This is a genomic window from Xanthomonas sp. NCPPB 3583 (assembly GCF_041475715.2).
GTDB classification, from domain to species: domain Bacteria; phylum Pseudomonadota; class Gammaproteobacteria; order Xanthomonadales; family Xanthomonadaceae; genus Xanthomonas; species Xanthomonas euvesicatoria.
Genome location: NZ_CM191263.1, coordinates 1,594,331 through 1,650,308 on the forward strand (window position 1 = coordinate 1,594,331; position 55,978 = coordinate 1,650,308).

Here is a 55,978-nt window from a genome sequence, read left to right on the forward strand (position 1 = left end):
ATTCCGCGTTTGGGTTGCTCGCCGCGGCCAGGAACGGCACCGCGAACAGCACCACCACCCCGGCCTGTGCCAGGAAAAAACCGAGGAACTTGCTCTGGCTGCCGTTCCAATGTTCGCGCAACGCGCGGTACCGGCCGTCTTCATGCGGGTCGCCGAAGACGCGCACGCCCAGGTGCAGCGCCAGACGCGCGCCCCACACGCCCCCGAGCACCGCCACCAGCACGCGCGGCAGCAGTGCGCCCTCGGACATCCACGCACAGTACGGCGCAGCCACCGCCAGGCAGCCCGCCCACAACACATCGACCGGGCCGGCGTTGCCGCTGCGACGCTGCCACAGCCAGCCGATCACCATCACCACGCTTGCGAACACGCCCACATGCAGCAGCGGCCAGGCATTCATTGCAGTTCTCCAGTGGGGTCATCGGGTAATGGTCGCGCCAGCCGGCGTGCATATAGCGACAACACGCCGCAGGCCACGCCCCAGCCGATGCCCACGGCAAGCACGGCATGCAGGTAAGGCGATTGAAATTCCACCGCGTGCCAGCTGCGTTGCGCCAGCCAGTACGAAAACGGCCCGAAGATCGCGCCCAGCAGCACCGCCAGCCACGGCCGCTGCATTGCCGTGGCCAGCGAATGGTTGAGGGTGAGCGCAAAGCCCAGCCACAACGCCAGGATCCACGGCGGCGCCAGCAGGCTGCCCGGCCACGGCGCGGCGTAGCGCACCCAATTGCCCGCTGCCAGCGTGGTGTCCAGCAGCAATCCCAGCGACAAGGCCGCCACCATCAACTGCACGTCGCCGGGCGCGCGTCGCGAAGGCCACAGCTGGTACAGCGCGAAGACCGCCAGCGCCAGCAGCGTCGGCCAGATGCGCGCATGCGCAGCGGAACCGACCGCGACCAGCCACAGCACCTGCAGGCCGAGGTAGTTGCCGAGCTGCTTCATGCGCCGGCAGTGAGGCCAGGCACGAACTGCGGCGGGCGTGCAGCGGGTTTGCTCAGCCACAAATGCACATCGCCGATCGAGCGTTCCAGAAATCCGGCCTCGCAATAGGCCAGGTAGAACTCCCACATGCGGATGAAGCGCTCGTCGTAGCCCAGCGCACGCACCTGCGGCAACTGCGCCATGAAGCGCTGGCGCCACGCGCGCAAGGTCAGCGCATAGCTCGGGCCGATGTCTTCCAGATTGAACAGGCGCAGATCGCTGGCGCGCGCGATCGCGCCGGTCATCGCCGCAACCGAAGGAATGAAGCTGCCCGGGAAGATGTGCCGTTTGATGAAGTCCACCGAGTGCAGCGCCTGCTTGTAGCGGTGGTCTTCGATGGTGATGGCCTGGATCAGCGCTTCGCCATCGTCGGCCAGCAGGCTGCCGACCTTGGCGAAGTAGGTGTCCAGATACTGGTGGCCGATGGCTTCGATCATCTCGATCGAGACCACGCGGTCGAAGCGGCCTTCCAGGTCGCGGTAGTCGTGCAACAGCACCGTCACCCGATCGCTCAGGCCTGCCGCGGCGATGCGTTGGTTGGCCAGTTCGAACTGCTCGCGCGAAATGGTGGTGGTGGTGACGCGGCAGCCGTGTTCGCGTGCGGCGTGCAGCGCAAAGCCGCCCCAGCCGGTGCCGATCTCCAGCACATGATGGTGCGGCGCCAGGCGCAGTTTCTGACAGATGCGTTCGAGCTTGCGGGTCGCCGCGCGCTCCAGTGCCGCCTCCCCCTGCGCCTCTTCGCCGTCGACAAAGATCGCCGACGAGTACATCAGGTTTTCATCCAGGAACAGCTTGAACAGCGGGTTGCCCAGGTCGTAGTGCGCGGCGATATTGCGCCGGCTGCCGCTGCGGGTATTGCGCGCAAACGCATGCAGGCTGCGCATGGCCCAGCCGCCCAGACGTGCGGTGCCGGTCTCCATCGCGTCCAGCCGCTCGCGGTTGCGCAGCAGCAGCCGCATCAACGCCACCAGGTCGTCGCACTGCCACTGCCCGTCCATATACGACTCGCCCGCGCCGACACTGCCGTTGAGCGCCGCCTGGCGATAAAAGCCGGGGTCGATCACGCGCAGTTGCATCTGCAAGGCCTGCGCGCCCGTGGCCGTGCCAAGCGTGGTGACGGTGCCGGCTTCATGCAGCTGCAGCTGCCCGTCACGCAATTGCCCAAGCGTGGCCAGCAGGCGCTTGCGCAGCAGGCGGTCCGTCCAGGAAGCCGCGCGCGGCGCAGCGTGATCGGGCAGGGACGTGGCGTTCATCGGGGTTCTCGCACAGGCGGGTGAGGGTGGTCGTGGACGGGGTTGCCGCGCAGCCACAGGCGCAAGGCCTGCCAGTGGATGGCAATCACCACCCACACCGTCATCAACGGATAAGCCAGCAACGTGCGCGCCAGGTTGCGCGCGGTGAGCGGTTGACGTTGCAGTACCAGGGTGGCGTCGAAGCGGCGCGTGCCGCTGTTGTCGAGGGCACCGCCAGCATCGTCGCCAACGGCGTCCAGCACATCCATGTGCACGCGCAACTGTGCATCCGGCACGCTGAAGCGCCAGTCGTAGCGGTGTTGCATGCCCATGAACGGCGAAACGTGGAAGCGCTTGTCGAAGCGCCACGCATGCACGTCGCGATGCGTGCGCGCCTGCGCGACCGGCAGCACGTAGGTGTGGCGCTGCTGCCAGGGGGTGTTGGTGATTTCGGCCACGATCCAGCGCAGGCCGTCGTGGCGATCGAAGCAATAGTAGAAGCTGACCGGGTTGAACACGTGGCCGAAGTAACGCAGATGCGTCAGCAGCCGGATCGCGCCCTCGGGGCGCTCGCCGGTGTGCGTCTGCACGCAGTCGCGCACGGCCTGGTCCAGCGGAATGCGCGCATCGCCCAGATAGTCGCTGCGCCGGAACTGCGCCAGGTTGGCGCGCCCCACCGACCATAACCAGCGTCGTGCGAACACCTGATCCAGCTCGGACAGATCCAGGTACATCAGGAACAGGCGATGGCGAAAGTGCAGCGCCTTGGGCATGAAGCGCCGGTGCCGCACCCAGCCGGTGTAGATCGCGCTGCGCAACGGCGCCTCCACGCGACGGGCGCCGCTGCCCTCGGCAGGGGGCAACGGCACCGCGTCGTGGTGGGCGTCGCGCAGCAACTGCATCACCAATGCACTCCCAGGCCATGCGCGACGTCCACGCCGCTGCGCAGGCCGTCTTCGTGGAAACCGAAGCCCCATGCGGCCCCGGCGAACCAGGTGTGTTGCACACCCTGGATCTCGGCCTTGCGCGCCTGTGCTGCCACCGCTGCGGCGTTCTGCACCGGGTGGCGATAGCGCATGCGCCGCAGCACCTTGCCCGGGTCGATCTCGTGATTGCGATTGAGGCTGACGATGAACGGCTGCGGTGACGCGATCGACTGCAGTGCGTTCATCCAGTAGCTCACCGTGCAGGCGGCATCCGGGTCGGCCGGCACGTGCGCGTTCCATGCTGCCCAGGCGCGCCGGTCGCGCGGCAGCACGCTGGCATCGGTGTGCAGCACGGTGTCGTTGTCCTGGTAGGTGATGCCACCGAGGATGTGGCGTTCGGCCGGCGTGGCGTCGCTGAGCAAACCCAGCGCATCGTCGGCATGGCAGGCCAGCACCACGTGGTCGAAATGTTCCTCGCAACGCGAGGCCTTCAGCACCACGCCATTGGGCGTGCGGCGGATTGCCTGGACCGGCGTGGACAGGCGCTCGATCACCTGCCAGCGCCGCCGCAGCGCACGCACATAGCTGTTGGACCCGCCCCGCACCACCTGCCACTGCGGGCGCCCGCTCAGTTGCAGCATGTGGTGATTGGCCATGAAGCCGATCAACTGGCCCATGGGAAATTCGAGAATGGTCTGCGAAGGCGAGGACCACAGCGCGGACGCCATCGGCACCAGGTGCTGGTCGCGGAATGCATCCGAATAGCCGTGCCGCTGCAGATACGCGCCCAACGTGCTGAAACGCTCGTCGCTGTGCAGCACCGCCGGTGCCTGGCGATAGAAGCGGCGCAGGTCGGCCAGCATGCCCCAGAAGCGCGGGCTGAGCAGGTTGCGGCGCTGGCAGAACAACCCGTTCAAGGTGCCGGCGTTGTATTCGAGCCCGCTGCGCGCGTCGTGGACCGAAAAGCTCATCGTGGTCGGCTGCGCGGCCACGTCCAGCTCGGCGAACATGCGCGTGAGCAGCGGGTAATGCTGCGGGTTGAACACGATGAAGCCGCTGTCCACCGCGTAACGCTGCCCCTCCAGCTCGATGTCGTGCGTGTGCGTATGCCCGCCCAGATAATCGGCTGCCTCGAATAGGGTCACCTCGTAGCGCCGCGACAACAGCCACGCCGCGCCGAGGCCGGCGATTCCGCTGCCGACCACGGCAATCCTGCCCTCGCTCATCGTTTCACCCGTTCGGCGCGCTGGGTGAGCAGCTTCGGCATCGGCTTGAGGTCCCACACCAGCCCCACCCACGACATCGCGGTGAGTCCGTACCAGGTCGCGTCGTATTCCCACCATCGCAGTCCCTGGCGCGCCGAGCCGGGAAAGAAATGGTGATTGTTGTGCCAGCCTTCGCCGAAGGTGAGCAACGCCAGCAGCCAGTTGTTGCGGCTGTCGTCGCGGGTGTCGAAGCGCCGGCTGCCGAAACGATGCGCCAGCGAGTTGATGGTGAAGGTGGCATGGAACAACGCCACGGTGGAGATCACAAAGCCCCACACCAGCAACTGCGCACCGCTGGTCTTAAGCGCGGGCGCAGCCACTGCCAGCCAGTCGCCGAGCAGGTACAGCCCCAGCGCCAGCAGCACCGGCATCACGATGTCGAAGCGGTCCAGAAAGCGCAGTTCGGCGAAACGGCGTAGGTCGGGGATCACTTCCCAGTCGGTGCGGAAATTGCGCGGGGTCAGGAACCAGCCGGTATGGCTCCACCAGAAGCCGTGCTGCGCCGGTGAATGCGGATCGCGGCCGGTGTCGGTATGTCGATGGTGGTTGCGATGATGCGCCGCCCACCACAACGGCCCGCGCTGCACGCAGGTGGCCCCTATAGCGGCAAAGACGAATTGCAGTGCGCGCGACGTCTTGAACGCGCGGTGCGAGAAGTAGCGGTGATAAAAGCCGGTGAGTGCGAACATGCGCAGCGCGTACAGCGCCACTGCCATGCCCACCGCGAACCAGGATGCACCGACCCAGAACACCGCCAGGCAGGCCAGGTGCAGGGCGATGAAGGGCACGGCACGTAGCCAGTCGATGCGATCGGCACGCGCTTCGTCCAGGGGCTCGTCGGCTTGCGAATCCACCCAGCGACGCAGACTGCCGACGCGTGCGGCCAGGCCGCCACGCGGTGGTGCGGTGGCGGGCTGGGGCGCTGCGGCGTGAGGGTCCAGGCCAGTGCTCGGCACGCGTGATTCTCCATAGGTAGTCGTGACCCAGTACGGACGCTGCCGGCAAACAGATGCACCAGCCCGCTTGATCGTCGCACGCATGGGTGGGGTTCGCTTGGCGTCGCGAATGAATCGCGCAGCTGCGCACACATTGCCCGCGCCAGAGACGTCCGGCGCGGATGAGGCTGTTTTGCAGAGCCCCGCCTGCGAGTGCCCGCAGGCGAGGTTAGGCGCGCTGGATCAGGGAGCCATCGCCAGCGTGCTGATGCCGCCCTTGGCCACCACGGTGCCGGTGGCAACGCCACCGGGCGCGCCGCCCGGCGGCTCCAGCGTGACGGCCAGAATGGCCTCGTTGCTCAACATGGGCATCAACTGATCGGGAATCTGCGCACGGCGTGCACGCTGATCGTCGAAGGTGCCCATCGAATGGGCCTTGCCGTCGGGGGTGATCAGCCACAGCTCCGGCACCTTGTCGGCGGTGGCGGTGCGGTCCAGCGGCGTCACCGTGATGGTGTGCTTGTCGGCGTCCATCAAGGCCACATAACCCGGGCGACCGTCTTCGGTGGCCAGGGTCGAAGTCATGGCGATCCCGGTCGCGGCAGGCGGATTGGTCGCAGGCGGGGTGACCGGGGTCTGCACCACTTCGCCGGTTGACGGCGGCTGCACCGGTGCCGGCGGCGTGCGCACGTTGAGCAGGGCGAGCACGCAGACCGCGGCAGTGGCCAGGCCGCCGACGCTGGCCCAGCGCCAGAACCGCACGTTGTTCCACAACGGGGCCGCGGGCGCGGTCGTGCTGACCGGCGCTGCAGACGGCACCGCGCGCAAGGGCGTATCGAAGCCCAGCGCCTGGCGTACGCGTACCCACACCTGATCCGGTGGCGTCTGCGCCACGATTTCCTCCAGCAGCGGCGCCAGCAGTTCCTGCCACTGCAGCACTGCCTGGGCGAACTGGCCGTCGGTGGCAATGCGTTGTTCGGCCGCCAGGCGTTCTTCTGCGCTCAACAGGCCAAGCACGTATTCGCCGGCCAGCACGTCGCGTGGCGGTTCCTGGTCGATGGGAAAGGGCGTACTCATCGTTCCAGACATGCCTTGAGTTTGGCCAGACCCCGACGGATCCAGCTCTTGACCGTGCCGATCGGCGTATCGGTGCGCGCGGCGAGTTCTTCGTAGGTGATGCCTTCGAAGAATGCCGTGCGAATCAACTCGCTGCGTGGCGGTTCCAGTTCGGCCAGGCAGTGATCGATGCGCCGGCGCGTGCTGGCGCGCTCGGTGCGGTCCAGCGGCGAGGCATCGCTGGCACGCAGTTCGCCGGCATCGTCCAGCGCCACGTTGCGGCGCTGCGGCGCGTTGGCGCGCAGATGGTCGATGGCCTTGTTGCGCGCGATCATCGCCAGCCACGTGAGCCCGCGTGCGCGGCTCGGGTCGAACTGCCCGGCCTTGTGCCAGATCAGCGTGAACACGTCCTGCAGCACCTCTTCGGCTTCGGCACGTTGCGGGATCATCCGCAGGCACACGCCGAACAGCTTGGCGGAGGTTTGCCGATACAGCGCTTCGAAAGCATGCCGGTCGCCGCCCGCGGTGGCGGTCAGCAGGCGTCCGGTCTCATCGTCGTCGTGGCCAGGAATGGCACTCATGCGGTCGGGCGTTGGGTGAGGTGGGGGCGATGCTACCGGACTGGGCCGAGCGTGTCTTTCACTTGCGCTGGAACCACAGCAGCACCGCGGCGAGCAACAACAGGATCTCCACCCCGGCAAGCGCAACAGTGGGTGCGGAGACCGGCCACAAGCGCGAGAGCGAGACGCTGCGGAACAGCACGATGGGAACATAGAACGCCAGGGCGACCACCAGGCCGGTGCGGGCTTGGTCGATCCACGCGAAGTAGCCGAACAGGAACGCCATGCCCAGCTGCAACCCGCCGTAGATGACCAGATACTCCGATTGCCCTGCCGGCGAGAGCTGGGTATAGCCCACTGCCGTTGCGGTCTTGGCCGGAGAGAGCGTGCACCACACCGCCAGGACGACGTAGAGCACTGCATTGATCCAGAGATAGGCTTTTGCCACGACGGTGCTCCTGTAGGGGGAATGGGTGCCCGGGCCGTTGTACGCAAGCGCGCGTGGTCGGACGTGAAGATGGCGCGGGCGTGGTTCATGGGGCGCTGCACGAGGTGGCCAGCGGCTGCTCGCGCGCGTCGCGCAATTCCTCGGCACTGGCCGTCCGCGCGGGGGTGTCCGGAAAGACGATGCGCACGCGCGGATAGCGGCCGTTCGCATCGCGCAGATTGCCGACCCCGCGGAACTCGAGCAGCCGCTTGTCGGCGAGCGAATAACGCACCTCCAGCGATGGCACTGCCGCCCCATACCAGGCATCCAGGCTGATGCGGAAGCGCCGCTGGCCGGCAGCATCGCCCAGGCGTTCGACCCGGAAGCCCAACTGCCGCTGCAGGCTGGGCAGCACGAAGTCCACCTGTTGCGGCGCACGCGCAATGGCGTCCCAGTGCTCGCGCAGGTAGGCGTCGAACCCGGCATCGATCACCCGCGCGCCGCCGCCAGACGGCAGCGTGGTGCGGCGTTCGGGTTTGCCGGGGGCGAGCTGGTACATTTCGCGGACGCCGTCGCGTTGGCGCACGCCTTCGCGATATCCGTCGCGTCCATCGATCAGGCTGAAATCAGGCGAGCTGCCGCCGCCGTCGACCTGCTTGCGCGCAAACGCCCGCCCGTCCGGGCAGCGGTACAGCACCAGCCGCCCGCCATCGTCGAGCAACCAGTGCGACTCGCGATACCGCAACGCGCCGTTGTCGCCATCGAAGGCATCGCCGTCCACCCGCGTCACCGCGCCTGCGCCGAGCGGCAGGCTGCCGAGTACCAGCAGCAACAACGGCCGAATCGGCCGGCAACGGACGGTGAGCGCGGCGAGGGTGGCGGCAAGTGGACGCATCGGCAGATCCTCGATGGGGTGCCTACCAATACGGGCGCGGCCGCAGCACGGATGCGCCGGCTGCGTCAGGACGTTCCTGACGGCGCGGTGGTGGGCGCTGGCGTGGCTGGCTTGGGAGTGGTTGGCGACAGTGCTGCAGCGGCACGGCCTCGTGTGGCAACCGGTGGTCTTGCCGCCATGGGCGAGCGAGAGTGACGGCAAGCGTGGTGGCATATGCCACGGCGCGCGCGCGTAGTGCAACGTTTCCAACGGTGGGCGCATGCGCGCGCAGCGCGATCAGGTCGCGCAGTCCGCGGTGGCTCGCGGCCACCGCTCCGCAGCGTGGCGCATCGACATGTCGGTTGCACACGTTTGCATGCGCATGCGACTGGCGCGCAGCCAAACGCGGTTGTAACCCGGAGATTCGGATCAATGCCAACCCGCTTGCGGCGGTGTCGATGTTCTTGGTGCCGGCCTTCCAACCTGCATGCGCAGGCCACTGATCGATCGGGGCATCGCCTGCCTGTCGCGCAGTTCGAAATCTGCCTTTCGCAGCTGGTGGTCATGCTGGACTGCGCGCCAATCCATGAGCATGCAGGCATCGACTGGACGCGGTATCGCGCTGACCGCCGCCTCAGCCGGTCGGATGCAACTCGATGCAATCCACCGGGCACGCCGGCAGACACAGTTCGCAACCGGTACACAACGGTGCGATCACCGTGTGCATATGCTTGGCGCCGCCGACGATGGCATCCACCGGGCAGGCCTGGATGCACTTGGTGCAGCCGATGCAGTCGGCTTCCACGATCCAGGCCACCTGCGGCAGTTTGTGTGCGCCGCGACTGCGATCGTAGGGACGTGCAGGCACGCCCAGCACCTGCGCCAAGGCGCGTGCCCCGGCATCGCCGCCGGGCGGGCAGTGATCGATCGTCGCCTGGCCATCTGCCATCGCCTGCGCGTACGGACGACAGCCGTCATACCCGCATTGCCCGCATTGGGTCTGCGGCAGCAGGCGGTCGAGGCGTTCGACCAGATCGGGTGCAGGGGCGGACGTCGCGGCCATTTCAGTGCAGCAGATGCCCGCGATACCAGCGTTGTTGCGCAAGCGCGAGCATCGGTTTGTCTTCGCGGCTGTCGCCATAGGCGTGCACGCAGTCGTACCGATGCAAGTCGTATTGATTGCAAATCCGCGCGACCTTGTGCGGCCCGCAATCGCCGTCGGCATAGCGCCCGCTCAGCACATCTGCAGCGTGTTCCAGCCGATTGCAGATCAGCGACAACCCATGCTGGGTACACCACGGTTGCAGATACAGATCCAGCGATGCCGACACCAGCACCACTTCATGTCCCTGCGCCTGATGCCAGTCGATACGTTGCATCATCTCGTCGCGCAGCATGCCTGGCAGCGCGGTGCGCGCGTACTCGGCGCCATGCGCGTTCATCTCATCGAGCGAGCGGCCGCTGAAAACCAGTCGCGTCACCCGCGCGCGCAGTGCGGCGGCAGACACCACGCCCATCCGGAACCCCAACACCCAGGGCCCCGCCTGCCATCTGGCCGCCGCAACCTGCGCCGGCGTTGCCACCTTGCGCAGGAAACGGCCATAGCTGTCGCAGGTGGTGATGGTGTGGTCGAAGTCGAACAGGGCCAGGTGCATTGGGGCGTGGATGGTGGATTGGAGTTGGTTGAAGCTGTGCCGGATGTCCCTTCCCCCACCGGGACATTGTCCTCCTTCATGGGGGAGAAGGTGCCCCGCAGCGGCGGATGAGGGTACGAGCGAAGCCACGTGCAGCGACAACCACACCAGAGCTTCGCCCCGACCTCACCCCAACCCCTCTCCCGCAGGAGAGGGGTTTGAGAGCGCGCTGTTCGCGCATCCCTCATCAGTTCGTGTTTTCCAATATGTTTTGTCAGCCTCTCAAGCGCAAATCGCTGTGTGGATGTCGGGTGCGGCGATTCTCAAGCTCGCAATCAGCAGACCTTGCAGACTCCGCTTTTACGATTCCCGATTCCCAACTCCCAACTCCCAACTCCCCAATCCCATTACCTGACCGGCATGCCCGGCTGTGCGCCGCTGTCGGCATCCAGCAGCGCCAGCGCGCCGCCGTCGAAGCCGGCCGACAAGATCATGCCTTCGCTGATGCCAAAACGCATCTTGCGTGGGGCCAGGTTGGCAATGAACACCACGCTGCGGCCGACCAGTGCGTCCGGCTCGCCGTAGCTGGCGCGAATGCCGGAGAAAATCTGCCGCTTGCCCAGTTCGCCGGCGTCCAGTTCGAAACGCAGTAACTTGTCCGAGCCTTCCACGAATTCGCACACCAGCACCTTGCCGATGCGCAGGTCGAGCTTGGCGAAGTCATCCATGCTGATGAAGCCGGGATTGGTGGTTTGGGATTCGGGATTCGCAACGGCGGCAGGCTTTGCGTCGGCCCTGCTCGGTGCGGGCTTGGTGGTTGCAGCCGGTGCCGCAGGTGCGGCCATCGTGTCTTTGGAAGCGTCGGTCATGGCGTCGATCAGTTTGGGGTCGATACGGGTAAACAGGGCGGTGTAGGGCTGGATCGTGTGCGCTGTCAGCGGGCGGACCACGTCTTCCCAACTGGTCATCGGCGCCGACAGGAAGGCTTCGGCTTCGGCGCAGGTGCGCGGCAGGATCGGCTTGAGCGCGGCCACCAGGATGCGGAACAGGTTCAGGCCCTGCGTGCAGACCGACTGCAGCTGCGCATCGGCGCCGTCCTGCTTGGCGATCACCCACGGCTTGGTGTCGTCGATGTACTTGTTGGCCTCGTCGGCCAGCGCCATGGTCTGGCGGATCGCGCTGGCCGCGTCGTTGCGCTCGTAGGCCTCGCGGATCGGCGTCAGCGCGGCGACGAAGCGGTCGTACTGGGCGGCATCGGGTAGCGCATCAGCCAGCTTGCCGTCGAAGCGCTTGCCGATGAAGCCCGCGCAGCGGCTGGCCAGGTTGACGAACTTGCCGACCAGGTCCGCATTCACCCGCGCGATGAAATCCCCCAGGTTGAGGTCCAGGTCGTCCACGCCGCCGGAAGACTTGGCCGCGAAGTAGTAACGCAGCGCCTCCGGCTCCAGGCCGACATCCAGGAAGGTCCGCGCCATGACGAAGGTGCCGCGCGACTTGGACATCTTGGCGCCGTCCACCGTCAGGTAGCCGTTGACGTGCAGGCGGGTCGGCGCGCGGTGGCCGGTGCCGTGCAGCACCGCCGGCCAGAACAGGCCGTGGAAATTGACGATGTCTTTGCCGATGAAGTGATGCAGCTCGGTCTGGGTGCCGGCCACCAGATGCGAGGCGAAGTCCTCGCCCATCTGCGCGCACAGCGTCTTGAAGCTGCACAGGTAGCCGATCGGCGCATCCAGCCACACGTAGAAATACTTGCCAGGCTGTCCGGGGATCTGGAAGCCGAAGTAGGGCGCATCGCGCGAGATATCCCAGGCGCGCAGGCCGCCTTCGGCATCCAGCCATTCCTTGAGCTTGGCCTTGACCCCGGGCAATGCCACGTCGCCAGCCAGCCACTCACGCAGGAATCCGTCGAAATGGCCCACTTCGAAGAAGAAGTGTTCCGAATCGCGCAGTTCCGGGGTGGCACCTGAAATCACCGACTTCGGTTCCTTCAGCTCGGTGGGCGCATAGGTGGCGCCGCACACTTCGCAGTTGTCGCCGTACTGGTCGGGGCTGCCGCAGTTGGGGCAGATGCCCTTGATGTAGCGGTCCGGCAGGAACATGCCCTTGGCCGTATCGTAGAACTGCGCCACCGAGCGGCGGCTGATGTGGCCGGCGGCCTCCAGCTTGGCGTAGAAGGCTTCGGTGAGCTCGCGATTGACCGACGAATTGGTCGAATCGTAATGGTCGAAGGTCACGCCGAACGCGGCGAAATCGCGCTCGTGGCTGGCCTGGATGTTGGCGATGAAGGCTTCAGGGGTCACCCCGGCCTTCTCTGCAGCCAGCATGATCGGCGTGCCATGGGTGTCGTCGGCACAGACGAACCAGGTCTTGTCGCCGCGCAACCGGCGCGCGCGCACCCAGATATCGGCCTGGATGTAGCCGACCAGATGGCCAAGATGCAGCGGGCCGTTGGCGTAGGGCAGGGCAGTAGTGACGAGTGCGGTGCGGGTCATGGCGGGCGTAATGCGGGGGACGCGCGATTATCGCATTAGTCGTGAGCCGGGATTGGGGATTGGGGATTCGTCAAAGCAGGATCAAGCCGCCTGCCTGTCGAGCCGCGCGGCGTTAGCCATCTCTGCAGCAGCGGCAGCCGTTAATCCTGCTTGCAGGCAAGCCCCAAAATGCGCCTGTGCACAAAAAAGGGCGCCCCGAAGGACGCCCGCTCGTGCAAATCCCGAATCACCAATCTCGAATCCCGATTACTCACGCACCCACGTCTGGGTACGGCCCAGCGCTTCGATGCCGACGTAGCCGCGCATCTGCAGCTTCTTGCCGCCGTCGGTGAGGGTGATCTTGGACTTGTAGGTCTTGCCCTTGGCCGGGTCGAGTACCGAACCACCGCTCCACACTGCGGTGCCGTCGGGCTTGAGGCCCCACAGGATGGTCATGCCCTTGATCGGCTTGCCCTTGAGTGCGCCGTCGCACTTGTCGCAGACCGGGTTGGGCCCCTTGGACGACTGCAGGATCTCGACCACCTTGCCGCTCAGCGTGCCATTGGCGGCCTGCTCGATCTGCACCACCGACTTGGGCTTGCCGGTTTCATCGTCGATGGTCGTCCAGCGGCCCACCGGCGAATCGGCCGCATGGGCCATCAGCGAAGCGGCCGCCAGCGGCAGCGCGAGCAACAGGGTCTTGAAGGTCTTGCGCATGGTTCCCCTCCCAGGGTTTGCTAGGGCCGCCGTCGGCGGCCTGATCGCGAATGTATACCGTGGGGTATGGTGCGGGAAAGTCAGGGCGTTCAGTTTGAAACGGGGCAACGCGATGCCGCCACCGTCTGCTCGGCCATGAGGCGTGTTCGTCCCTGCTGGGTGACGATGCGGAACATCTCCACCTCGCACTCCTGCCCTTGCAACAGGAGGGTGGCGACATAATCCTGGCCGGCCTCAGGGACAAAGCTGCGGCTTACGGTACATAGCGGTGCGTTCACTACGCAGCGGTTGTCCATGCAGCCACCTGCCGACAGCGACAGGGTGAGCGGCTCGCCTGCCTTGACCTGCGTTTCAGTCACGTAGCGTCCTCCGCTGACGGCAACGGCAGGTATCCCTATCTTCTGCCCTGCGCCCGTGCCGAATGGACCGGGCCGCGAGCTTGGCGCAATTCCGGCGCCACGGATCGCTCCGCCGACGCATGTGCGGTTTGGATAAAGCACGGGTGCGGGTCGTTCGGTGACCAAGCGGATACGCGCACGCGGCCCATCGCGTGGCTCATCGAAGGTCGACAAGGAAATCGACGCGCTGCGCGTCATCCCACAACCGGCCAGAAGCGCGACCAGTGCCGTGATCAGGATGCGTCTAGTCGGCATGGCACTCGCCTGAAATCGGAACAACTTCCAAATCTGCCGGGGCAAGGCCGGTCTTTTCGTCGATGACGGTAAGCAGGCAGCGTTGATCATCATAGAGCTGGCTAGCGACATAGTGCTCGCCAGGCGCGGGCTTGAATGTCACCAGGTTGGTGCAATTGTTTGTGGTCAGGCTCCGACGACGCGAGTCGAGCGTTTGCACCATTCGTGCACGTAAAAACAGCTGTCTGTCGGGGACAACCGAATACGCCTCGCGAGACTGATTGTTGCTCAACTTCCCGAGCACGCCGTTGACGGGCGGCGTCAGTGCGCCCAGAAATCCGCCATGGCCACCCTTTGCGCAGCTGGCATCGTCGAAAACATCGAAGTATTGGACCGGCTCGATGGGTATCGGGTTGGGCCTGGTGGGCTTGGCCAGCGACAGGGTGGCGAACGGCTCGCCAGGTTTTGGCGCGACATAGCGCTTGGGGAAAAGAAAACCGCAGCCGGCAAGTACGATCGCCACGGCTACAACGATGCGCAAGATGAAATGAAACATGCGTCAGGTCCGGCATGGCGTACGTTGTCTGTGCCGCATCCATGCCTGCGACGCCACCGCGGCGACATGACGCCAGCCTCTTGATAACGGCCGCTCGTCCCTGCGCTTGAGTCACGCGGTCGATACCTTTGCGAGGCGAAGGTCGGCGTATGACTCAACGGGTACGCGTGCCTCGCTGCACTACGGTTCCGTCAGGCATACGCTAGCCGACCTCGTACAACTCCAGCGGCAGCTCGTCCGGATCTGCAAAAAAGGTAAAGCGGCGGCCGGTGTATTCGTCGATGCGGATGTCTTCGGTGGCCACGCCGGATGCATTGAGGTGCGCAACCGCGCTGTCCAGATCTGCGACGCGAAACGCAAGGTGGCGCAGCCCTTGGGCTTCAGGGCGGCTGGGGCGTGCCGGGGCAGCGGGGAACGAGAACAACTCGATCTGTCCGCCATCGGGCAGCGCCAGATCCAGCTTCCACGAATCGCGCGCCTGTCGGTAATGCTCGTCGAGCACGCGCAGGCCCAGGATCTGGCAATAGAACCGTTTGGAACGCGCGTAGTCGCCGGCGATGATCGCCACATGGTGGATGCCGGCGAGCATCATGCCGCGCTCCGGCGCATTGACGTTGACCGGCCGGGCAGTGCCGGCGCGCTCGACGGCGCCTCGCATGCAGATGGCAGGCGCCCGTCCGCGATGCAGGACGCAGCACCGCTATCGCACGCAGCGTGCTGTGGCCTTGGCGGATTTGTGGGCAAGCGCCCGGCAAGCAGGCAGTGCACGGATGTTTGTGCAGATCGAAGGTAAGGGTGCGGCATGTCAGAGGACCAGCAGAAACCAATCGGCAGCATAATCGCCCGAGCGTTAGCCGCAGGTCCTGTTTCACCGCGCGCCTACGCATGGCTGTGCTGGTCTGCGTGCGTTTGGCAGGATGGCCGATCGACATCGGGCGGGGTTATGCAATGCGCGTGACGCAGCGCTCCGTGCGTGCACATCGAAGACCACCGCACGGCTGACGCGCGCATGGCGCCAGCACGGACGTGCAGCGCCAACATCCTCCGCGTGGCAGGCCGATCTCAGGGGTTTGCCGATGGGTTGCACTGTCGCCGCCGCCGATGCTGGACACCGATGTCGTACCGGTGTGCGTTTGCATGACGCCGCCGCGGCATCGTCCTTCCATGCCAACCGAGCCTGCCCATGTCCATTCTTGCGTTCCAGCCGCAGCATCTCAAATCCATCCCCCAGGGCGTGCATGTGATCCGGCACCCGGCCGGCACGCTGCCCGATCGCGACGCCATCTTCGCGGCCTTGCCGCGCACCGAGCAGGGCACGCCGCAGTTGCATTACGACACGCTGTGGATCGGCGGCGGCCACGGCGATGTCGACAACCAAGGAGCACCGACCAAGTTAAACGACTGCACAGGTGTCGAAAAGGTCACGAGCTTCATCGAGGATCTGGTCACCATCGGCATCCGCACGCCGGCGCTGGTCGTCGATAGCTGCTTTTCGCTGGCCTGGCTGCCGCAATTTGCTCCCCTGCTCACCGAGGACGGCATGTTTGCCGGCTGGTCGTGCATCTGCAGCGTCAATCGCCTCGAACTGCTGACATCGCACCGGTTGCCGGCGCTGGTGGAGCAGATCGAGATCAATATGGGCACGGCGACGTCCAGCCAGGTGGTCTACATCGCACGTGATCGGTTGCTGATCCGCTATGCGCAGTTGACCGAGAGCGTGGAGGTTAAGGCCGCCGATCTCACCGATGCCCAGGTAACCCTCGCCCGCGTCGGCAAGGCGACCTGGCAGGGCAGGCCGCTGATCGCCACCGACCAGCGCATCGAGGACCGCACGCGGTTCATCGAACGCCTGCACCAACTCTGACCGGCCCGGCACCGTCGCCCATCCGGTCATCCACCCAACACCAGAGGACTTTCTCCATGACCACCTACACCAACAACGGCACCGGCACGTTCGGCAGTGCCAGCAACGCGATCCGCAAGCATGTGCTCGACGACTACCTGGCGGCGAAGATCGCCAACCATCTCGGCATCCGCCGCAGCGATGTCAACGACGGTACCGTGATCCAAGTCCCCGCCAACTACGCCAACAGCGAAGGCGTGATTTCGGGCATGGAACTGGTCAAAGGCCTGCGTGTGGACCTGCAGCGCGCGCAGGCCCACGACGGTAATACCTACGCAACCTGGCAGGTGCAGTGGGGCACCGGCAGCAACGGCAAAACCGGCGGTGCCTATGCCGGCGTGTTGATGCGAGTGGCGACCGACTTCACATTCGCCGAGTTTCGCAAAGCGATGAGCGAGAGCTTCGGCTACATACCGGGCGCCTATTGCCGGCTCGATCCCTGACCGGCACGGCGAACGAACCGATCGGCAGCATCACCGCCCGCCAGTCAGAGGCGGGCCCTCGCCCACGGCTGGCTTGCGCACGGCTGTGCCCGTCTGGCTGCGCGTGGCAGGATAAAGCTTCCCCCCGATCAGATGCACCCATGCCCGAATCGTCGTCTGCCACCGCGCCGCAGTTCCAGCGCAGCATGCAGGTGCGCCATCTGGTGATGCTGTCGCTGGGCGGCGTGATCGGCACCGGCCTGTTTTTCAACACCGGGTACATCATTGCCAGCACCGGCGCGCTTGGCACGGTACTGGCGTATCTGATCGGCGCACTGGTGGTGTACCTGGTGATGCAATGCCTGGGCGAGCTGGCGGTGGCGATGCCGCAAACCGGTGCGTTTCACGTGTATGCCGCGCGTTACCTCGGCCGGGCGACCGGCTACGTGGTGGCGTGGTTGTACTGGTTGACCTGGACGGTGGCATTGGGCTCGAGCCTGACTGCCGCAGCGTTCTGCATGCAGTACTGGTTTCCGCACAGTCCGGCGTGGCCCTGGTGCCTGCTGTTCTGCGCGCTGATCTTCGGCCTGAATACAGTCTCGGCGCGCTGGTTTGCCGAAGGCGAGTTCTGGTTTTCGTTGATCAAGGTGGTCACCATCCTGGTATTCATCGTGCTTGGCGGCGCGGCGGTGATCGGTCTGTTGCCGTTGGCCGATGGTTCGCCCGCACCGGGGCTGCGCCATCTGCGCGCCGAGGGCTGGTTTGCGCATGGCACGCTGCCGATCTTGATGACGATGGTGGCGGTGAATTTCGCATTTTCCGGCACCGAGTTGATCGGTGTGGCGGCCGGCGAAGCCGCCCAGCCTGCACGCGCGATTCCGCTGGCAATCCGCACCACGCTGGTGCGGCTGGTGGTGCTGTTCGTCGGCACGGTGCTGGTGCTTGCGGCGCTGCTTCCCGCCAAACAAGCGGCGGTGGAAACCAGCCCGTTCGTGCGCGCCTTCGAGCTGTTGGGCATTCCATATGCAGCCGACATCTTGAATGCGGTGATCCTCACCGCGATCCTGTCGGCGGCCAATTCCGGTCTGTATGCGGCCGCGCGCATGCTGTGGTCGTTGGCCAACGAAGGCACGTTGCCGAGCGGCCTGGCGCGCCTGACCGGCCGCGGCATTCCACTGCGTGCCGTGTCGCTGAGCATGCTGGGCGGCTTGCTGGCGCTGCTCACCGGCGTGTATGCGCCAGAGACGGTGTTCGTTGCGATCTCGGCGGTCTCGGGATTCGCGGTCGTGGTGGTGTGGCTGAGCATCTGCGCGGCGCATTACCGTTTCCGTCGCCAACTGCTGCGCGATGGCGCTGCGCTGGAAACGTTGGCGTATCGCGCGCCGTGGTACCCATGGACCCCAATTCTGGGCTTTTCGCTGTGTCTGCTCGCCTGCATCGGCCTGGCATTTGATCCGCAGCAGCGCATTGCGCTGTGGTGCGGTGTTCCGTTCGTCGCGCTGTGCTATGGCGCCTACGCACTGACTCAATGGCTTGCGGCCCGGAGACTGCACGCATGACGATTCTTCCACGCCAGCCGCGCGCCAACGCACCTTTCAGCCAGGCCTTGCAGCACGATGGCTATGTGGTGCTGGATGGCGCGCTGGCCACCGAGCTGGAACAGCGCGGCTGCGATCTCAACGATGCGCTGTGGTCGGCGCGCGTGCTGATGGAGCAGCCGGAGCTGATCTATCAGGTGCATCGCGACTACTTCGCTGCCGGTGCGCAATGCGCGATCACCGCCAGTTATCAGGCCACGCCGCTGGGATTTGCCGCACGCGGACTGGATGCTGCGCAAGCGCAGGCGTTGATCGCTCGCAGCGTGGCGCTGGCGGCGCAGGCGCGTGCCGATCATCTGACCCTGCACCCGTATGCGGCGCCGCTGTGGGTGGCCGGCTCGGTGGGGCCGTATGGCGCGTATCTGGCCGATGGCTCGGAATATCGTGGCGACTACGTGCTGCCGATCGAGCAGTTGATGGATTTCCATCGCCCGCGCATCGCCGCGCTGGCCGAGGCGGGCGTGGATCTGCTGGCTTGCGAGACGCTGCCATCGGCCAGCGAAATCGTGGCCCTGCGGCAGTTGCTGCAGCACGAATTTCCGCAGCTGCATGCCTGGTTTTCCTTCACCTTGCGCGATGCGGCGCATCTGAGCGACGGCACGCCGCTGGCGCAGGTGGTGCCGGCGCTGGATGCCTGCGCGCAGGTGATTGCGGTGGGCATCAACTGCATTGCACTGGATCAGGCGAGCGCTGCATTGCACAGCCTTGCGGCGTTGACTGCGCTGCCGCTGGTGGTATATCCGAACTCGGGCGAGCACTACGACGCCAGCGACAAGCGCTGGCACGCCGGTCACGGGGCTGCGCTCACGTTGGCCGACCAGCATGCGCACTGGTTGGCGGCTGGCGCGCGCTTGATCGGTGGCTGCTGCCGCACCGCACCGCGCGATATCGCCGCGCTGGCGGCGGCGCGTGCGCTGGGCTGACCCGACCTGCGAACGCGCGCGCATCGAAGGCCTACCCGCAGTAACGGGTCAGCAGCGTCCAACTACCGTAGCCGTACGCTTTATCCCTTCTGCGTGGCGATCCAGCGCTGGATCTTGTCCTGCAAGATATCCAGCGGCACCGAGCCGTCCTTGAGTACTTCGGTGTGGAAGGCGCGGACATCGAAGCGTGGGCCCAGCTCGCGCTGCGCCTGCTCGCGCAATTGCGCAATCTTCATCTCGCCCACCTTGTAGGCCAGCGCCTGGCCGGGGATGGCCATGTAGCGGTCGACCTCGGCTTCGGCATCGGCACGGCTCATGGCGGAGTTGTCCACCATGTAGTCGATGGCCTGGCTACGCGTCCAGCCCTTGCTGTGCAGGCCGGTGTCGGTGACCAGGCGAATCGAGCGCCACAAGGCGTTCTGCAGATAGCCGTAGTAGTTGTAGGGGTCGTCATACAGCCCTAGCTCGCGGCCAAGCGATTCGGCATACAGGCCCCAGCCTTCGATGTAGGCCGTCTCACCGCCCAGGCGGCGGAACTTGGGCAGGTCGGTCAACTGCTGCTGCAACCCCAGCTGGTAGTGGTGGCCGGGCACCGCTTCGTGCAGGTACAGGCTCTCGGCCTCCCAGGTCTTGCGTGAAGGCAGGTCCGAGGTGTTGACGTAGAAGATGCCCGGCGTGCTGCCGTCGCCGCTTGGGCGCATGTACGAGCCGCTGGCGGCCGATTGCGCACGCTGCGGTTCCACCGCACGAACTTCCAGCGCCGGCATGCCCTGGGTGTTGAACAGCCGCGGCACCGCCAGCTGCACGCGGCCCTGCAGGCTGCGGTACGTGCCCAGCAACTCGGTGTCGCTGCGGAAGCCGAAGCGCCGGTCGGTCTGCATGAACTTGTAGAACTTGGGCAGGTTGCCGCGGAATTTGACCTGTTTGGCCACTGCCTGGATTTCTCCCTGCAGGCGAGCGACCTCATCCAGGCCGATCTGATGCACCTGTTCCGGGGTCAAATCCGTGGTGGTGCTCTGGCGTACGTCATAGGCGTACCACGCCGCGCCATTGGGCAATGCCGCCAGTCCATCGCTATCGCGGCAGGCGGGCAGGTATTCGGTGGCGATGAAGCCGCGCAACGCGCGGTAGGCCGGCATGATGCGCACTTCGATCATGCGCTTGTACTCGGCAGTGATGCGCTGCTTGTCGGCCTCGGGCATGTCGGCGGGCAGGTTGCGCACCGGCCCCCAGAACAGGCTGTCTTCGGCATTGCGCGCGATGATCGCGTCCAGCTGCGGCAGCACCTTCTGCATCAGCACCTTGGGCTGCACCACGCCGGCCTGCATGCCGGCACGCATGTTGGCGATGGCCTGCTCGAACAGGTCGGGAATGCCGAGCGCACGCCGCGACCAGTTGTCGTAATCCTTGACCGTCTTGAACGGCTGCGCGCCGGTGCCCGAACCCAGCACCACCGCAATGCTGGCGATGTTGTAGAACTGGTTGATCGGCAGCATCCAGCTGGGGAACTGCTCGGCGGCCAGTGCGCTGCGCGCATCGCGCACGAAGATCTGGTAACTGAGCAGGTCCTGCCCACTCAGCCCATCGGGCCCCAGCGCCTCGGCCTTGCCCAGCCACAGTACGGTGAAATCGTGCGATTGCTGGCGGAATGCCGGCGACAGGAAGTTCGGCAACTGGTCGTTGTAGCGGCTCTCGCCCTGGAAGGTGGCCTGCAGCGGGTTGAGCTTGAGCGAGGCGTCCCAGTATTGGTCGTACAGCAGGTTGAGCTGCTGCGCCTTGGTCAGCACCACCGGCGCGGCCACCGTGCGTGGCCTGACCTTGGCGGCCTTCCTGCCCTTGCCCTTGGTGCTTTTGGCTGCCGGCTTGGCGGTCTTCTTGCCTTTGCTCGCCTTCGCGCGCGTTTGCGTGGTCTGTGCCTTGGCGGTCTTCTTCTTGGCCGCATCGGCCGGCGCCGCCAGCGACAGGCTCACGAGGGCGGCCATGGCCAGGGACAGCAGGCGGGAAAAGCTGAGGGGCATTACCGGCTCCGGAAACAAGCGAGGGGGGGAGCTTGCCCGATCCGCACGGTTACGGCCACCCATTGGGGGCATACCGCCTATCGGCAATTCATGCGGCGCATGGGCGCGGTGCTGCGCCTGGGGTGATGTGGTGCGCTGCGACATGACCGGCAAGGCTGCGTCCAAGTCACACCGCGGTGGGCTGGCTCGCAGCGCCGCGATCAGGACCACTGGCGACCAGACGTTGCCGCCGCAACCCATTGCGTTGCGATGACCCTGGCTGGGAGACAGCCCGGCTCAGTCGGCAGCGGCTTCTTCGCGCAGCTGCTCGGCACGCTCGGCGCCCAGGTACGCGGTGATGCCGCGGCGTGCCAGATACAGCAGCGGGATCAGTAAGACCGCAAAGCCCATCTTGTAGATGTAGTTGAGCGTGCTCACCGCCAGGAACTGGTCGATCGACCAATGCTGCGGGCCGAGCACGAAGGCGATATAGATCACCACGAAGCTGTCCACCACCTGCGAGACCGCAGTGGAGCCGGTGGCGCGCAGCCACACGTGTTTTTCGCCAGTGACGCGACGGATGCGGTGAAACACCGAGACATCGATCAACTGGCTGAACAGGAATGCCACCAGCGAGCCGCCGATGGTCCACAGCCCTTGTCCGAACACTGCCGCAAATGCGGCCTGGTAATCGGGCACCCCCTGGCTCTGCGCCGCAGTGACCCACCAGCCCGCCGGCGCCAGCGCAATGGCCGCGAAGGCGAACACGAAGCCATAGCCGATCAGCACCACCGCCACCCACGAGATGAAACGCACCCCGCGGCTGCCGAAGAACTCGTTGATGGTGTCGGTCATGATGAACACGATCGGCCACAGCAAGGTGCCGGCGGTGAAGCTGAGCGAGCCGCGCTGGCCGAACAGATTCCAGTTCAGTGGCGCAATGCCGAGCGTGTCTTCCAACGCGAAGATCTTGACGCCAATGAACTCGGCCAGCGCCGCGTTGACGCAGAAGAAGGCCGCCAGTGCGATGAACAGGCGGACCGCACGATCGTCGAGGGTGCGCACATGGGACATGGTGTCAGCGATCCGCAGTCCGGGTGAAGGGAACCGATTCGGGCGCCACGGCGCCACCGGAAATGATGAAGCTCATTGCCTGATCCACGCTCCAGTCGGTGGGCGTGAGCAGTTCCACCGGCACGATTTCCAGGTAGCCGGAGGTGGGGTTGGGCGTGGTGGGCACGTAGACCGCGGCCAGCTCGCGGCCGGTGCCCTGTTCCTTGATCACGCGGGTGACCAGGCCCACCGATTTCATGTCGCGATGTGGGAAATCGATCAGCACCACGCGCTGGGTGCTGCCGGGCTGGGTCTGCAAAATGTCCAGCAGCTTGCGCGCGCTGTCGTAGACCACGCTGGCCAGCGGAATGCGCCGCATGATGGCCTCGAACCAGCGCAGCAAGCGCTGGCCGATCACGCGCCGGCTCAGGATCCCGACGAACAGGATGACTGCCACCGTGGCGATCAACGCGATGGTGTTCTGCACCCACAGCGCCTTGAACCAGCCCAGGTAATCGGGGAACGAGGCAGCGATGCGTTCGGACAGCGGCACCACCCACGGGCTGCTGATGCCCGAAAGCAGCGAGAAAACGAACTTCACCACCACCCAGGTCAACCAGACCGGCAGCAAGGTGAGCAACCCGGTCAGAAAGACCCGTTGCAGGGAAGGGCGGACGTGGGGAGTGGGGGATTCGGACATCGCCATAGTGTAGGCATTCGGCCACGCTCGGTGGAGCTGGGGGCGGGGTTTGGCAGCAGGCATTCGCGATTGGCAAGAGTGTTTCGCGTGCCGCGATCCGCTGCAATCCCATGATTCCTGTACTTACCTCGACATCGACCTGGCGGTACCCGCAGCCCAGCGGCAGCGGGCAACCCGTTCGGCTCGTACAGCCCTCCTGCCGTCGGGAACCATGGCGCGCAGCGGCGGATGAAGGGTGGGGCGATGTCTGCCAGCACCCGGATTCTTTCAACCACTTACTGAGACCACCGCCCATCGCCAGCGCGCGGTGTCATTGCCCAACGTTGCGCGGGCCGCCAGACACACGGTTGCCGATGGTCTGTAGCCCCAAGGCACGCGATGCGTCTATGCCCATCGCAGGCCTGCGCAGATGGCACTAAGATGCGCAGCTCCCAGGGATGGATCTTTCGCACGTGCTCGCCAAATTTCTCAAAGCCGCCTTGCTCGGTGTCTGCATCCTGATCGCAGCGGTGCTGGCGCTGTATACGGTCTCCAGGCATTGGCCGATTCCCGAATCGCAGCGTGAGGCGTTGGCGCAGCTGCGCCAGCCGCTTCCACCGTTGCGCGGGAGCAACATGTTCGGGGCGCTGTGGTCGTTGTCGTACGCGATTCCCGAGGCGCAGCGCGAGACAGTGCTGGCGCAAGACCTCGCGCGATTCAATCGGTTGCCGGAGCATGCGGCATTCCAAAGCGCCGCTGCAGGCTATCGGCGCTTGCCAGGTTGGCCATCCGGCGCGCCTGCGCTATGCATGGCCAGCGCTGGCGGATGCTTGCAGCGCGTGCGCGAACAACCGCAGGCCTATGCCGCTGCGCTGGCCGCACAGGCACCGATGCTGGCGCGGATGCGGGCGTTGGCGCAACACGCCGACTACCGCAGCCCGTTCCGTCCACGCGCCGATACGCCGTTGCCCGAACTGCCGCGCATGTCCTTGTCGATGACGGCCAGCGCCTTGGACTTTGTCCAGGGGCGCACCACCCAGGCCTTGTCCGGTGTCTGCACCGATGCGCAGGTGGCCCGTGTCCTGATGCGCAGTAGCGACAATCTGGCGATCACGATGATCGGCGCGGCGATGTTGCGCGGCAATGCGCACCTGTTTGCCGACATGCTGGCCGAATTGCCGGCGCAGCATCCGCTGCCCGCGCAATGCGCCGCTGCCTTTGCGCCGCTGCCGGTGGATGAGATCGCGCTGTGTCACGCGTTGCACGGTGAATCGCGGATGGTATTTGCGATGCTGCAGGAGGATGCGTTGACGCAAGGCAGCCAATCGTCCTGGCAAGACCGCTTCCCGTTGCGGTTGCTGGACGACGACCGCACCCAGGCCTTGCTGGCGCCCACCTTTACCTGGGCCTGCAGCGCGCCGGTGCGGACCTTGCTGGCGCAGGATCGGCCGGTTCCGCAAACGCTGATCCCGCTGCCCCAGACCGCATCGGTGGCCTGCATCGCCAATGCAACCGGGTGTTTGCTGGCAAGCGTGTCGCATCCGGACTACGTCAACTATCAGCACAAGATGCAGGACACCGCCGCTGCATTGCGCGCGCTGTCGGCGCTGCAGTGGTTGCGCGACCATCCTGCGCCGACAACGCCGCTGGCGCAGCAGATCGCCGCGCTACCGCCTGCGTTGCGTGGACAGGTGCGCCCGCTAGGCACCGGAAACGACGGCAAGAGCCTGACGCTTCGGCAGTACGCACGACCGGAGGGCGTGGCGGGCAATGATCGCTGGCCGTTGCCAGGCAGTGCGATCGCGGCCACACAGGCAGCCTCAGCGGCTCACTAAAACAAGACGCCTTCCGCATCGCCAGGCGCAGGTCGCAGCGCTGGTGCAGGCGGTCTGCGCTTGCATGCGCAATGCTTGCATCCGCAGCGGCTGCCTGGCGACCTCCGACGGATAGCAGTCAATCGGATCGAGCAGTCGCCAGGTGCGCTCGGAGGCGCGCATGTATCAGCGTGCGTGGCAATGCCGATGCGAAGCATCCGCCACGCCTGCCTGGTATCTGCGCAGTGGTGCGTTGGTTGCCTGAAGCGGCCGGAGGTCAGGACGACCTTACGCCTTGAATGCAGCGCGCGCGTCTGTGTCTGCCTTGTTCGCTGTCATCGGCATGCCCGCACGTAAAAAAACAACATGCCGCGTCCTTGCGGGACGCGGCATGTGATGACGCCACTGCCTATTGGGGATGCATGACGCACCCAACGGCTGTGGTCAGAAGCGGAAGTTCAACCAGCCCATCACAAAGGTCGAATCGCCGTAGCCGGCCTTCTCCAACGCCGGCCCGGCCATCAGATGTTCGGCGCGGAAGGTCACCGACCAGTTCGGGTCGATGTTCCAGGTGGCGTTGATGCGCGGCATGGTGCCGATGCGGCGCTCGCCGGTGTTCTGGGTGCGTGCGTAGGCGCGTGCCTGGTTGTTGTAGATCGCATCGCTGGTGGTCTGGCGCCACAGCGTTTCCCACTCCAGGTTCACGGTGAGCTTGGAGGTCGGCGAGAACGTCAACGTCGGTGCAGCCGTGACCAGGTTTACCGGGCCGAAGAACGTGGCCCAGCTGAAGTAGATCGTGTTGCCGTACAGGAAGTTGTTGTTGCGCAACGTGCCGGTGCCGGAGGTGCCGCCGCCACCAGAGGCGATTTCGCTATGGAAGCCCAGGCGCGGCTTCCAGCCCGATTCGCTCAACGACCAGGCATTGGAGGTACTGGCCATGTAGGCGCGCAGGTCGCGTCCACCGAAGCTGCCGCGCTGCACGGTCACGAACGAATCGGTGCGCAGCTTGCCCACATTGCCCCACAGGCGCAGGCCGTAGTAATTGCGGTTTTCTTCCGCGGTCTGGCGTCCCCACACCTGGTTGTCGTTGCGGAACTGATAGAAGAACGGCTCCAGGTACATCGGCTTGGCAGTCGCCAGGCGGTAGCCACCGACCACGCCGCGGAAGTGCCGCGAGCGGTCGATGCGATCATCGCCGAGGCCTTCGGTGCCATCGATGTTGAAATTGAAATCGAACAGGTCAACACGTGTCCTGTCGCCAATTGCCCAGGCGCGCGCGCCGTTGAAGGTCACGAAGATATCGGTGTTGTCGCGCAGCGCCATCAGCGTGGTCGGGCCATCGACGAACACCTGGCGGCCGACGCGCAAGCCGGTGTCGGCGCTGCCGATCCGGCCTTTCACGTCGAAGAACACCTGCTGCAGGATCGCGTTGTTTTCCTGGGTGCCGGTCTTGGTGCCTTCGTTGCGCCCGTCCAGGCTGCCATGCGCCAATTCCGTGTACAGACGGAAGTGCTCGCCTACATGGAAGTCGGCGCCGAAGAAGGCGCGCAGCAGATATTGCTGCTGCGAATGGCTGCCGGGAATCAGGCCCGGATTGGTGATGGTATTGCTGCGCACGCGCAACTCGTTGCTGAGCGACACGTACACATCGCCGTCGTCGTTGAGCGGAATGTACTTGAGCGGATCGAACGGACTCTTGCGCTTGGACGGGTCCTTCAGATACGACCAGTCTTCGGCCCAGCGCACCTGCCACATGTTGCCGCCTTGTTTGGCACCCCAACCCTGCGCTTCGAGCGGATAGCCCTTGGCGGTTGCCGGTGCGGCGGTGACCGGCGCTTTGGCCGGCTCGGCGACCGCCTGCTCGGCATTGGTCGGCGCCGGCTGCACCTGCGCCAGGCCAAGGCCCGGCAGCGCCAACCCGATCGCAAGGCACAGGCGCCGTGTGGCACCAAAGGAAGTATCAGCCATGGCCGGCTGCGCCAAGCGTGTCATTTGCATCGTATTCCCCGTCGAAAGTGAAAACCCCTAGGCGAAAGGTATCGGCAGGGGGGACACCGACTGTAGTAAAGCCGTGCCAGAAAGGCAGTAACCCAAAGGTTCTAAGCTCATGAACGCACTGGGTTTACGCAGGCGGGCGCTAGCGGGGCGGGGAGTCGGGATTCGGTATTGGGGATTCGCAACGGCGGCGCTGCGTTTTGCGGTGGAGTTCGCTGCGATGCTGACAATTACTCACACAAGCTGGCGACCACGCCTTTGTTCTTGCTTTCGCGAATCTCCAATCCCGACTCCCCAATCCCGCCCGTGACTACCGGCACATTCACTATAGCTAGGTTCTACATAGCATCACCTTCAACCTAGCGGAGATGGCCGATGAGCGAGCCGGATATCCACCTACGCAAATTTCAGAAGGAACTGAGTGCGGGCACCGTGTCGTTGGCCTTGCTGGCCGTCCTGGCGCAGGCCGATGCACCGCTGTACGGCTACCTCATCGCCAAGCGGCTCGAGCGTCTGGAGGGCGTGCTTAGCGGCAAGCAGAGTGCCCTGTATCCGGTGCTGCGCAATCTGGAAGGGGCCGGGTTGCTGCACAGCCATGTCGAACCCTCGGCCTCCGGGCCGCCGCGGCGGTATTACCGCATCACCGACAGCGGGCGTGACTGCCTGCGCGACTGGACCGCCGCCTGGCGTGCCACCCGAGATTCCGTTGATTCCGTGCTGGAGGGGACCCACTCATGAACACGATTGCACAGGCACACCCGTTGCCGACCACCATTGGCGATTATCTGCTGCAGCTGCGCCAGGCGCTGTCCGGGGCAGATCCGGCAATGATCCAGGACGCGCTGTACGACGCCGAAGAGTATCTGCGTTCCGAACTGGCAGAACAGCAGGGCAAGAGCGAGGCCGAGGTCATTGCCGGCGTGGCCAGCAGCTACGGCGCCCCGGAGGAAGTGGCAGAGATCTACCGCGAAACCGAAGTGACTGTGGCACGCGCACTGCGCCCCCCGGTGCCACCGCAGCGGGCATCGTGGATCGGCACGTTCTTCGGCGTGGCTGCCGACCCGCGCACCTATGGCGCATTGTTCTACATGCTGCTGTCACTGCTCACCGGGGTGTTCTATTTCACCTGGGTCGTGACCGGCGCCAGCCTGTCGGTGGGGATGCTGATCCTGATCATCGGCGTGCCGCTGCTGGTGTTGTTCTTCGGCTCGGTGCGGGTGTTGTCGCTGGTGGAAGGCCGCGTGGTCGAGACGTTGCTGGGTGTGCGCATGCCGCGTCGCCCGCAACACCCGGGCCTGCAAGGCGGTTGGCTGCAGCGCATCGGCGCGATGTTTACCGACGCGCGGACCTGGAGCACGATGCTGTACTTCCTGCTGATGCTGCCGCTGGGCATTGTGTATTTCACCGTGTTTTGCACGCTGCTATCGCTGTCGTTGGGCCTGGCCGCTTCACCGATCGCGGCGTTGTTCGACCAGGTCGCCGTGCTGACCTGGGATGGCCTGGACATCACCAGCGCCTGGCTGACGCTGCCGTTGTTCGCGGTGGGCGTGCTGTTGTTGTTCGTTACGCTGCATCTGGCACGCGCGTTCGGCAAGCTGCACGGCATGTTCGCCAAGCAACTGCTGGTCAGGAGCGGAGAGGCGGCTGCGTGATGCGCCTTGCCTAGATGTCAGCGTGCGCAGGTCGATGGTGGTACTTGCCGCTGGCATGACGCGCTGTGGCGGTTGCACGCAGATCAAGATGAAAATCCCCGGCATTGCCGGGGATTTTCTTGGGTACCTCAGGCGCGTTTGCCGCGCTTGCGGATCGGGGTCACGGTGGCCAGGTCGCGGCTACCGACCGGATCCGCATCGTAGCGCGCGATGAATTCGCGCACCTGCGGATACACCACCTCGCGCCAGCGGCGGCCGCTGAAAATGCCGTAGTGACCGGCGCCTTCCACGACCAGGTGACGACGATGCGCCGCATCGATGCCGGTGCACAGATCGTGCACCGCCTCGGTCTGGCCGAGGCCGGCGATGTCGTCCAGTTCGCCTTCGATGCTCAGCAGCGCGGTATTGCGGATCGCCGATGGCTTGACCAGTTGGCCGTCCACTTTCCACTTGCCCTGGGGCAGCAAAAACTCCTGAAACACCACGCGGATGGTGTCCAAGTAATACTCGGCCGGCATGTCGAGCACGGCGTTGTATTCGTCGTAGAACTGCCGGTGCGCTTGCGCATCCTGCAGGTCGCCCTTGACCAGGTCGGTGTAGAAATCCCAGTGCGACATCACGTGCCGGTTGGGGTTCATCGACAGGAAGCCGGCGTGCTGCAGGAAGCCCGGATACACCTGGCGGCCATGGCCCGGATACGGGAACGGCACCGTGTGGATCAGGTTGTTCTGGAACCACTCGATGCCGTTTTCCGTGGCCAGGTTGTTGACCTGGGTGGGGCTACGACGCGCATCGATCGGACCGCCCATCATCACCAGCGAGCGCGGGGTGGGCTCGTCGTTGCTGGCCATCAGCGACACTGCCGCCAGCACCGGCACGGTGGGCTGGCACACGCTCACCACATGCAGGCGCTCGGCGCCGATGTGGCGGATGAACTCCTGGATATAGGTGATGTAGTCCTCGAGCCGGAACGCGCCGGCCTCCAGCGGCACCATGCGCGCATCCACCCAATCGGTCACGTAGACCTTGTGGTTGCGCAGCAGGGTGCGCACGGTGTCGCGCAGCAACGTGGCGTGGTGGCCGGACAACGGCGCAACCACCAGCACGGCGGGCTGCTCCTTCATCTTGCCGATCAGTTCGACGTGATCGCTGAAACGCTTGAAGCGCAGCAACCGGCAGAACGGCTTGCTCAGCACTTCGCGTTCGATGATCGGCAGCGAATGGCCGTCGACCTCGACATCGTCGAGCGCCCAGGCCGGCTTTTCGTATTCCTTGCCCAGACGGTGGAACAGCTCGTTGCTGGCGGCCATACGCTCGGCGCCCGGGAGCGAGGCCCACAGGCTGTCGGGGTCGGAAAACATCTTGGCGTTCGCCTGGGCCTGATGCACCCAGGGGGCTAGCAGATTGCGGGTCAGCTCATGCAGTTGATAAAGCATTCCACCCATCCGTGCGGTTTTGCTGCCGCGCAGCATACCGGTTTTGGCGCATTTGCACCTTAATGGGGCTGCGGACGGTTGAGGCTGTCACAGCGCTGTGGCAGCGATTTCTGGAAGGCGAGCGCCTTGACTGCGGGGCGCGACGACAGGCCTTGCGCACCACCTGACGCGTACCTTGAGCGCCCCGCCGCAAGCGCGGGCAGGGCGCGGAGCGGGGGAGAAGGTGCTGGGCGATCGACGCAGCGATGGCTCCAGGCGACGCGATACCCCCACGCGCTGCTCGCTGGCAGCCACCATCCCGCTCAGCCGCGCTCCAGCGCCGATGCCTGGTCAGCCAGCTGCGGCGACAGCCAGCAGTGCGACCCCAGCGCAGCGAAGCCCACGCTGGCGAAGCGCTTGCGATACCAGCGCGCCGGTCGCGCCTGGAAACCGTCGTGATCGCCCTCGAACGCATCTTCTTCGGCGAAGGCTTCCAGAAACGCCACGCCTGCGCACATCTCGGCCAATCCAGGCAGGCCCTGGTTGAATTCGCGGGTGGGCACGTAATGCAGCACGTCCGAGCAGATCAGCAAGTCCACCGGTGCGCACGGGCGCAACCAGGCGAAGTCGCCGAAGCGGGCGGGGTGGATCTGGCGGCTGCGGCCATAACGCTGCACCGCATAGGCGCTGCTGTCGAAACCCAGATAGCTCAGCTTCGGCCGCAACGCCAACAACGGCGCGCGCCACGCGGCCTCGCCGCAGCCGACGTCGAGCACGCTGCGGATCGGTCGTTCCAGGTAGTACTCGGCCTGTGCGACGGCGAGTGCGACCTTGCGTCGCAGGCGCGCGGGATCGGCCAGGCCGGCATCGCGATACCAGCGGCGGAAATAGTGGGCGTCGTATTGTTTGGAGGCGGACTGCTGCATGGGCTTGGCTGCTTTCGCGCGCGCGGATAGGTGAAAATGCGGGCCATCCTACGCGAGCCAGCGGAGCCAGCGCATGACCCTGTATTTGTGGATCAAGACCTTCCATCTGTTGTTCGTGATCGCCTGGATGGCCGCGGTGTTCTACCTGCCGCGCATTCTGGTCAACATCGCCGAAGCCGGCAGCGACACCGCGGTGCGCGCGCGCCTGGTGTTGATGGGGCGGCGGCTCTACACATTCGGTCACAGCATGCTCGGTCTGGCGCTGCTGCTGGGCGCGGTGCTATGGCAGGGCTACCGGGTCATTCCGGATTTCCCGACGATGGTCGCTGGCGGCTGGTTGCACGCCAAGCTGTTTGCCGTGGCCTTGATTCTGGCCCACTACATCGTGTCCGGCCGCTGGGTCAAAGGCGCCGAACAGGGGCGTGCAGTGCCCAGCGGGCGGGCGTTGCGCTGGTTCAATGAAGCACCGGTGATCCTGCTGGTCGGCGTGATCTGGCTGGTGCTGGCCAAGCCGTTCTGAGCGCATTGCGCACCGCATCTACGTACGCCCGACGGCTTCGGCGCGCAGGTGCCCACAGCTGCCACTGCTAAAAATGCGGGGCATTCCGGTGTCCCACCGCGAATGCCTGCGGTGCTTCATGATGGGACGGCCAGTGACGTCGCGATGTGCGCACCGGGGCAAGGGTCGATGAATCCGGCAGGCCGCGCTAGGGCGCATATGAATTCATGCGCCGGTCGGGTGTGGCTTGAGCAGCATCTCCAGATACCGTTTCTGGTGTCCGGCAAATCCCTTTTTGCCGTACAGCGCGTGAATTTTGCCGAAGGCAGCGCAGGCACGTGCCTCATCGCCGAGCTGCAGCATCGCCTCGCCTTCGGTCATCAGCACAAGATGATCGGTGTGGTCTGGGTCGTCGTACATCAGCGCCATCACCTCGATCCATCGATGCACGTTTTCCTGATCGTGCAGGTCGGCGTAATCCTTGACGAAACTTGCAGACAGGCTTTGCGGGTAATAGTCCCAGTTCGCCTTGGGTCCGGGGATCAGCGCCCACGCCTGTAATCCCAGGGCGAGCGATTCCGCCAGGGCGCCGCTGCGAAACCGCTGTGTGGATTGCTCCAGCAGATGATCGATCTCGGCTTTCAGAACTGCCTCGATTTCAGGCTTCCTTTGCACGTTGATGGCCTTGATCAGGTGCCGAGCGATTCGTTGCCGAGCGATTCAATGCATGTGACCTGCAGCTGCGAGCGTCTTGTCGGCGGCCCTCAGGCGCTGGTGTCCAGCTCGCGCAGGCCCTTGCGTGCCAGGTCGACCCAGGCGCGTTGCTCGCGTTGGTAATGCTTGGGCGAGGCGGCGGCGTGACGCAGCACCTGTTCGTACACCGCCCTGGCCTGGTCATTGCGTGCGATGCGCTGCAGCAGTTGCGCATAGCGCACGCGCGCTTCTTCGCCCGAATAGCCTTGGGCCAGCGTTTCGTACTCGTGCAGCGCAGCCTCGGTGTCGCCGCTGCCTTCGACCGCGCGTGCATACAGCAGATGCCCGTCATGCGAGCGGAAGCTGGGGTTGGCCGCGATCAAGGCATCCAGGGTCTGCCGCGTCTGCTGTGGCTGGCCCAGCCCGAACTGGGCTTTGGCCAGACCGAGCATCAGGTGCGGATCATCGCGATACAAGCCGCGCAACGCGCCCTGGTAATGCTCGGCGGCCTGGGCGTAATCGCCGCGCGCCAGCAAGGTCTCTGCGAGCTGGCGGCGATTTTCCGGAGTGTCGGCCACATCCAGCCGGCGCGAGGCATCGCGCTGTTCGCGTTGCGGATCCAGGGTGCTGCGTATGCGCTTGAGGCGACGGCGTGCATTGGGGTCGTTGCGCAGATCGGGGATGACCGCCACGCACACATAGACCAGCACCGCCAGCAGCGAAAACGCCAGCAGCAGGAAGATCCAGTACAGGGGGCGCCCGCTGCGCACGACGTGGACGCAGCAGGCGGCTTGCAGCAGCAGCGAGATCAGCAGGAGCGGAGACATGCGGGTGTGGCGTCCTTTCCATGGCCGCGCACTGGGCGCGGCCGGCCATCGTGCGAATCAATGCCCTTCGTAGGCACCATAGCTGCGCAGGCGCTCGTAGCGCTGCTGCAGCAACGCATCCACTGGAATCTTTTCCAGCGCGTCCAGCTCGTTGAGCAGCACCGCTTTCAGGCGCTTGCCCATCTGTTCGGGATTGCGATGCGCACCGCCGGTGGGTTCACGGATCACCTTGTCGACCAGGCCCAGGCCCTTCAGGCGCTTGGCGGTCAGGCCGAGCTGTTCGGCGGCGTCCTTGGCCTTGGCCGCGTCCTTCCACAGGATCGAGGCGCAGCCTTCCGGCGAAATCACCGAATAGGTGCCGTATTCCAGCATCAGGGTGCGGTCGCCCACACCGATGGCCAGCGCACCGCCGGAGCCGCCTTCGCCGATGACGGTGCAGATCACCGGAATTTTCAGCTCGGCCATTTCCAGCAGGTTGCGCGCGATCGCCTCGCTCTGGCCGCGCTCTTCGGCGCCGATGCCAGGGTAGGCGCCGGGGGTGTCGATGAAGGTCAGCAGCGGCAGGCGGAAGCGCTCGGCCAGCTTCATCAGGCGCAAGGCCTTGCGGTAGCCCTCCGGGCGCGGCATGCCGAAGTTGCGCGCCACCTTGGTCTTGGTGTCGCGGCCCTTCTGGTGGCCGATGATCACCACCGGGCGCCCGTCGATGCGGCCCAGGCCACCGACGATGGCCTTGTCGTCTGCATAGGCGCGGTCGCCGGCCAACTCCTGGAATTCGTCGCAGATGGTGTCGATGTAGTCCAGCGTGTACGGGCGCTGCGGATGACGCGCCAGCTGCGAGACCTGCCAGGCCGACAGATCGCGGAAGATCTGCGCGGTGCGCACGCGCAGCTTGTCGCGCAGCGCCCGCACTTCGGTCTCCACGTTGACCGCAGGCCCGGTGCTGGCCTTGCGCAGTTCCTGGATCTTTGCTTCCAGATCGGCGATGGGTTGCTCGAAGTCGAGGTAGTTAGGATTCATGCAATGGCGTCGTCAACGTAAGGCGGGGAGTGTAGCTGAAGCGGTGTGGCTGGCCCGTACGCAGCCGTGCGGTTGCATGGCCGGGATTGGGGATCCGGGATTCGCAAGAGCACTATCGCGGCTTCGACGTGCCAGTAGACTGCCGTTACAAATCCCCAATCTCCAATCCCCAATCCCGGCCCCTCACGCCCACGGTGGGCTGTACTTGATCTTCACCGTCCGCACCGCCGGGTCTGCGCGCAGGCCGTCCATCAGCTGCTGGTCGATGCGCACCGAGTGGTTGCCGTTGAGGTCGAGCATGCCGGCCACGCCGCCGCTGGGCGCGCGTAGCAGCAAGTCCAGGCGCAGGGGCGTCTTGCCGGGGCGGTGCTTGGCCAGCAGGGCGTCGATGCGCTTGAAGGCCTGCTTTTCGCGCAGGTCCAGGCGCAGCGACAGCCGCTGCGCGTGGTCGGCGCAGATCTGCTCGTAGTCCCAGCACTGGCGGATGCGCAGGCTGTAGCCGCCGTTGAATTCGTCCTCGCGCAGGCCGCCCTTGACGATCAGGATGCGGTCGCGGGTGAGCAGGTGGCCGAATTCGGCCATCGCATCGGAAAACGCGCTGCATTCGACCCGGCCGCGGCCGTCTTCGAGCTGCACGAACACCTGGCTGTCGCCCTTGCGGCGTACGCCGACCACCTGGCCGGCCAGGATCGCGCTCACTTCCGGCCGCCAGGCGCGTTTTTCGCCATCGCCACCGCCCCCACCGCCGCCACGTTGTTGCGAGGCCAGGATCTTTTCCAGCGCACCCAGGTCGCAGCCAACCAGCTCGCGCACTTCTTCGCGGTGCGGGTCGAACGGGTGGCCGCTGAGGTAGAAGCCCAGCGTTTCGCGCTCGCCGGTGAGCAGCTGGCCCAACGGCCATTCCTTGCTTTCGGGCAGGTCCAGGCGCATTGCCGGGGCGCTCGGGTCCGGCCCGCCGAACAGCGAGTTCTGCCCGGAGGCGCGCTCACGCGCCATCTGCTCGGTGGCCTTCATCACCTCGGGCAGCTGCAGCATCAGCGAGGCGCGGTTCTTGCCCAGCCCATCCATCGCGCCGGCATTGATCATCGCTTCCAGCGTGCGCCGGTTGAGCTTTGCGGTGCCCACGCGCGTGCAGAAATCCAGCAGCGTGGTGTAAGGGCCGCCGCGCTGGCGCTCTTCGACGATCGCCTCGCAGGCGCCCTGGCCGACGCCCTTGATCGCGCCCAGGCCGTACTGGATGGTGTCCGGGCTGGCGGCCTCGAACATGTACGCTGACTCGTTGACGCGCGGCGGTTTGACGGTGAGGCCGAGGTTGCGCACTTCATCGAGAAAGCCGACCACCTTGTCGGTGTTGTCCATGTCAGAGGACAGCGTGGCGGCCATGAATTCGGCCGGGTAATGCCGTTTCAGCCACGCGGTCTGGTAGCTGACCAACGCGTAGGCGGCGGCGTGCGACTTGTTGAAGCCGTAGCCGGCGAACTTCTCCATCAGGTCGAAGATTTCGTCGGCCTTGGCTGCGCTCACGCCGCCCTTGGCCGCACCTTCGCGGAAGATTTCGCGGTGCTTGGCCATTTCGGCCGGCACCTTCTTGCCCATCGCGCGACGCAGCAGGTCGGCGCCGCCCAGCGAATAGTCGCCGACGATCTGCGCCATCTGCATCACCTGCTCCTGATACACCATGATGCCGTAGGTGTCTTTCAGGATGACTTCGGTGCGCGGATCGGGGTAGACGATCTCCTGCTGGCCGTGCTTGCGCGCGTTGAAGTCCGGGATCAGGTCCATCGGGCCGGGGCGGTACAGCGACACCAGCGCGATCAGGTCCTCGAAGCGGTCCGGGCGCGCGTCCTTGAGCAGGCGGCGCATGCCCGAGGACTCGAACTGGAACACCGCACCGGTATTGCCCGAGGCGAACACGCCCTTGTAGGTGGGCACGTCGTCGAGCGGAATGGCGGTGATGTCGACCGGGTCGATGCCGGCGCGCGCGTGGCGCACGTTGATCGCCTTGACCGCCCAATCGATGATGGTCAGCGTGCGCAGGCCGAGGAAGTCGAACTTCACCAGGCCCACCGCTTCGACGTCGTCCTTGTCGAACTGGGTCACCGGGTTCTTGCCGCGGCCATCTTCGTCGTGTTCGGCGAACAGCGGGCAGAACTCGGAGAGTGGATCGGGGGCGATCACCACGCCGCCGGCGTGCTTGCCGGCGTTGCGGGTGAGGTCTTCGAGCTGGCGCGCCAGGTCCATCAGGTCGCGCACGTCGTCTTCGACCTGGTAGCGCTGGATCAGGTCCGGCGAGGCCATCTCCGAGTCCTTGCCTTCGCCCATCGCGTCCTTGAGCGTGATGCCCAGGATGTTGGGGATCAGCTTGGCCACGCTGTCCACCAGCCCATACGAGAAGCCCAGCACGCGCCCGGCATCGCGCACCACCGCCTTGGCGGCCATGGTGCCGTAGGTGATGATCTGGCTGACGCGTTCGCGGCCGTATTTGCGCGCCACGTAGTCGATGACTTCGTCGCGGCGGTCCATGCAGAAGTCGATGTCGAAGTCGGGCATCGACACGCGCTCTGGATTCAAAAAGCGCTCGAACAGCAGGTTGTAGGGCAGTGGGTCCAGGTCGGTGATCTGCAGCGCCCAGGCCACCAGCGAGCCGGCACCGGAACCGCGGCCCGGGCCGATCGGAATGCCCTGGTTTTTGCCCCACTGGATGAAGTCGGCCACGATCAGGAAGTAGCCGGGAAAGCCCATCTTGATGATGGTGTCCAGCTCGAATTCGAGCCGGTCCACATAGTCCTGGCGGGTCTTGCCCGGCGCGATCGGGTTCTTTTCCAGGCGTGCGGCCAGACCCTGTCGCGACTGGCTGCGGATCCAGCTGTCCAGCGTCTCGTCTTCCGGCACCGGGTAGGCGGGCAGGAAGTAGGTGCCCAGGCGCATCTCGATGTTGCAGCGCTGCGCCAGCGCGTGGGTGTTGTCGATGGCGTCGGGGATGTCGGCGAACAGCGCCGCCATCTCCTCGCTGGACTTCATGTACTGCTGGTCGCTGTACTCGCGCGGGCGCTTGGGGTCGTCGAGCACGCGGCCGGAGGAAATGCAGACGCGCGCTTCGTGCGCATTGAAGTCGCTGGCGTACAAAAAACGCACGTCGTTGCTGGCCACTACCGGCAGCCCGCGCACGCCCGCGGCGTGCAGGGCGAACTGGTTGAAGCGTTCTTCGCCCTCGCGCCCGGTGCGGGTGAGCTCCAGGTGCAGGCCATCGCCGAACACGCGCTGCCAGTCGGCCAGCTGTTGCTCGGCCAGGTCCGCGCGGCCCTCGTTGAACAGGCGCCCGGCCAGGCTGTCGCGGCCGGCCAGCGCAAACAGGTTGGCGTGCCCGGCCTGCAGCCATTCCGGATGGATCGCCACGCCGCCTTCGGGGCGGTGGCCTTCCATCCAGGCGCGGGTGAGCAGCCGCGACAGGCTCAGGTAGCCCTCGCGGTCGCGGCACAGCAGGGTCATGCGCCAGGGCGTCATGTCCGGGGTGGCGATCATCACATCGGCGCCGGCGATCGGCTTGATGCCCACGCCTTCGGCCGCCTTGTAGAACTTGACCAGCGCGAACAGGTTGTTGAGGTCGGTGACCGCCAGCGCGGGCATGTCGAGTTCGACTGCCCGGCTCAGCAGGTTGGCCTGCTTGGCCTTTTTCGGGTCAGCCTGATCCGGTTTCTCGGGCACACGGATGGTGGAATCCGCCAGCGAGAACTCGGTGTGGACGTGCAGATGGACGAAGCGGGAAGTGGACATGCGGGACCGGAATAATGCGCGGTCAGGGTACCGGCGGGGGCGGGGGCGAACAAGGCTTGACAGCTGGGGGCGGGACCTGGGGACCTGCCAGGCTTGAGGAGCCGGGACCCGGCACCGGGGACCCGGGAAAGCAAAGCGGGAAGACGTAGCGGGACGCCACTCGTCGTTTCCTGGCTGTTGCTGTGCCGGTGCTTTTCCGGGTCCCGGGTCCCGACCTCTAAAGCGGCACCACCAACCGGCCCACCTGCAGCTGTTCCGGGTCCCGGGTCCCGGGCCCCGGGTTGCGGCCTTCCAGCGCCAGGCGCACCGGCGCAAAGCTGCGCCGGTGCTGGGGGCATGGCCCGTGGGTTTGCAACGCGGCCAGATGCACCGGCGTGCTGTAGCCCTTGTGCTGATCGAAGCGATATTCCGGGTGCCGCGTGTGCAGTTCGTGCATCAGCCGGTCGCGCGTCACCTTGGCCACGATCGAGGCGGCCATGATGGCGCGGTCCAGCGCGTCGCCACCGATCAATGCCTCGGCCGGGCAGGGCAGGCCTTTGGGCACACGGTTGCCATCGATGCGCGCGAACCCGGCCACATGCGCCACGCCTTCCACCGCGCGCCGCATGCCGAGCATGGTCGCTTGGTAGATATTGATGCGGTCGATCTCTTCGCTGTGGATCAACACCACCGACCACGCCAGCGCCCGGTCGACGATGCGCGCATACAGCTGCTCGCGCCGCTCGGCCGTGAGCTGCTTGGAATCGTCCAGCCCATTGATGCGTGGTTTGCCGGGGTCGAACACCACGGCCGCCACGGCCACCGGACCGGCCAGCGGGCCGCGGCCAGCTTCGTCGACGCCGGCGATCAAACGCCGGGATTCGACATTCGGGATTTGGGATTGGTCAAACAAGGGCGACTGGCGCGCCTCAGCGTCGGCGCTATCGGCTTGGGTGCCTAAAGCAATGATTTTCATGCCTTCGCTCCTGCCGAATCCCCAATCCCGACCTCCGAATCCCTGCCTTCCAGCAGCCCGGCCACCGCATCCGCTGCCCGCGCCGACGCGTCGCGGCGCAACTGCGCATGCAGGGCCAGGTAGCGCGGTTGCAGGGCGGCGACCTTGTCGGGGTGTTTGAACCAGTCCAGCAGTGCCACGCACAGGCGCTCGGGGGTGCAGTCGTCCTGCATCAGTTCCGGCGCCAGGTCGTCATTGGCCAGGATATTGGGCAGGGCGTAGCGGTTGACCTTGAGCAGGCCCAGCAGCTTGACGATGCGGTAGGTGAGCGGTGCGACCTTGTAGCCCACCACCATCGGGCGCTTGACCAGCATCGCTTCCAGCGTGGCGGTGCCGGAGGCCAGCAGCACCACGTCGGCGGCCAGCATCGCAGTGCGTGCCTGGCCGTCGAGCAGGTGCGAGCGCATCACCGGCAGCGACGAGCGTGAGAGCTGCTCGGCCAGCAGTTGCTTGCAGCCCGGATTGGCGGCCGGTACCAGCACGTGCAGGTTGGGCAGGTGCTCGGACACCAGCCAGGCGGCCTGGAAAAAGGTGTCGCCGAGCCGGCTGATTTCGCCGTGCCGGCTGCCCGGCAACACTGCCAGGACGGTGCTGGAGGCGGACAGGCCCAGCGTTGCGCGCGCCGCCGCGCGGTCGGCCTGGTAGGCGATATCGTCGGCCATCGGGTGGCCGACAAAACGGGCGTCCACGCCATGCCTGGCGTAGATCGGCGGTTCCATCGGAAACAGGCACAGCACCAGATCGGCGCTGACGCCGATTTTTTCGGCACGCTTCTCGCGCCACGCCCACACCGACGGGCTGACGTAGTGCACGGTCTTGATCCCGCGCTGCTTGAGCCAGCGTTCCACCGGGAGGTTGAAATCCGGCGCGTCGATGCCGATGAACACGTCCGGCTTCCACGCCAGCACCCGCTCGCGGAACGCGCTGCGCAGCTTGAGCAGGCGCGGCAAATGCCGCAGCACCTCGGTCAGGCCCATCACCGCCAGCTCGCTGGCATCGAACCAGGTCTGGCAACCGACCCCACGCATCGCATCGCCACCGATGCCGACGAATTCGGCATTCGGATAGCGCAGCCGCAGCTGCTCGATCAGTCCCGCGCCCAGGATGTCGCCAGAGGCCTCGCCAGCGATCAGCGCGATGCGGGGAGGGCGCGCATGCGCGCCGGGAATGGGGAGTGGGGAATGGGGAATCGGCAGCGCAGTCGGGTCGCTGCCGACCGACGCGCCGTTGCGCTGACCGTCCACGATTCCCGACTCCCGATTCCCGATTCCCTTCATCGTAACAACGGCCGTTCTGCCGCTTCGATGAACTCGAGCATGCCGCGCACATCCTCGCTGCTCTTGGCCTGTTCGGCCAGCTGCAGCTTGGCATCGGCCAGCGGCAGGCCGGCCACGTACAGCGTACGGTAGGCGCGCTTGATCGCGGTGATGCGTTCGGCGTCGAAACCGCGACGCTTGAGCCCTTCGCTATTGATGCCGCGCGGACGCCCCAGCGAGTCGCTGCCCACCATGGTGAACGGCGGGACGTCGCCATTGGTCAGCGCGCCCATGCCCAGGAAGGCATGCGCGCCGATGCGGCAAAACTGATGCGCGCCGGCAAAGCCGCTGATGATTACGTAGTCGCCCACGGTGACGTGGCCGGCCAGAGTGGTGTTGTTGGAAAACACGCAGTGGTTGCCCACGTGGCAGTCGTGCGCCACGTGCGTATAGGCCAGCATCCAGTTGTCGTTGCCGACCACGGTGACGCCGCCGCCGCCGCCGGTGCCGCGATTGATGGTGACGAATTCGCGGATCACGTTGCCGTCGCCGATCACCAGTTCGGTGCGCTCGCCAGCGTACTTCTTGTCCTGCGGTTCGCCGCCGATCGCGGCGTGGCCGATGAAGCGGTTGTTGCGACCGATCCGGGTCGGGCCATGGATCGAGCAATGTGGCCCCACCTCGGTGCCCGCCCCGATCTGCACATCGGCGCCGATCAACGAGAAGGCGCCGACGCGGACGTCGTCTGCCAGCGTTGCCGATGGATCGATGACCGCCGTCGGATGAATCAAAGGTGTTGAATCGCGCATCGTGTCTTACTCCGAAAGCGGGTGATTACCTGGCGCCGGCGCACATCACCTCGGCACTGGCCACCACTTCGCCATCGACCTTGGCTTCGCCGTAGAAGCATCCCACGTTGCGGATCAGGCGCTTCATCTGCACTTCCATGATCAATACGTCACCCGGGACCACCTGCTTGTTGAAGCGGGCCTTGTCCACCTTCACCATATAGAACAGCTGCGACAAGGCATCGCGGCCCAGACCGAGCTGGGTCATCACGCCGCCGACCTGCGCCAGCGCCTCGATGATCAGCACGCCAGGCATCACCGGGCGGTTCGGAAAATGGCCCTGGAAGAACGGCTCGTTGATGCTGACGTTCTTCTGCGCCACGATCCACTTGGTTTCAAGATCGAGTTCGAGGATGCGGTCGACCAGCAGAAACGGGTAACGGTGCGGGAGCAGCGTCTGGATTTGACTGACGTCGATCGGCAGTTCGTAAACGTGGTGGCTCATTCTTTCTCCTTGCCCACAGCCAGGATGCGCCTAGCGAGCACATCAAGCTGCTTGAAGCGCGCGGCGTTTTTGCGCCACGTGCGATTGTCGGTGAGAGGGGTGCCGGACGAGTACTCGCCCGGCTCATGGATGGAATTACGCACGACAGACTTGCCGGTGATCACCACCTTGTCGCAGATCTCCAGGTGGCCGACCACGCCGACATGCCCGCCCAGCAGGCAATAACGGCCGATCTTGGCGCTACCGGCAATGCCGGTGCAGCCAGCGATCGCACTGTGCGCGCCGATGCGGCAGTTGTGCGCGATCTGCACCAGGTTGTCCACGCGCACGTCTTCTTCCAGCACGGTGTCTTCCAGCGCACCGCGGTCGATGCAGGTATTGGCACCGATTTCGCAGTCGTCGCCGATCACCACACCGCCGAGCTGGGGCACCTTGATCCAGTGCCCGGCATCCATGGCCAGGCCGAAGCCGTCGGCGCCGATCACCGCGCCAGGGTGGATGCGCACGCGCTTGCCCAACCGCACGCGCGTGACCAGGGTGACGCGGGCGAGCAGTTCGCTGCCCTCGTCCACCACGCAGTCCTCGCCGATGATGCTGCCGGTGCCGATCACGCAGCCATCGCCCACGCGGCTACGCGCACCGATGCTGACGAACGGACCGACATGCGCGCCAGGCGACACCTGCGCGGTCGGGTCGATCACCGCAGAGGCATGGATGCCCGGTTCGCGCACCGGTGCCACGTCGAACAGCGCGGCGATCTTGGCGAATGCGGTATACGGATCCTTGGCGACCAGCGCGGTGCCCTTGGCGGCGTCGGCATCGTCGGCACGCAACACCACGACGGCGGCCTGGGTGTCGGCCAGTTGCGTACGATAGCGCGGGTTGGACAGGAAGCTCAGCTGGCCTGCGCCGGCATGGGCCAGGGTGGCGACGCCGCTGACTTCGGTGGTGCCGTCACCGACGACGGTCAACCCGAATTGTTCGGCAATCGCACTGGCGGTCAATCGCATCAGGGTAAACCTCGCGTAAACGGTAAGTGGCTGGTTTAACAGGGGGAAAACGTCGCCAAAAGTTGGCTAAACAGTCGAGCGTATTGCTTGCCGGGCCGCAACGATGCGGCGAACCCAGGAAGAAACATATGAAAACTGTTCTCTCCATTTTCGGTAGCGTGATCCTGCTGGGCGCAATCACCAGTGCATCGGCCGACGATTTCGCGCAGCAGCGCACCAGCGCGCTGAGCTTCTGGGACCAGCAGGTGCAATGCGTGGACGCATCCGATTGGGGCGCCACCGCCACCTGCCTGGGCAATGTCTGGAACAACTACTTCTAAAGCTGTTTCATACCAGGGTGTTCAAACAACAATGGCGGCCCGGGCGTCCGGGCCGCCATTGTTTCGCGTGCCAATCTTAGAACTGGCCGCCGAAGGTGAACTGCAGACGCTCGATCTCGTCGTTGTCTTCCTTCTTCAGCGGGAATGCGTAGCTGATCGAAATGGGGCCGACAGGCGCGCGCCACAACAGCGCCACACCGGTAGAGGCGCGCAACTCGTTGGCCTTGAAGTTGTCCACCCCGTTGTACACGTTACCGAAGTCGACGAATGCCGAAACGCGCGCCGACGGGCTGTCGAACAGCTTGGGGAAATACATTTCCACCGAGCCCACCGTCTTGAACGAGCCACCCAACGGCTGGCCGCGGGTAAAGCCATTGATCGCTTCCGAACGCGGCCCCAGGGTGTTGTCTTCGAAGCCACGGACCGAATTGGTGCCGCCGGCGTAGAAGTTCTCGTAGAACGGCAGGCCGGTGGCGGTGACCGTGCGGGTGCTGCCATCCGGGTTGGTCAGCACGCGGGTGCTGTCCTTCCCGTAACTGTCGCCGTAGCCCAGTTCGAAGCGCGTGTTCAACACCAGCGCCGGAATGATCGGCCAGTAGTTGGAGATCTGGTAGTTGAGCTTGTAGTACTCGACCGTGGAGCCGGGCAGGGTGGTCTCCAGGCCCACGCGTTGGTACATGCCGCGGGTCGGCATGAAGAAGTCGTTGCGGGTGTCGCGTGCCCAGCCCAGCTCCGTGCGCCAGGCATGGAAGGTGCGCGTGCCGATCGCATTGATGTAGTCGATGATCGCCTGCGGTGTGGTGCCCGCGAAGGTCGTGATCTGGTTGCTGTCGATACCCACCATCGCCGAGACGGTGTCGTTTTCGGTGATCGGCACGCCGAACACCACCTGCGCCGAGCCATTCTTGCTGTTGAACTGCGCGGTATTGAAGTCCGAGTAATCCAGCGCGCGCCAGGACAGGTTGTAGCCCAGCGACACGCCGTCGTCGGTAAAGAACGGATTGGTGTAGGAGAACGCGTAGCGTTGCTGATAGCTGCTGCGCGAAGCCTCCACTGCCACGCGGTTACCGCCGCCCAGGAAGTTGTTCTGCGACAACTGCACCGAGGTGGTCACACCGAAGCTCTGCGAGTAGCCCAGGCCGAACACGAAGCTGCCGGAGGTGGTCTCCTTGACGTTGTAGACCACGTCGACCTGGTCGTTGCTGCCGGGCACCGCGGGCGTTTCCACGTCCACGCTTTCGAAGTAGCCCAACCGCTGCAGACGGATCTTGGAACGGTCGATCGCCGCCTGCGAATACCAGGTGTTTTCGAACTGGCGCATTTCGCGGCGCAAGACCTCGTCGGAGGTGCGGCTGTTGCCCTTGTAGAGGATACGGCGCACGGTCACGCGCGGGCCGGGCACCACCTGCAGGTTCACTGCCACGGTGCGGTCTTCGCGGTTCGGCGTCGGGATCGGGTTGACCTTGGCGAACGCGTAGCCGACGTTGCTCAGCGTGTTGGTGATCGCATCGGAGGTGTACTCCAGCAATGCACGCGAGAAGATGTCGCCGGCCTTGGGGATCACCAGGCGCTCGATGTCGGCCTGCGGCAGCACGGTGTCGCCGGTCACCTTGATTTCGGAAATCTTGTACTGCTCGCCCTCGGTGACGCCGGCGCTGATGAACATATCGCGCTTGTCGGGGCTGATCGAGACCTGGGTGGAGTCGATGCTGAAGTCGACATAGCCGCGGTCCAGGTACCAGGAGTTGAGCTTTTCCAGGTCGCCGGACATCTTTTCCTTGGAGTACTGGTCGTCGCGGCGGTACCACGAGGCCCAGTTGTGCTCCTTGGATTCCCAGTTGTCCAGGATGTCCTCGTTGGCGAACTTTTCCGTACCGATCAGGTTGACGTGGCGGATCTTGGCCGCCTTGCCTTCCTTGATCGCGATGGCCACGTCGACGCGGTTACGGTCCAGCGGGCTCACCGTCGGGGTGATTTCCACGTTGTACTTGCCGCGGTTGTTGTACTGGCGGGTCAGTTCCTGGGTCACGCGGTCCAGGCTCAGGCGATCGAAGGTGCCGCCCTCGGACAGGCCGATGTCACCCAGGCCCTTGAGCAGTTCCTCGGACTTGATGTCCTTGTTGCCGGTCACGGTGAGCTTGTTGATCGCCGGGCGCTCCTTGACCGTGATCACCAGGATGTTGCCCTGGCGGTCCAGCTGCACGTCCTCGAAGAAGCCGGTGCGGTAGAGCGCACGGATCGCGTCGGCCACCTTGGCATCGTCCACGGTGTCGCCGCGGTTCACCGGCAGATAGGTGAATACGGTGCCGGAGGCGATGCGCTGCAGGCCGTCGACGCGGATGTCGCTGGCAACGAACGGCTCGACGGCCAGAGCAACGGCCGGCAGGCTGAGGCCGGCGGCAAGAGCGAGGGCAAGCAGGCGGCGAGTGGGAAGACGCGTCATGTCACATCCGGTTGGAGTCGTATTCGGGTGTTGCTGGATGCCGGCGTATGACGACGACAACAGGCGGAAAGAGTGGAGCAGCTTCATCGTGGAACCAGGCCGAGGATGTCGTTGTAGAACGCCAGTCCCATCAACCCGGCCAGGACCGCCAGGCCGACGTATTGTCCGGCAATCATGGCCCGTTCGCTGATCGGGCTGCCCTTGATCAACTCGATAAGGTAATACAGCAGATGCCCACCGTCCAAGATCGGGATGGGCATCAGGTTGATGATCGCAAGGCTGAGCGACAGCAATCCGAGGAAATACAGGAACCAGTCGAGCCCGCGTTCGGCCGAGGCGTTGGCGGCACGCGCAATGGTGACCGGGCCGGAGATGTTCTTGACCGAGGCCTGGCCGGTCAGCATGCGCTTCATCATGCCCAGCGAGTCGGCGGTCATCCGACCGGTTTCGCGGATCGCAGCCGGCACGGCGGCGAACAGCCCGTACTGCTGGCGGCTGTCGTATTCCGGAGCCGGCGCGGCGGCCGGACGCACGCCGATCATCCATTGGCCCTGCGGCGACTTGCGCGGGGCAATTTCCAGCGCCAGCCGGTCTTCGCCGCGCGCCACCTCGATCATGCCCGGCCCACCGTGGGCGCCCAATGCCTGCACTTGCGGAATGATGTCTTCGGCCGAGCGGATTGGCTGGCCGTCGATGGCCATGATGCGGTCGCCCGGCTTGAGCAGGCCATCGGCCACCGAGCCCTTCACCACTTCGGCAATCACCGGTGGCTGCAGCATGAACTGCCAGCCGATGCCGGCCAGTGCGGCCACGCGGCGTTCGTCGAAACCGAGCGGCAGCTGCGACAAGCGCAAGGTGTGCTCACTGCTGCCCGCAGTGTCAGAGGTGGTCAGGACGCGGACATCGCGCCTGTCCATTGCCGCAGTGGTGAGCTGCATGCTGGCATCGCTCCAGCTGCTCACGCTGCGACCGTCGATGCGCACGATGCGCTCGCCCGGGCCCAGCCCGGCCTCGGCGGCCAGGCCATCGGCCCGACCAATGGTTGCCGAATAATCCTGCTTGCCTACCACGAACATCGCCCACAGCATCGCCATGCACAGCAACAGGTTGGCAATTGGACCGGCTGCGACGATCGCGATGCGCTGCCACACGGTCTTGCGATTGAAGGCTTGGTCCTGCTCGGCCGGATGCACGTCGCCTTCGCGCTCGTCGAGCATTTTGACGTAGCCGCCCAGCGGAATCGCGGCAACCACGAACTCGGTGCCGTGGCGGTCGCGGCGCATCCACAGCGGTTTGCCGAAGCCCACCGAAAAGCGCAGCACCTTGACGCCGCAGCGCCGCGCGACCCAGAAATGCCCGAATTCGTGAAAGGTCACCAACACGCCCAGGCTGACGATCATCCACCAGACCGAACCGATGAAATCACCCATGTGTGCAGCTCGCGTGCGTGGAACGATCAGGCATGAAGGGCGTGGTGGGCGAGGGCGCGTTCAGTGATTTGCCGGGCTTGCGCATCGGCAAAAAGCAGGGTGTCGAGGGAGTCGGCATTGTGCCGCGGGAGCGTTGTCAGTGTGTGTTCGACCAACGCAGGGATCGCTAGGAAACCCACCTGGCCCTGAAGAAAGGCTGAAACAGCCACTTCATTGGCCGCGTTCAGGATCGCCGGGGCGGTGCCGCCGGCCCGTAACGCTTCCCAGGCCAGGCGCAGACATGGGAACGCGGCGGTGTCGGGGGCCTCGAAATCCAGCCGGCCCTGGCGAAGCAGGTCCAGCCCGCCGACGCCGGAGTCGACCCGCTCCGGCCAGGCCAAGCCCACCGCCAGGGTGGTACGCATGTCCGGCAGGCCAAGCTGGGCAAGCGTGGAGCCGTCGACGAATTCCACCAGCGAATGCACCAGGCTCTGCGGATGCACCAGCACATCGATCTGCTCGCCCGGCAGTCCGAACAGGTGATGCGCCTCGATGACTTCCAGGCCCTTGTTCATCAGGGTTGCCGAATCCACCGAGATCTTCGGGCCCATCGACCACTTGGGATGCGCCACTGCCTGCGCGGGCGTGACCGCGGCAAGTGCCGCGCGGTCGCGGCCGCGGAACGGGCCACCGGAGGCAGTCAGGATGACCCGGCGCACGCCGCGGCTGGCGTCGCAGGAGCGCAGGCACTGGAAGATGGCGCTGTGTTCGCTGTCGATCGGAATGATTTCAGCGCCGGCGGCGGCTGCGGTGCGGGTCAGCAGCTCGCCGGCCAGCACCAGCGATTCCTTGTTGGCCAGCAACAGACGCTTGCCGGCGCGCGCTGCCGCCAGCGTAGACGGCAGCCCGGCCGCACCCACGATCGCCGCCACCACGGTGTCGCACGCATCGCCGCTCGCCAGTGCGTCCAACGCCTCGGCGCCGGCGTGCGCCTGAGTCGCCAGGCCCAGCGCGCGCAGGCCATCGCGCAGCGCGGGATACAGCGCTGCATCGGCAATCACCGCATGCGCAGGCCGGTGGGTGGCGCACATCGCCAGCAGCTCATCGACCTTGCTGCCGGCCGACAGCACGCTGGCGCGCAGCCGCTCGGGGTGACGCGCGATCACGTCCAGTGCCGATGCGCCGATCGAGCCGGTGGCGCCGAACACGGCGACCTGACGGAGAGAGGAGCCAGCCATGCCTAGAATCCGAGAATTTCCTTGCCGAGTGCGAACACCGGCAGGGCAGCGAGCACGCCATCGATGCGGTCCAGCACGCCGCCATGGCCCGGAATCAGCGTGCCCGAGTCCTTGGCGCCGGCGTGGCGCTTGAGCAGGCTTTCGAACAGGTCGCCCAGCACCGATGCCAGCACCGCCAGTGCGGAGACCAGCACCAGCTGCGGCACATGTGCCAGCGTCAGCCCGGCTAGCCAGCCGAACGCGCAGGCAACCGCAATGCCGGCGATCAGGCCTCCGAGCAACCCTTCGATGGTCTTGTTGGGGCTGACCCGCGGCGCCAGCTTGTGCTTGCCGAACGCGCGGCCGGCGAAATAGGCACCGGAGTCAGCCGCCCACACCATGGTCAGCGCGGTCAGCAACCACAGGTTGCCCTTGTCCGGGCTGGCATGCAGCAGCACCAGCGCCGCCCACGCCGGCAGCACTGCCAGGGTGCCGGCGGCCAGCTTGAGTGCGCGCGCCTGGCCGTTGCCATGATCGGCGCCGAAGGTGAAAAAGCGCAGCCACAGCAGCGCCAACAGCCACCACGCCACGCCGACCAACGACGCAATCTGGAACAGCACCATCGAGCCGGCCGAGGCCCACACCATCAGCACCATCAGCAGCAGGTTGAGCGTCAAAAGCACGGTGCGCGGCAGGCTGTCGTCGATCCCGGAGAGCTTGAGCCACTCCCACAGGCCGGTCAGGAACAGGACCGCCGCCAGCGCTGCCAGCCATTGGGTGGGCAGCAGCACGATCGCGCAAATCGCGAGCGGCGCCATGATCAGCGCGGCAATCACGCGAGTCTTGGTCATGCGGAGGAGCTCTCCGTCGCCTTGTCGGCGATCTGTGCGCTGGTCAGGCCGAAGCGGCGTTCACGCCCGGCAAAGTCGTCCAGCGCTTGCTGCAGCACGCCGGCATCGAACTCCGGCCACAGGGTTTCGGTGAACCACAGCTCGGTGTAAGCCAGCTGCCACAACAGGAAATTGCTGATGCGGGTATCGCCACCGGTGCGGATGAACAGGTCCGGCGCGGGCAGGTCGGCCAGGGCGACCCGGCTGGACAACAGCGCTTCGTCGATCTGCTCTGGCTGCAGGCGGCCTGCAGCGACGTCTTCGGCCAATGCGCGGGCAGCCGCTGCGATGTCCTGGCGGCCGCCGTAGCTGGCTGCGATGCTCAGCACCAGCCGCGAGTTCGTTGCGGTGCTGCGCTCGGCGCCGGCCATGCGCTCGCGCAATGGTGCGGCAAAGCGGCTGCGGTCGCCGATGAAGCGCACCTGCACGCCACGTCGCTGCAGTTCTTCGACCTCGCGGTCGAGCGCATGCAGGAACAGCTTCATCAGCGCGTCGACCTCATCCTGCGGACGGCCCCAGTTTTCACTGGAAAACGCGAACAGGGTCAGCGCCGACACGCCTTTTTCCAGGCAGAAATCGATCGTGCGATTGACCGCGCGCGCGCCGGCGCGATGGCCGATCATGCGCGGACGCCGCCGACGCTGCGCCCAACGCCCATTGCCATCCATGATGATGGCGATGTGGCGCGGCACAGCAGCAGAAGGGACTGGATGCATGGCAGGCGATGCCACGATCAGACCGTCATCAATTCCTGTTCCTTGCCCTTGACGACCTCATCCACGTCCTTGATGGCCTTGTCGGTGAGCTTCTGGATATCGTCCTCGGCGCTGCGGGCTTCGTCTTCGGTGACGGCCTTGTCCTTGAGCAGATCCTTGACCTGCTGGTTGGCGTCGCGGCGGATGTTGCGAATGGCGACCTTGCTGTCTTCGCCCTCGCCATGCACGGACTTGCTGAGCTCCTTGCGGCGCTCCTCGGTCAGCGGCGGCAGGTTCAGGCGGATCACGGTGCCGACCACGGTCGGGGTCAGGCCCAGATCCGAAGCGTAAATGGCTTTTTCCACGTCCTTGATCATGCCCTTGTCGAACAGGCTGATGACCAGCGAGCGGCCTTCGGACACGCTGATGCTGGCAACCTGATTCAGGGGCGTATCGGCGCCGTAGGCCTTGACCTTGATACCGTCCAGCAGCGCCGGCGAGGCACGGCCGGTGCGGATGGTGGTGAGGGAATGGCGCAGAGCATCGATGCTCTTGGTCATGCGCGTCTGCGCGTCTTGTTTGATCTGGGTGAGCATCGCCGGAATCCGTGTGGAGCTGAATCCGGGGATTATAGCCGGGACTGGGGTTTCACGACTCGCGGGCCGTCAGCACCCGCGCAGCCGGTTCACTTGGCGCCCCTTTTCACGCCGGGCGCCGGGTTGGAGATCGCTGTGCAGCCTGCGGCCATGCGCTCTTGCGATTCCCCAATCCCGATTCCCGACCTCAGCTGCGGCCCTGCACCAACGTGCCGATCTGCTCGCCGTGCAGGATGCGCAGCAGCACGCCCGGTTCGCTCATGCCGAAGATGCGCAGCGGCAGGTCGCTGTCGCGCGCCAGTGCGAAGGCGGCGGTATCCATCACTTCCAGGCCCTGCAGGATCACCTGGTCGTAGGTCAGGCTGTCGTAGCGCACCGCATCGGTGTGCTTCTTCGGGTCCTTGTCGTACACGCCGTCGACCTTGGTTGCCTTGAGCAGCAGGTCGGCACCGATCTCGATCGCGCGCAGCGCTGCGCCCGAGTCGGTGGTGAAGAACGGGTTGCCGGTGCCGGCGGCGAAGATCGCGATGCGGCCCTTCTCCAGGTGACGGATCGCGCGGCGACGGATGAAGTCTTCGCAGACATCGTTGATCTTGATGGCGCTCATCACGCGCACCTTGGCGCCGAGCTTTTCCAGCGCATCCTGCATCGCCAGCGCGTTGATCACCGTGGCCAGCATGCCCATGTGGTCGCCGGTGACGCGGTCCATGCCGCTGGCAGCCAGGCCGGCGCCGCGGAAGATGTTGCCACCGCCGATCACCAGCGCCACCTGCGCGCCGGCCTGCTGGGCTTCGATCACTTCATGCGCCAGGCGATTGATGACCTTGGGGTCGATGCCGTAATCCCCGTCCCCCATCAGCGCCTCCCCGGAAAGTTTGAGAAGAATGCGGCGATAGGAAAGTTCGGACATTGGGAAACCTCGGGGGTGGGGGATCGGCAAACGCCGGCAATTCTAGCGGAAGCCTGTCACCTGGCGTGGTAAAAATTCCTTTGTTGGCAGTGGCGTGACCGGTTGCTCAATGCGCGCGCGGGTTCGGCGGCGTTGGTACATCGGTCGCATCGTACGCGGTGACGCGGTTGCGGCCGCGATGCTTGGAGCGATACAGCGTGCTGTCGGCGGCCTGCAACAGATGGTCGATGCTGTCGAACTGGCGCTCGGCACCGCCGTGCGTGGCAAGACCCGCAGAGAAGGTGATATGCAATGGGCCGCCCTGCAGTTGCGCCATCGGCGTACGCGCGGTTTCGGCCAGGATGCGTTCGATCACCATCAGCGCCGCATCGGCAGGTGTATTGGGCAGGATCACCAGGAATTCTTCGCCGCCGTAGCGCGCCACCAGGTCGCTGGTGCGCACCATGCGTTGCAGCGTTTGCGCGAAATTGCGCAACACTTCATCGCCGACCAGATGTCCGTGCGCATCGTTGACGCGCTTGAACTCGTCCAGGTCGATGAAGGCGATCGACAGCGGCCAGCCCTGGCGCGAGGCCAGTTCGAACTCATGCGTCAGCGCGGTACCGAGCTGATGCCGATTGAATACCCCGGTCAACGCATCGCGGCTGGCCTGTTCGGCCAGATGACGCATGCGGTTTTCCGATTCGTCGGCATGCCGGCGCGCTTCGGCCACGTCCTGCAATTCGCGCAGACTGCGCAGCATCGCCAGTTCACGCGCCTGCTCGAAGATCATCTGGATGTGCTCGGGCTGCGGCACGCGGATGTCGAACAGCGCCTCCAGTTCCGGCAGCGATTCGGCGATGCGTTCGATCACTTTTTCGAAGCGTTCGGCATCGAGCTCCAGCACGTCCTGCGCCTGCTGCTGCGCATGTTCGGTTGCAGTGACCGCACTGGCCGAGAGCCAGATATCGGCCAGGCGCCCGGATAGCGCCACGCAGGCCATGAACGGTTCCAGGCCTGCCGGTTCTTCTTCGCTCTGCGCAATCGCATTCTGCAGATACGGCGGCAGCTGCCACTGATGCGCCAGCCAGGCGCCGACTTCGGCATGCGTGGCGCCCAGCTGTTCGCGTTCGGCAACCAGCAGCGCGGTGTTGTCGGCGGCCTGTTCCAGCAGCGGCCCGTACAGATCGGGCGCGCCCTGCAGCAGGGCCAGCTTGCCGATGTCCTGCAGCAGGCCCGCCAGCATCAATTCTTCGGGTTTGCGGATGCCGTAGGCCTGGCCGAGGATGCGACTGGCCAGCGCGCATAGGCCGGCGCGGCGCCAGATGCGCTCGTGCAAGGGGTGGGCGATGAAGGTGCTGCGCACGCCGTGCACCATCGAAAAGCCCAGTGCCAGGCTCAAGGTCGCGTTGAGGCCGAGCATGGTCAGCGCCTGGCCGAGATTGTCGATGCGGCGGCGACTGGCGTAGAGCGGCGAATTGGCCACCCGCAGCATACGTGCGCTCAATGCCATGTCCATGCCGATGACCTTGGCCGTGGTGGTCATGTCCACGTCCGGATCCTGCGCAAGTTCGATGATGCGCAACGCAACGCCGGGCGGCGAGGGCAGGTTACGGCAGTAGTGCAGGGCGGCCTGGAGATCTGGTTGCATGAGTCATCGCCAACAGTGGCCACAAGCATACAGCTGCGGTCGTTGAGTAGGGCGCGCCATGCTCCGCCATCGCCGCGCCACAAAACATGCGTGATGGAACGCCAGAACCTGGTCGGCATCTTCAGGTAACGGCAATGCCGATGACATCTGTAGAGTTGAGGCCGCTTGCCGCCGTGCCGGATGCGTTCGCTTCAGGTTCGCGCCAGTGTGCGGATGCGCGACCGACAGGCAAAAAAAAGCCGCGGCATGCCGCGGCTTTTTTCCGAGCGGGGAAGATCAGGCCAGGCCGGCCTGCTTCATCACTTCGGCGGCGTAGTCTTCCACCACCTTCTCGATGCCTTCGCCAACGGCCAGGCGCTGGAAGCCGATCACGTCGGCGCCGGCGGCCTTGACTGCCTGCTCGACGGTCTGGTCGGTGTTGAGCACGTACGGCTGGCCGTACAGCGTCACTTCGTTGACGATCTTGCTGATCTTGCCGCTGATGATCTTTTCCAGGATCTCGGCCGGCTTGGCCTTGTCCTTTTCGGACATCTTGGCCAGTTCGATTTCCTTTTCCTTGGCAACGAATTCGGCCGGAACGTCGGAGGCCTTGACGTGCGGCGGGTTCATCGCCGCAATGTGCATGGCGATGCCGCGCGCCAGCTCGATGTCGCCACCCTTCAGTTCGACCAGCACGCCGATACGGCCGCCGTGCACATAGGCCGCGACGTTGTTGGCGCTGTCGATACGGACCAGGCGACGCACCTGCAGGTTTTCGCCGACCTTGGCGATCACCGCAGCGCGACGCTCTTCGATGGTCTCGCCGCTGTCGAGCTTGACGCTCTTGAGCGCTTCGGCATCGGCAGCGTTCGAGTTCAGTGCGGCATTGGCCACGACCTCGGTGAAGGCCAGGAAGTTCTCGTCCTTGGCGACGAAGTCGGTCTCGGAGTTGACTTCGACCAGCACGGCCTTGCCGCCGGCCTGGGCGGTGGCGATGCGGCCTTCGGCGGCGACGCGGTCAGCCTTCTTGTCGGCCTTGGCCAGGCCCGACTTGCGCAGCCACTCGGCCGCGGCGTCGATGTCTCCTGCGTTTTCGACGAGTGCCTTCTTGCACTCCATCATGCCGGCGCCGGTGCGCTCGCGCAGTTCCTTGACCAGGGAAGCAGTGATTTCCATGGAATTACCTCATATGGACGAATGCGTGCGGCGGAAGCGATTCCGCCAGTAGGAGACGGTGCGGCATGCCGCCGCCCCCGTAGATGTATGCAGTAGCCTCAGCGACGGAGCGCGAGGGCGCCGTCGGGACTGCGGCCGCACAGCATGGTGCGGCCGCATTGCACGCCGATTACTCGGCGGCGTCAGCCTTCTTGTCGCCCTTCTTGGCCGGAGCGCGACGGCCCTTGCCTTCGTCGGCGGACTCGGCCGAGAACTCTTCTTCGCGCACCGAAGCGGAGTTCGGCGCAGCCGCCTTGCCTTCCAGCACGGCGTCGGCAGCGGCGCGTGCGTACAGCTGCACGGCGCGAATGGCGTCGTCGTTGCCCGGGATGGCGTAGTCGACCAGGGCCGGATCGTAGTTGGTGTCGACCACGGCGATCACCGGAATGCCGAGCTTCTTGGCTTCCTTGATGGCGATGTCTTCATGGCCGATATCGATCACGAAGATCGCATCGGGCAGGCGGTTCATTTCCTTGATGCCACCGAGCGAGGCGTCCAGCTTCTCGCGCTCGCGACGCAGGCCCAGCACTTCGTGCTTGACCAGCTTGTCGAAGGTGCCGTCGGTTTCAGCCGCTTCCAGTTCCTTCAGGCGGGCAACCGACTGCTTGACGGTGCGGAAGTTGGTCAGCGTGCCGCCCAGCCAGCGCTGGGTCATGAACGGCATGTTGCAACGCTCGGCTTCTTCCTTGATGGACTCGCGCGCGCTGCGCTTGGTGCCCAGGAACAGCACGGTGCCGCGCTTCTGCGCAACCGAGGAGAGGAAGTTCATCGCGTCGTTGAAGAGCGGAACGGTCTTCTCGAGGTTGATGATGTGGATCTTGCCGCGCGCGCCGAAGATGTACGGCGCCATCTTGGGGTTCCAGTAGCGGGTCTGGTGGCCGAAATGGACGCCGGCTTCCAGCATCTGACGCATGGTGACTTGGGGCATTGAAAAAACTCCTGATAGCGGAATCGCCGTGCGCGGCTTGTTGTTGAAAAGTCCGCACATGGATGTGCGGGCTGTTGCGAGGGGCTCGCATCAAAACGCACACGATTCCGGGGTTGGGCTTCCCTGTTGCCTCCGCGACGAACCCTGTGTGAGGGCACCCCGGCGCGGATGGCGGCAGCAGGTGTGAATTCGTCGGTGACGTCCGACGTGGACGACGCAATGCGCAAGAGACGCAAAACAGCCGGCGGAGTATAGCTGGCGAGTGGGCGTGGCGCAATTGGCGGGAATCGGGAATCGGGAATCGCAGAGCCCGGTTCGCTTGGGCCTTCACCAGCCCACGATCAGCTAGCGCAATCGGCTTGACCCATTCCCAATTCTCAATTCCCGATTCCCGGCTCCAGCGCCAACGTGCTTTCGATATCGCTGTTGATACGCGCCACGAAGCGGCCACTGCCTGCGGGCAGGTTGGCGGGCAGGTTGGCGGGCAGGGCCCATTGGCGGGTCTGGCCGGGGAGGACGTAGCCGGCCAGGTCGCCGCGGATGTTGCGGCGGGTGCCGCCGGCATCGATATAGGCCAGGTCGGCCAGGCGCGCATGGCTGGAGCCGGAATTGTGGATACGCAACGCGCGCTGGCTGCCGTGCCCGGCCAGGCTGGCGTGCAACGCCGGTTGCGCTGCACTGGCCTGGCTGGGCTGTGCAAACACCGGGGTGGAATAACGCAGCAGGTCGGTCTCGTTGCCGATCGCGTGCTGGGTCACCACGAGCCGGTAGCTGTCTTCGGCCTGCGTGGGGCTGGGGCCGAGGCGGATCACGCGCAACAGCTGCCGGCCTTGCGACGGAATTTCGAAGTGCGACGGGCTGACCGTGACGCCGGTGGCTGGCTCGAGGAGTTCGCGCTCACCGTCCTGGCGCCAGCGGTAGAGCTTGGCGTCGGCACGCCAGGGTTGCGCGGCCTGGTTGTAGAGCCAGACCGTTGCCTGGTCGCTGTCGGCCGGGATGTGCGCGGTGGTCGGCGCGATGGCGATCTCGGCAGCACTGGCGGCCCCGCTTGCTGCCATACAGCCCAAGGCCAGGGCCCAGGCCAACAGATCGCGAAGGTGGCAAGCAGTGGCCATGCTTAGAACGCGATGGTGGTGATGCGCGCGCTGCCGGCGGGCAGCGGCCCGGCAAGCGCGCTGGCGTCCTGGCCGGTGCTGGTGACGGCGGGTGCCTCATTGCTGCTGGGCGGCTCGGCGATCGCCATTGGCGTGCCCCTGGAGCAACTGGCGCGCGGCGGCGCGGTACGCAGTTCGCAACCGCTGAGCAGACGCAGGCCGATGTGGAGGGTGGAATTTTCCGGCCCCCGCGCGGTGGCTGCGTTCGCCGCGGTAGATGTCGCGGCGCAAGCGAGAGCAGCCAGGGCCAAGCGCTTCAGGAAGGTGACCTGCGTCATGGAGGCAATCGTTTGCATTGGAGACGTAACGAATAGCGACGCCCCCGATACGAACTTTATTAACTGTCAGTAAGTGATGGAGACGGTCACCGTGTCGGTATAGGCGCCGGCAATCGGCAGTTGTGGGGCCGGCGCACGGCCATAGACGGTGACTGTCTGGGTGGTGCCGTTGCCGGTGCCTGCCAGCGTATCCACCCCGATGACGGTACCCCACCGATTACTGCGGCCGGTATTGCTGTAGAGCTCGTAATTGATGTAATTGGCGCTGCTGGCGTGGCGCATTCGCCGCACGCTGCCGCTGGCATTGC

53 protein-coding genes and 1 pseudogene (2 of these 54 cut by a window edge) are annotated in these 55,978 nt (G+C 65.4%); 9 read left to right on the forward strand and 45 right to left on the reverse strand.

Annotation, left to right across the window (positions count from 1 at the left end):
* The 17 genes from ACCQ07_RS07120 to gloA2 form a co-directional block, all read right to left on the reverse strand.
* A protein-coding gene (locus ACCQ07_RS07120) for a DUF1295 domain-containing protein (RefSeq protein WP_014089721.1) crosses the window boundary here: on the reverse strand, positions 1-400 show its 5' portion. The gene continues 383 nt to the left of window position 1, outside the view; the window shows 400 of its 783 coding nt (coding positions 1-400); its start codon is at positions 398-400; its stop codon lies off the left edge, out of view.
* Positions 397-942 carry a DUF2878 domain-containing protein gene (locus ACCQ07_RS07125; protein WP_008578238.1) on the reverse strand — a complete coding sequence of 182 codons (546 nt, stop codon included), beginning with the start codon at positions 940-942 and terminating at the stop codon, positions 397-399. Before ACCQ07_RS07125 ends, ACCQ07_RS07120 begins: the two co-directional genes overlap by 4 nt.
* Positions 939-2,234 (reverse strand): SAM-dependent methyltransferase, encoded by a 1,296-nt coding sequence (locus ACCQ07_RS07130; protein ID WP_008578239.1) that lies wholly within the window; start codon positions 2,232-2,234, stop codon positions 939-941. The genes ACCQ07_RS07125 and ACCQ07_RS07130 overlap by 4 nt, the downstream gene beginning before the upstream one ends.
* On the reverse strand, positions 2,231-3,115 hold the full coding sequence (locus ACCQ07_RS07135; protein ID WP_071117415.1) for a DUF1365 domain-containing protein: 885 nt from the start codon (positions 3,113-3,115) through the stop codon (positions 2,231-2,233). The genes ACCQ07_RS07130 and ACCQ07_RS07135 overlap by 4 nt, the downstream gene beginning before the upstream one ends.
* Positions 3,115-4,365, reverse strand: coding sequence for an NAD(P)/FAD-dependent oxidoreductase (locus ACCQ07_RS07140; RefSeq protein ID WP_008578241.1), 1,251 nt, complete (start codon positions 4,363-4,365; stop codon positions 3,115-3,117). Before ACCQ07_RS07140 ends, ACCQ07_RS07135 begins: the two co-directional genes overlap by 1 nt.
* Entirely contained in the window at positions 4,362-5,360 is a 999-nt protein-coding gene (locus tag ACCQ07_RS07145; RefSeq protein ID WP_008578242.1) for an acyl-CoA desaturase, read from the reverse strand. The genes ACCQ07_RS07140 and ACCQ07_RS07145 overlap by 4 nt, the downstream gene beginning before the upstream one ends.
* A 222-nt stretch (positions 5,361-5,582) precedes the next feature.
* Positions 5,583-6,416 (reverse strand): anti-sigma factor, encoded by an 834-nt coding sequence (locus ACCQ07_RS07150; RefSeq protein WP_008578243.1) that lies wholly within the window; start codon positions 6,414-6,416, stop codon positions 5,583-5,585.
* The gene (locus tag ACCQ07_RS07155; RefSeq protein ID WP_003485439.1) at positions 6,413-6,976 is read right to left on the reverse strand and encodes a sigma-70 family RNA polymerase sigma factor; all 564 of its coding nucleotides are present in this window, start codon (positions 6,974-6,976) and stop codon (positions 6,413-6,415) included. Before ACCQ07_RS07155 ends, ACCQ07_RS07150 begins: the two co-directional genes overlap by 4 nt.
* A gap of 58 nt (positions 6,977-7,034) precedes the next feature.
* Positions 7,035-7,403 (reverse strand): hypothetical protein, encoded by a 369-nt coding sequence (locus ACCQ07_RS07160; protein WP_008578245.1) that lies wholly within the window; start codon positions 7,401-7,403, stop codon positions 7,035-7,037.
* Positions 7,404-7,488: 85 nt separating this feature from the next.
* A complete protein-coding gene (locus tag ACCQ07_RS07165; RefSeq protein ID WP_031425292.1) occupies positions 7,489-8,277 on the reverse strand; it encodes a hypothetical protein in 789 nt (262 codons plus the stop codon).
* A 613-nt stretch (positions 8,278-8,890) separates the two neighbouring features.
* Positions 8,891-9,319 carry an Rnf electron transport complex subunit RnfB gene (gene rnfB / locus ACCQ07_RS07170; protein ID WP_008578248.1) on the reverse strand — a complete coding sequence of 143 codons (429 nt, stop codon included), beginning with the start codon at positions 9,317-9,319 and terminating at the stop codon, positions 8,891-8,893.
* Position 9,320: 1 nt separating this feature from the next.
* The gene (locus tag ACCQ07_RS07175) at positions 9,321-9,911 is read right to left on the reverse strand and encodes an HAD family hydrolase (RefSeq protein ID WP_372363936.1); all 591 of its coding nucleotides are present in this window, start codon (positions 9,909-9,911) and stop codon (positions 9,321-9,323) included.
* 386 nt (positions 9,912-10,297) lie between these two features.
* Positions 10,298-12,382, reverse strand: a complete 2,085-nt coding sequence (gene metG, locus ACCQ07_RS07180) for a methionine--tRNA ligase (RefSeq protein ID WP_071117420.1) — start codon at positions 12,380-12,382, stop codon at positions 10,298-10,300.
* 246 nt (positions 12,383-12,628) lie between these two features.
* Positions 12,629-13,078, reverse strand: coding sequence for a DUF2147 domain-containing protein (locus ACCQ07_RS07185; protein WP_003485424.1), 450 nt, complete (start codon positions 13,076-13,078; stop codon positions 12,629-12,631).
* Between the two features lie 89 nt (positions 13,079-13,167).
* Complete coding sequence (locus ACCQ07_RS07190) at positions 13,168-13,731, reverse strand: hypothetical protein (protein WP_029819011.1); 564 nt, start codon at positions 13,729-13,731, stop codon at positions 13,168-13,170.
* Entirely contained in the window at positions 13,721-14,266 is a 546-nt protein-coding gene (locus ACCQ07_RS07195) for a hypothetical protein (RefSeq protein ID WP_071117421.1), read from the reverse strand. Before ACCQ07_RS07195 ends, ACCQ07_RS07190 begins: the two co-directional genes overlap by 11 nt.
* Positions 14,267-14,468: 202 nt before the next feature.
* The gene (gene gloA2, locus ACCQ07_RS07200) at positions 14,469-14,858 is read right to left on the reverse strand and encodes an SMU1112c/YaeR family gloxylase I-like metalloprotein (RefSeq protein ID WP_008578253.1); all 390 of its coding nucleotides are present in this window, start codon (positions 14,856-14,858) and stop codon (positions 14,469-14,471) included.
* A 591-nt stretch (positions 14,859-15,449) separates the two neighbouring features.
* Here gloA2 and ACCQ07_RS07205 point away from each other — a divergent pair.
* The 4 genes from ACCQ07_RS07205 to mmuM all read left to right on the forward strand — a co-directional run bounded on the left by ACCQ07_RS07205 (position 15,450) and on the right by mmuM (position 19,112).
* Entirely contained in the window at positions 15,450-16,130 is a 681-nt protein-coding gene (locus ACCQ07_RS07205) for a hypothetical protein (RefSeq protein WP_071117422.1), read from the forward strand.
* A 56-nt stretch (positions 16,131-16,186) separates the two neighbouring features.
* A complete protein-coding gene (locus tag ACCQ07_RS07210) occupies positions 16,187-16,612 on the forward strand; it encodes a hypothetical protein (protein ID WP_014089730.1) in 426 nt (141 codons plus the stop codon).
* Between the two features lie 140 nt (positions 16,613-16,752).
* Positions 16,753-18,150 (forward strand): S-methylmethionine permease, encoded by a 1,398-nt coding sequence (mmuP, locus tag ACCQ07_RS07215; protein ID WP_014089731.1) that lies wholly within the window; start codon positions 16,753-16,755, stop codon positions 18,148-18,150.
* Entirely contained in the window at positions 18,147-19,112 is a 966-nt protein-coding gene (gene mmuM / locus ACCQ07_RS07220) for a homocysteine S-methyltransferase (RefSeq protein WP_008578257.1), read from the forward strand. Before mmuP ends, mmuM begins: the two co-directional genes overlap by 4 nt.
* 80 nt (positions 19,113-19,192) lie before the next feature.
* Here the strand turns inward: mmuM and ACCQ07_RS07225 are convergent, their stop codons facing one another.
* From ACCQ07_RS07225 to ACCQ07_RS07235, 3 genes are all read right to left on the reverse strand, one after another.
* Positions 19,193-21,130 (reverse strand): DUF885 domain-containing protein, encoded by a 1,938-nt coding sequence (locus ACCQ07_RS07225; protein WP_372363937.1) that lies wholly within the window; start codon positions 21,128-21,130, stop codon positions 19,193-19,195.
* Between the two features lie 276 nt (positions 21,131-21,406).
* Positions 21,407-22,183, reverse strand: coding sequence for a queuosine precursor transporter (locus ACCQ07_RS07230; protein ID WP_011346879.1), 777 nt, complete (start codon positions 22,181-22,183; stop codon positions 21,407-21,409).
* A gap of 4 nt (positions 22,184-22,187) precedes the next feature.
* The gene (locus ACCQ07_RS07235) at positions 22,188-22,862 is read right to left on the reverse strand and encodes a DUF502 domain-containing protein (protein ID WP_011050890.1); all 675 of its coding nucleotides are present in this window, start codon (positions 22,860-22,862) and stop codon (positions 22,188-22,190) included.
* A 437-nt stretch (positions 22,863-23,299) separates the two neighbouring features.
* Here ACCQ07_RS07235 and ACCQ07_RS07240 point away from each other — a divergent pair, with 437 nt between their 5' ends.
* Positions 23,300-24,676, forward strand: a complete 1,377-nt coding sequence (locus ACCQ07_RS07240) for a hypothetical protein (protein WP_372165639.1) — start codon at positions 23,300-23,302, stop codon at positions 24,674-24,676.
* 423 nt (positions 24,677-25,099) lie between these two features.
* Here the strand turns inward: ACCQ07_RS07240 and ACCQ07_RS07245 are convergent, their stop codons facing one another.
* Positions 25,100-26,653: an alginate export family protein gene (locus ACCQ07_RS07245; RefSeq protein WP_008578263.1), complete on the reverse strand. Its 1,554-nt coding sequence runs from the start codon at positions 26,651-26,653 to the stop codon at positions 25,100-25,102.
* A 372-nt stretch (positions 26,654-27,025) separates the two neighbouring features.
* On the opposite strand from ACCQ07_RS07245, the gene ACCQ07_RS07250 reads away from it, so the two are divergent.
* Together ACCQ07_RS07250 and ACCQ07_RS07255 are read left to right on the forward strand one after the other, a co-directional pair.
* The gene (locus ACCQ07_RS07250; protein ID WP_008578264.1) at positions 27,026-27,388 is read left to right on the forward strand and encodes a PadR family transcriptional regulator; all 363 of its coding nucleotides are present in this window, start codon (positions 27,026-27,028) and stop codon (positions 27,386-27,388) included.
* Complete coding sequence (locus ACCQ07_RS07255; RefSeq protein ID WP_011346882.1) at positions 27,385-28,302, forward strand: sensor domain-containing protein; 918 nt, start codon at positions 27,385-27,387, stop codon at positions 28,300-28,302. Before ACCQ07_RS07250 ends, ACCQ07_RS07255 begins: the two co-directional genes overlap by 4 nt.
* Before the next feature lie 128 nt (positions 28,303-28,430).
* Here the strand turns inward: ACCQ07_RS07255 and ACCQ07_RS07260 are convergent, their stop codons facing one another.
* Both ACCQ07_RS07260 and ACCQ07_RS07265 read right to left on the reverse strand, forming a co-directional pair.
* Entirely contained in the window at positions 28,431-29,774 is a 1,344-nt protein-coding gene (locus ACCQ07_RS07260) for a polyhydroxyalkanoate depolymerase (protein ID WP_008578266.1), read from the reverse strand.
* 266 nt (positions 29,775-30,040) lie between these two features.
* Positions 30,041-30,643, reverse strand: a complete 603-nt coding sequence (locus ACCQ07_RS07265; RefSeq protein WP_031421839.1) for a methyltransferase — start codon at positions 30,641-30,643, stop codon at positions 30,041-30,043.
* Between the two features lie 73 nt (positions 30,644-30,716).
* On the opposite strand from ACCQ07_RS07265, the gene ACCQ07_RS07270 reads away from it, so the two are divergent.
* Positions 30,717-31,163 (forward strand): HemJ family protein, encoded by a 447-nt coding sequence (locus tag ACCQ07_RS07270; RefSeq protein ID WP_008578268.1) that lies wholly within the window; start codon positions 30,717-30,719, stop codon positions 31,161-31,163.
* Between the two features lie 204 nt (positions 31,164-31,367).
* On the opposite strand, the pseudogene ACCQ07_RS07275 reads toward ACCQ07_RS07270, so the two are convergent.
* The 9 genes and pseudogenes from ACCQ07_RS07275 to lpxD all read right to left on the reverse strand — a co-directional run bounded on the left by ACCQ07_RS07275 (position 31,368) and on the right by lpxD (position 42,006).
* A pseudogene (locus tag ACCQ07_RS07275) lies at positions 31,368-31,882 on the reverse strand (hypothetical protein).
* A gap of 24 nt (positions 31,883-31,906) precedes the next feature.
* On the reverse strand, positions 31,907-32,662 hold the full coding sequence (locus ACCQ07_RS07280; protein ID WP_014089740.1) for a tetratricopeptide repeat protein: 756 nt from the start codon (positions 32,660-32,662) through the stop codon (positions 31,907-31,909).
* 57 nt (positions 32,663-32,719) lie between these two features.
* The gene (locus ACCQ07_RS07285; RefSeq protein ID WP_008578271.1) at positions 32,720-33,679 is read right to left on the reverse strand and encodes an acetyl-CoA carboxylase carboxyltransferase subunit alpha; all 960 of its coding nucleotides are present in this window, start codon (positions 33,677-33,679) and stop codon (positions 32,720-32,722) included.
* A 183-nt stretch (positions 33,680-33,862) separates the two neighbouring features.
* Complete coding sequence (gene dnaE, locus ACCQ07_RS07290) at positions 33,863-37,453, reverse strand: DNA polymerase III subunit alpha (protein ID WP_008578273.1); 3,591 nt, start codon at positions 37,451-37,453, stop codon at positions 33,863-33,865.
* Between the two features lie 217 nt (positions 37,454-37,670).
* A complete protein-coding gene (gene rnhB / locus ACCQ07_RS07295; protein WP_051876393.1) occupies positions 37,671-38,408 on the reverse strand; it encodes a ribonuclease HII in 738 nt (245 codons plus the stop codon).
* Positions 38,405-39,691: a lipid-A-disaccharide synthase gene (lpxB, locus tag ACCQ07_RS07300; protein ID WP_014089745.1), complete on the reverse strand. Its 1,287-nt coding sequence runs from the start codon at positions 39,689-39,691 to the stop codon at positions 38,405-38,407. Before lpxB ends, rnhB begins: the two co-directional genes overlap by 4 nt.
* Before the next feature lie 29 nt (positions 39,692-39,720).
* The gene (gene lpxA / locus ACCQ07_RS07305; protein WP_011346889.1) at positions 39,721-40,512 is read right to left on the reverse strand and encodes an acyl-ACP--UDP-N-acetylglucosamine O-acyltransferase; all 792 of its coding nucleotides are present in this window, start codon (positions 40,510-40,512) and stop codon (positions 39,721-39,723) included.
* A 25-nt stretch (positions 40,513-40,537) separates the two neighbouring features.
* A complete protein-coding gene (gene fabZ, locus ACCQ07_RS07310; protein ID WP_003485378.1) occupies positions 40,538-40,996 on the reverse strand; it encodes a 3-hydroxyacyl-ACP dehydratase FabZ in 459 nt (152 codons plus the stop codon).
* Entirely contained in the window at positions 40,993-42,006 is a 1,014-nt protein-coding gene (gene lpxD, locus ACCQ07_RS07315) for a UDP-3-O-(3-hydroxymyristoyl)glucosamine N-acyltransferase (protein WP_372363938.1), read from the reverse strand. Before lpxD ends, fabZ begins: the two co-directional genes overlap by 4 nt.
* A gap of 128 nt (positions 42,007-42,134) precedes the next feature.
* On the opposite strand from lpxD, the gene ACCQ07_RS07320 reads away from it, so the two are divergent.
* Complete coding sequence (locus ACCQ07_RS07320) at positions 42,135-42,326, forward strand: hypothetical protein (protein WP_011346890.1); 192 nt, start codon at positions 42,135-42,137, stop codon at positions 42,324-42,326.
* A 76-nt stretch (positions 42,327-42,402) separates the two neighbouring features.
* Here ACCQ07_RS07320 and bamA read toward each other — a convergent pair whose 3' ends face one another.
* The 13 genes from bamA to ACCQ07_RS07385 all read right to left on the reverse strand — a co-directional run.
* Entirely contained in the window at positions 42,403-44,769 is a 2,367-nt protein-coding gene (gene bamA / locus ACCQ07_RS07325; RefSeq protein ID WP_008578281.1) for an outer membrane protein assembly factor BamA, read from the reverse strand.
* 83 nt (positions 44,770-44,852) lie between these two features.
* Positions 44,853-46,199: an RIP metalloprotease RseP gene (rseP, locus tag ACCQ07_RS07330; RefSeq protein WP_209260947.1), complete on the reverse strand. Its 1,347-nt coding sequence runs from the start codon at positions 46,197-46,199 to the stop codon at positions 44,853-44,855.
* Positions 46,200-46,225: 26 nt separating this feature from the next.
* Positions 46,226-47,416, reverse strand: a complete 1,191-nt coding sequence (locus tag ACCQ07_RS07335) for a 1-deoxy-D-xylulose-5-phosphate reductoisomerase (RefSeq protein ID WP_372165645.1) — start codon at positions 47,414-47,416, stop codon at positions 46,226-46,228.
* Between the two features lie 2 nt (positions 47,417-47,418).
* On the reverse strand, positions 47,419-48,246 hold the full coding sequence (locus tag ACCQ07_RS07340) for a phosphatidate cytidylyltransferase (RefSeq protein ID WP_014089749.1): 828 nt from the start codon (positions 48,244-48,246) through the stop codon (positions 47,419-47,421).
* A complete protein-coding gene (uppS, locus tag ACCQ07_RS07345; RefSeq protein WP_011346894.1) occupies positions 48,243-49,001 on the reverse strand; it encodes a polyprenyl diphosphate synthase in 759 nt (252 codons plus the stop codon). Before uppS ends, ACCQ07_RS07340 begins: the two co-directional genes overlap by 4 nt.
* A gap of 17 nt (positions 49,002-49,018) precedes the next feature.
* Positions 49,019-49,576 carry a ribosome recycling factor gene (gene frr, locus ACCQ07_RS07350; protein ID WP_005921623.1) on the reverse strand — a complete coding sequence of 186 codons (558 nt, stop codon included), beginning with the start codon at positions 49,574-49,576 and terminating at the stop codon, positions 49,019-49,021.
* Between the two features lie 187 nt (positions 49,577-49,763).
* On the reverse strand, positions 49,764-50,486 hold the full coding sequence (gene pyrH, locus ACCQ07_RS07355; protein ID WP_005911727.1) for a UMP kinase: 723 nt from the start codon (positions 50,484-50,486) through the stop codon (positions 49,764-49,766).
* A gap of 106 nt (positions 50,487-50,592) precedes the next feature.
* On the reverse strand, positions 50,593-52,116 hold the full coding sequence (locus ACCQ07_RS07360) for a sensor domain-containing diguanylate cyclase (RefSeq protein ID WP_065628302.1): 1,524 nt from the start codon (positions 52,114-52,116) through the stop codon (positions 50,593-50,595).
* Between the two features lie 276 nt (positions 52,117-52,392).
* On the reverse strand, positions 52,393-53,271 hold the full coding sequence (gene tsf, locus ACCQ07_RS07365) for a translation elongation factor Ts (protein ID WP_014089751.1): 879 nt from the start codon (positions 53,269-53,271) through the stop codon (positions 52,393-52,395).
* Between the two features lie 169 nt (positions 53,272-53,440).
* Entirely contained in the window at positions 53,441-54,238 is a 798-nt protein-coding gene (gene rpsB / locus ACCQ07_RS07370) for a 30S ribosomal protein S2 (protein ID WP_011346896.1), read from the reverse strand.
* 377 nt (positions 54,239-54,615) lie between these two features.
* Positions 54,616-55,353, reverse strand: coding sequence for a fimbrial biogenesis chaperone (locus ACCQ07_RS07375; RefSeq protein WP_014089752.1), 738 nt, complete (start codon positions 55,351-55,353; stop codon positions 54,616-54,618).
* Positions 55,354-55,355: 2 nt separating this feature from the next.
* Positions 55,356-55,688, reverse strand: a complete 333-nt coding sequence (locus ACCQ07_RS07380) for a hypothetical protein (RefSeq protein WP_031421854.1) — start codon at positions 55,686-55,688, stop codon at positions 55,356-55,358.
* A gap of 48 nt (positions 55,689-55,736) precedes the next feature.
* Positions 55,737-55,978, reverse strand: the 3' end of a protein-coding gene (locus ACCQ07_RS07385) for a Csu type fimbrial protein (protein ID WP_031421856.1). Its footprint extends 793 nt past the window's final position; the window shows 242 of its 1,035 coding nt (coding positions 794-1,035); its start codon lies beyond the right edge, outside the window; it ends in the stop codon at positions 55,737-55,739.

Bases quoted from the DNA above. Each gene is read 5' to 3' on its own strand.
- ACCQ07_RS07125 (WP_008578238.1), bottom strand. From the start codon at position 942: ATGAAGCAGCTCGGCAACTACCTCGGCCTGCAGGTGCTGTGGCTGGTC.
- ACCQ07_RS07235 (WP_011050890.1), bottom strand. From the start codon at position 22,862: ATGTCCGAATCCCCCACTCCCCACGTCCGCCCTTCCCTGCAACGGGTC.
- ACCQ07_RS07250 (WP_008578264.1), top strand. From the start codon at position 27,026: ATGAGCGAGCCGGATATCCACCTACGCAAATTTCAGAAGGAACTGAGT.
- lpxA (WP_011346889.1), bottom strand. From the start codon at position 40,512: ATGCGCGATTCAACACCTTTGATTCATCCGACGGCGGTCATCGATCCA.
- ACCQ07_RS07155 (WP_003485439.1), bottom strand. From the start codon at position 6,976: ATGAGTGCCATTCCTGGCCACGACGACGATGAGACCGGACGCCTGCTG.
- ACCQ07_RS07335 (WP_372165645.1), bottom strand. From the start codon at position 47,416: ATGGCTGGCTCCTCTCTCCGTCAGGTCGCCGTGTTCGGCGCCACCGGC.
- metG (WP_071117420.1), bottom strand. From the start codon at position 12,382: ATGACCCGCACCGCACTCGTCACTACTGCCCTGCCCTACGCCAACGGC.
- ACCQ07_RS07210 (WP_014089730.1), top strand. From the start codon at position 16,187: ATGACCACCTACACCAACAACGGCACCGGCACGTTCGGCAGTGCCAGC.
- ACCQ07_RS07340 (WP_014089749.1), bottom strand. From the start codon at position 48,246: ATGACCAAGACTCGCGTGATTGCCGCGCTGATCATGGCGCCGCTCGCG.
- rpsB (WP_011346896.1), bottom strand. From the start codon at position 54,238: ATGCCCCAAGTCACCATGCGTCAGATGCTGGAAGCCGGCGTCCATTTC.
- ACCQ07_RS07175 (WP_372363936.1), bottom strand. From the start codon at position 9,911: ATGCACCTGGCCCTGTTCGACTTCGACCACACCATCACCACCTGCGAC.
- lpxD (WP_372363938.1), bottom strand. From the start codon at position 42,006: ATGCGATTGACCGCCAGTGCGATTGCCGAACAATTCGGGTTGACCGTC.
- ACCQ07_RS07380 (WP_031421854.1), bottom strand. From the start codon at position 55,688: ATGCAAACGATTGCCTCCATGACGCAGGTCACCTTCCTGAAGCGCTTG.
- ACCQ07_RS07375 (WP_014089752.1), bottom strand. From the start codon at position 55,353: ATGGCCACTGCTTGCCACCTTCGCGATCTGTTGGCCTGGGCCCTGGCC.
- gloA2 (WP_008578253.1), bottom strand. From the start codon at position 14,858: ATGATGCTCGCCGGCATCCACCATGTGGCGATCATCGCCGGCGACTAC.
- ACCQ07_RS07165 (WP_031425292.1), bottom strand. From the start codon at position 8,277: ATGCGTCCACTTGCCGCCACCCTCGCCGCGCTCACCGTCCGTTGCCGG.
- ACCQ07_RS07245 (WP_008578263.1), bottom strand. From the start codon at position 26,653: ATGCAAATGACACGCTTGGCGCAGCCGGCCATGGCTGATACTTCCTTT.
- ACCQ07_RS07265 (WP_031421839.1), bottom strand. From the start codon at position 30,643: ATGCAGCAGTCCGCCTCCAAACAATACGACGCCCACTATTTCCGCCGC.
- frr (WP_005921623.1), bottom strand. From the start codon at position 49,576: ATGCTCACCCAGATCAAACAAGACGCGCAGACGCGCATGACCAAGAGC.
- ACCQ07_RS07260 (WP_008578266.1), bottom strand. From the start codon at position 29,774: ATGCTGCGCGGCAGCAAAACCGCACGGATGGGTGGAATGCTTTATCAA.
- ACCQ07_RS07255 (WP_011346882.1), top strand. From the start codon at position 27,385: ATGAACACGATTGCACAGGCACACCCGTTGCCGACCACCATTGGCGAT.
- ACCQ07_RS07195 (WP_071117421.1), bottom strand. From the start codon at position 14,266: ATGTTTCATTTCATCTTGCGCATCGTTGTAGCCGTGGCGATCGTACTT.
- ACCQ07_RS07205 (WP_071117422.1), top strand. From the start codon at position 15,450: ATGTCCATTCTTGCGTTCCAGCCGCAGCATCTCAAATCCATCCCCCAG.
- ACCQ07_RS07240 (WP_372165639.1), top strand. From the start codon at position 23,300: ATGGATCTTTCGCACGTGCTCGCCAAATTTCTCAAAGCCGCCTTGCTC.
- ACCQ07_RS07320 (WP_011346890.1), top strand. From the start codon at position 42,135: ATGAAAACTGTTCTCTCCATTTTCGGTAGCGTGATCCTGCTGGGCGCA.
- mmuM (WP_008578257.1), top strand. From the start codon at position 18,147: ATGACGATTCTTCCACGCCAGCCGCGCGCCAACGCACCTTTCAGCCAG.
- ACCQ07_RS07285 (WP_008578271.1), bottom strand. From the start codon at position 33,679: ATGAATCCTAACTACCTCGACTTCGAGCAACCCATCGCCGATCTGGAA.
- pyrH (WP_005911727.1), bottom strand. From the start codon at position 50,486: ATGTCCGAACTTTCCTATCGCCGCATTCTTCTCAAACTTTCCGGGGAG.
- bamA (WP_008578281.1), bottom strand. From the start codon at position 44,769: ATGACGCGTCTTCCCACTCGCCGCCTGCTTGCCCTCGCTCTTGCCGCC.
- ACCQ07_RS07280 (WP_014089740.1), bottom strand. From the start codon at position 32,662: ATGTCTCCGCTCCTGCTGATCTCGCTGCTGCTGCAAGCCGCCTGCTGC.
- ACCQ07_RS07140 (WP_008578241.1), bottom strand. From the start codon at position 4,365: ATGAGCGAGGGCAGGATTGCCGTGGTCGGCAGCGGAATCGCCGGCCTC.
- ACCQ07_RS07225 (WP_372363937.1), bottom strand. From the start codon at position 21,130: ATGCCCCTCAGCTTTTCCCGCCTGCTGTCCCTGGCCATGGCCGCCCTC.
- ACCQ07_RS07185 (WP_003485424.1), bottom strand. From the start codon at position 13,078: ATGCGCAAGACCTTCAAGACCCTGTTGCTCGCGCTGCCGCTGGCGGCC.
- mmuP (WP_014089731.1), top strand. From the start codon at position 16,753: ATGCCCGAATCGTCGTCTGCCACCGCGCCGCAGTTCCAGCGCAGCATG.
- ACCQ07_RS07360 (WP_065628302.1), bottom strand. From the start codon at position 52,116: ATGCAACCAGATCTCCAGGCCGCCCTGCACTACTGCCGTAACCTGCCC.
- ACCQ07_RS07270 (WP_008578268.1), top strand. From the start codon at position 30,717: ATGACCCTGTATTTGTGGATCAAGACCTTCCATCTGTTGTTCGTGATC.
- rseP (WP_209260947.1), bottom strand. From the start codon at position 46,199: ATGGGTGATTTCATCGGTTCGGTCTGGTGGATGATCGTCAGCCTGGGC.
- ACCQ07_RS07230 (WP_011346879.1), bottom strand. From the start codon at position 22,183: ATGTCCCATGTGCGCACCCTCGACGATCGTGCGGTCCGCCTGTTCATC.
- ACCQ07_RS07190 (WP_029819011.1), bottom strand. From the start codon at position 13,731: ATGCCGACTAGACGCATCCTGATCACGGCACTGGTCGCGCTTCTGGCC.
- rnhB (WP_051876393.1), bottom strand. From the start codon at position 38,408: ATGAAAATCATTGCTTTAGGCACCCAAGCCGATAGCGCCGACGCTGAG.
- tsf (WP_014089751.1), bottom strand. From the start codon at position 53,271: ATGGAAATCACTGCTTCCCTGGTCAAGGAACTGCGCGAGCGCACCGGC.
- rnfB (WP_008578248.1), bottom strand. From the start codon at position 9,319: ATGGCCGCGACGTCCGCCCCTGCACCCGATCTGGTCGAACGCCTCGAC.
- ACCQ07_RS07135 (WP_071117415.1), bottom strand. From the start codon at position 3,115: ATGCAGTTGCTGCGCGACGCCCACCACGACGCGGTGCCGTTGCCCCCT.
- ACCQ07_RS07150 (WP_008578243.1), bottom strand. From the start codon at position 6,416: ATGAGTACGCCCTTTCCCATCGACCAGGAACCGCCACGCGACGTGCTG.
- uppS (WP_011346894.1), bottom strand. From the start codon at position 49,001: ATGCATCCAGTCCCTTCTGCTGCTGTGCCGCGCCACATCGCCATCATC.
- dnaE (WP_008578273.1), bottom strand. From the start codon at position 37,453: ATGTCCACTTCCCGCTTCGTCCATCTGCACGTCCACACCGAGTTCTCG.
- fabZ (WP_003485378.1), bottom strand. From the start codon at position 40,996: ATGAGCCACCACGTTTACGAACTGCCGATCGACGTCAGTCAAATCCAG.
- ACCQ07_RS07130 (WP_008578239.1), bottom strand. From the start codon at position 2,234: ATGAACGCCACGTCCCTGCCCGATCACGCTGCGCCGCGCGCGGCTTCC.